Source organism: Colwellia sp. MB02u-6, from assembly GCF_014077095.1.
In the GTDB taxonomy this organism is placed as follows: Bacteria; Pseudomonadota; Gammaproteobacteria; order Enterobacterales; family Alteromonadaceae; genus Cognaticolwellia.
Genome location: NZ_JACGVG010000035.1, coordinates 57,672 through 115,342, shown reverse-complemented (window position 1 = coordinate 115,342; position 57,671 = coordinate 57,672). Strand labels below are relative to the sequence as shown.

The 57,671-nt window shown below is 39.9% G+C and carries 51 protein-coding genes, 1 other RNA gene and 2 pseudogenes (1 of these 54 only partly in view); 34 read left to right on the top strand and 20 right to left on the bottom strand.

All coding sequences use genetic code 11. The features are described from left to right. On the top strand, positions 1 to 85 hold the final stretch of the coding sequence (locus tag H4J46_RS10180) for an OFA family MFS transporter (RefSeq protein WP_182233397.1). It extends 1,640 nt beyond the left edge of the window; the window shows 85 of its 1,725 coding nt (coding positions 1,641-1,725); its start codon lies beyond the left edge, outside the window; its stop codon occupies positions 83 to 85. 97 nt (positions 86 to 182) lie between these two features. Here H4J46_RS10180 and H4J46_RS10175 read toward each other — a convergent pair whose 3' ends face one another. Continuing rightward, entirely contained in the window at positions 183 to 1,271 is a 1,089-nt protein-coding gene (locus H4J46_RS10175; protein ID WP_182233396.1) for a substrate-binding domain-containing protein, read from the bottom strand. A 276-nt stretch (positions 1,272 to 1,547) separates the two neighbouring features. On the opposite strand from H4J46_RS10175, the gene H4J46_RS10170 reads away from it, so the two are divergent. The 5 genes from H4J46_RS10170 to H4J46_RS10150 are packed head-to-tail and all read left to right on the top strand — an operon-like array spanning position 1,548 to position 7,551. After that, a complete protein-coding gene (locus H4J46_RS10170) occupies positions 1,548 to 2,030 on the top strand; it encodes an NAD(P)H-dependent oxidoreductase subunit E (RefSeq protein ID WP_182233395.1) in 483 nt (160 codons plus the stop codon). An 8-nt stretch (positions 2,031 to 2,038) separates the two neighbouring features. After that, positions 2,039 to 3,610 carry an NADH-quinone oxidoreductase subunit NuoF gene (locus H4J46_RS10165; protein ID WP_182233394.1) on the top strand — a complete coding sequence of 524 codons (1,572 nt, stop codon included), beginning with the start codon at positions 2,039 to 2,041 and terminating at the stop codon, positions 3,608 to 3,610. After that, the gene (gene fdhF, locus H4J46_RS10160; protein ID WP_182233393.1) at positions 3,603 to 6,506 is read left to right on the top strand and encodes a formate dehydrogenase subunit alpha; all 2,904 of its coding nucleotides are present in this window, start codon (positions 3,603 to 3,605) and stop codon (positions 6,504 to 6,506) included. The genes H4J46_RS10165 and fdhF overlap by 8 nt, the downstream gene beginning before the upstream one ends. 2 nt (positions 6,507 to 6,508) lie before the next feature. Further along, positions 6,509 to 7,321, top strand: coding sequence for a formate dehydrogenase accessory sulfurtransferase FdhD (gene fdhD, locus H4J46_RS10155; protein WP_182233392.1), 813 nt, complete (start codon positions 6,509 to 6,511; stop codon positions 7,319 to 7,321). 14 nt (positions 7,322 to 7,335) lie between these two features. Further along, entirely contained in the window at positions 7,336 to 7,551 is a 216-nt protein-coding gene (locus H4J46_RS10150) for a formate dehydrogenase subunit delta (RefSeq protein ID WP_182233391.1), read from the top strand. A 249-nt stretch (positions 7,552 to 7,800) separates the two neighbouring features. Here H4J46_RS10150 and H4J46_RS10145 read toward each other — a convergent pair whose 3' ends face one another. Both H4J46_RS10145 and H4J46_RS10140 read right to left on the bottom strand, forming a co-directional pair. Continuing rightward, positions 7,801 to 9,006: an MFS transporter gene (locus H4J46_RS10145; RefSeq protein WP_182233390.1), complete on the bottom strand. Its 1,206-nt coding sequence runs from the start codon at positions 9,004 to 9,006 to the stop codon at positions 7,801 to 7,803. A 500-nt stretch (positions 9,007 to 9,506) separates the two neighbouring features. Further along, the gene (locus tag H4J46_RS10140) at positions 9,507 to 10,853 is read right to left on the bottom strand and encodes an AarF/ABC1/UbiB kinase family protein (RefSeq protein ID WP_182233389.1); all 1,347 of its coding nucleotides are present in this window, start codon (positions 10,851 to 10,853) and stop codon (positions 9,507 to 9,509) included. 447 nt (positions 10,854 to 11,300) lie between these two features. On the opposite strand from H4J46_RS10140, the gene sufB reads away from it, so the two are divergent. The 8 genes from sufB to H4J46_RS10100 all read left to right on the top strand — a co-directional run bounded on the left by sufB (position 11,301) and on the right by H4J46_RS10100 (position 18,278). Continuing rightward, on the top strand, positions 11,301 to 12,737 hold the full coding sequence (gene sufB, locus H4J46_RS10135) for a Fe-S cluster assembly protein SufB (RefSeq protein ID WP_182233388.1): 1,437 nt from the start codon (positions 11,301 to 11,303) through the stop codon (positions 12,735 to 12,737). 6 nt (positions 12,738 to 12,743) lie between these two features. Beyond that, positions 12,744 to 13,508, top strand: a complete 765-nt coding sequence (sufC, locus tag H4J46_RS10130) for a Fe-S cluster assembly ATPase SufC (RefSeq protein ID WP_182233387.1) — start codon at positions 12,744 to 12,746, stop codon at positions 13,506 to 13,508. After that, complete coding sequence (gene sufD, locus H4J46_RS10125; RefSeq protein WP_182233386.1) at positions 13,505 to 14,764, top strand: Fe-S cluster assembly protein SufD; 1,260 nt, start codon at positions 13,505 to 13,507, stop codon at positions 14,762 to 14,764. The genes sufC and sufD overlap by 4 nt, the downstream gene beginning before the upstream one ends. After that, entirely contained in the window at positions 14,761 to 15,993 is a 1,233-nt protein-coding gene (locus tag H4J46_RS10120) for an aminotransferase class V-fold PLP-dependent enzyme (protein WP_259365786.1), read from the top strand. Before sufD ends, H4J46_RS10120 begins: the two co-directional genes overlap by 4 nt. A gap of 10 nt (positions 15,994 to 16,003) precedes the next feature. Further along, the gene (locus tag H4J46_RS10115) at positions 16,004 to 16,369 is read left to right on the top strand and encodes an iron-sulfur cluster assembly accessory protein (protein WP_182233384.1); all 366 of its coding nucleotides are present in this window, start codon (positions 16,004 to 16,006) and stop codon (positions 16,367 to 16,369) included. A 43-nt stretch (positions 16,370 to 16,412) separates the two neighbouring features. After that, entirely contained in the window at positions 16,413 to 16,946 is a 534-nt protein-coding gene (gene sufT / locus H4J46_RS10110; protein WP_182233383.1) for a putative Fe-S cluster assembly protein SufT, read from the top strand. 22 nt (positions 16,947 to 16,968) lie between these two features. After that, on the top strand, positions 16,969 to 17,379 hold the full coding sequence (locus H4J46_RS10105; RefSeq protein WP_182233382.1) for a SufE family protein: 411 nt from the start codon (positions 16,969 to 16,971) through the stop codon (positions 17,377 to 17,379). A gap of 116 nt (positions 17,380 to 17,495) precedes the next feature. Further along, positions 17,496 to 18,278: a ferredoxin--NADP reductase gene (locus H4J46_RS10100; protein ID WP_182233381.1), complete on the top strand. Its 783-nt coding sequence runs from the start codon at positions 17,496 to 17,498 to the stop codon at positions 18,276 to 18,278. Positions 18,279 to 19,029: 751 nt separating this feature from the next. Here the strand turns inward: H4J46_RS10100 and H4J46_RS10095 are convergent. After that, positions 19,030 to 19,185 (bottom strand): hypothetical protein, encoded by a 156-nt coding sequence (locus tag H4J46_RS10095; RefSeq protein WP_182233380.1) that lies wholly within the window; start codon positions 19,183 to 19,185, stop codon positions 19,030 to 19,032. A 380-nt stretch (positions 19,186 to 19,565) separates the two neighbouring features. Here H4J46_RS10095 and H4J46_RS17255 point away from each other — a divergent pair. Beyond that, positions 19,566 to 19,778: pseudogene (locus H4J46_RS17255) on the top strand (pseudouridine synthase); the annotation flags it as partial. A 191-nt stretch (positions 19,779 to 19,969) separates the two neighbouring features. Here H4J46_RS17255 and H4J46_RS10090 read toward each other — a convergent pair. Together H4J46_RS10090 and rnpB are read right to left on the bottom strand one after the other, a co-directional pair. Then, a complete protein-coding gene (locus H4J46_RS10090; RefSeq protein WP_182233379.1) occupies positions 19,970 to 20,869 on the bottom strand; it encodes a histone deacetylase in 900 nt (299 codons plus the stop codon). 633 nt (positions 20,870 to 21,502) lie between these two features. Then, positions 21,503 to 21,938: RNase P RNA component class A (gene rnpB / locus H4J46_RS10085), an RNA gene on the bottom strand. A 98-nt stretch (positions 21,939 to 22,036) separates the two neighbouring features. On the opposite strand from rnpB, the gene H4J46_RS10080 reads away from it, so the two are divergent. Next, a complete protein-coding gene (locus tag H4J46_RS10080; protein WP_182233378.1) occupies positions 22,037 to 22,690 on the top strand; it encodes a glutathione S-transferase family protein in 654 nt (217 codons plus the stop codon). Between the two features lie 4 nt (positions 22,691 to 22,694). Here H4J46_RS10080 and rsmI read toward each other — a convergent pair whose 3' ends face one another. After that, on the bottom strand, positions 22,695 to 23,546 hold the full coding sequence (rsmI, locus tag H4J46_RS10075) for a 16S rRNA (cytidine(1402)-2'-O)-methyltransferase (protein ID WP_182233377.1): 852 nt from the start codon (positions 23,544 to 23,546) through the stop codon (positions 22,695 to 22,697). 62 nt (positions 23,547 to 23,608) lie between these two features. Here rsmI and H4J46_RS10070 point away from each other — a divergent pair, with 62 nt between their 5' ends. Genes H4J46_RS10070 through H4J46_RS10055 form a run of 4 tightly spaced genes read left to right on the top strand, consistent with a single transcriptional unit; the run spans position 23,609 to position 27,054 of the window. Continuing rightward, a complete protein-coding gene (locus H4J46_RS10070; RefSeq protein ID WP_182233376.1) occupies positions 23,609 to 25,489 on the top strand; it encodes a penicillin-binding protein activator in 1,881 nt (626 codons plus the stop codon). Next, positions 25,473 to 25,847 (top strand): YraN family protein, encoded by a 375-nt coding sequence (locus H4J46_RS10065; protein ID WP_182233375.1) that lies wholly within the window; start codon positions 25,473 to 25,475, stop codon positions 25,845 to 25,847. Before H4J46_RS10070 ends, H4J46_RS10065 begins: the two co-directional genes overlap by 17 nt. 42 nt (positions 25,848 to 25,889) lie before the next feature. Then, positions 25,890 to 26,480, top strand: coding sequence for a phosphoheptose isomerase (locus tag H4J46_RS10060; protein ID WP_182233374.1), 591 nt, complete (start codon positions 25,890 to 25,892; stop codon positions 26,478 to 26,480). A 1-nt stretch (position 26,481) separates the two neighbouring features. Beyond that, a complete protein-coding gene (locus tag H4J46_RS10055; RefSeq protein ID WP_182233373.1) occupies positions 26,482 to 27,054 on the top strand; it encodes a BON domain-containing protein in 573 nt (190 codons plus the stop codon). 222 nt (positions 27,055 to 27,276) lie between these two features. On the opposite strand, the gene H4J46_RS10050 is transcribed toward H4J46_RS10055, so the two are convergent. Both H4J46_RS10050 and mrcB read right to left on the bottom strand, forming a co-directional pair. Continuing rightward, on the bottom strand, positions 27,277 to 27,687 hold the full coding sequence (locus H4J46_RS10050) for a hypothetical protein (protein ID WP_182233372.1): 411 nt from the start codon (positions 27,685 to 27,687) through the stop codon (positions 27,277 to 27,279). Between the two features lie 194 nt (positions 27,688 to 27,881). Continuing rightward, positions 27,882 to 30,245 carry a penicillin-binding protein 1B gene (mrcB, locus tag H4J46_RS10045; RefSeq protein ID WP_182233371.1) on the bottom strand — a complete coding sequence of 788 codons (2,364 nt, stop codon included), beginning with the start codon at positions 30,243 to 30,245 and terminating at the stop codon, positions 27,882 to 27,884. 175 nt (positions 30,246 to 30,420) lie between these two features. Here mrcB and miaA point away from each other — a divergent pair, with 175 nt between their 5' ends. After that, positions 30,421 to 31,356, top strand: a complete 936-nt coding sequence (gene miaA, locus H4J46_RS10040) for a tRNA (adenosine(37)-N6)-dimethylallyltransferase MiaA (protein WP_182233370.1) — start codon at positions 30,421 to 30,423, stop codon at positions 31,354 to 31,356. 182 nt (positions 31,357 to 31,538) lie between these two features. On the opposite strand, the gene H4J46_RS10035 is transcribed toward miaA, so the two are convergent. Further along, the gene (locus H4J46_RS10035) at positions 31,539 to 31,871 is read right to left on the bottom strand and encodes a PBPRA1643 family SWIM/SEC-C metal-binding motif protein (protein WP_182138169.1); all 333 of its coding nucleotides are present in this window, start codon (positions 31,869 to 31,871) and stop codon (positions 31,539 to 31,541) included. A gap of 630 nt (positions 31,872 to 32,501) precedes the next feature. Here H4J46_RS10035 and H4J46_RS10030 point away from each other — a divergent pair. Further along, entirely contained in the window at positions 32,502 to 32,711 is a 210-nt protein-coding gene (locus tag H4J46_RS10030) for a hypothetical protein (protein WP_182233369.1), read from the top strand. 135 nt (positions 32,712 to 32,846) lie between these two features. Then, on the top strand, positions 32,847 to 33,620 hold the full coding sequence (locus H4J46_RS10025; protein ID WP_182233368.1) for a hypothetical protein: 774 nt from the start codon (positions 32,847 to 32,849) through the stop codon (positions 33,618 to 33,620). Positions 33,621 to 34,017: 397 nt separating this feature from the next. On the opposite strand, the gene H4J46_RS10020 is transcribed toward H4J46_RS10025, so the two are convergent. Both H4J46_RS10020 and hrpB read right to left on the bottom strand, forming a co-directional pair. After that, positions 34,018 to 35,805 carry an ABC transporter transmembrane domain-containing protein gene (locus H4J46_RS10020; protein ID WP_182233689.1) on the bottom strand — a complete coding sequence of 596 codons (1,788 nt, stop codon included), beginning with the start codon at positions 35,803 to 35,805 and terminating at the stop codon, positions 34,018 to 34,020. Positions 35,806 to 36,023: 218 nt separating this feature from the next. Beyond that, positions 36,024 to 38,510, bottom strand: coding sequence for an ATP-dependent helicase HrpB (gene hrpB / locus H4J46_RS10015; protein WP_310650238.1), 2,487 nt, complete (start codon positions 38,508 to 38,510; stop codon positions 36,024 to 36,026). A 904-nt stretch (positions 38,511 to 39,414) separates the two neighbouring features. Between hrpB and thpR the strand changes: the two genes are divergently transcribed. Then, positions 39,415 to 39,990 carry an RNA 2',3'-cyclic phosphodiesterase gene (gene thpR, locus H4J46_RS10010; protein WP_182233367.1) on the top strand — a complete coding sequence of 192 codons (576 nt, stop codon included), beginning with the start codon at positions 39,415 to 39,417 and terminating at the stop codon, positions 39,988 to 39,990. 113 nt (positions 39,991 to 40,103) lie between these two features. Beyond that, positions 40,104 to 40,505, top strand: a complete 402-nt coding sequence (locus H4J46_RS10005) for a hypothetical protein (protein WP_182233366.1) — start codon at positions 40,104 to 40,106, stop codon at positions 40,503 to 40,505. A gap of 233 nt (positions 40,506 to 40,738) precedes the next feature. Here H4J46_RS10005 and pepB read toward each other — a convergent pair whose 3' ends face one another. Further along, on the bottom strand, positions 40,739 to 42,046 hold the full coding sequence (pepB, locus tag H4J46_RS10000; RefSeq protein WP_182233365.1) for an aminopeptidase PepB: 1,308 nt from the start codon (positions 42,044 to 42,046) through the stop codon (positions 40,739 to 40,741). Between the two features lie 442 nt (positions 42,047 to 42,488). Between pepB and sfsA the strand changes: the two genes are divergently transcribed. The 7 genes from sfsA (at position 42,489) to panC (ending at position 48,703) form a co-directional block, all read left to right on the top strand. After that, the gene (sfsA, locus tag H4J46_RS09995; RefSeq protein ID WP_182233364.1) at positions 42,489 to 43,202 is read left to right on the top strand and encodes a DNA/RNA nuclease SfsA; all 714 of its coding nucleotides are present in this window, start codon (positions 42,489 to 42,491) and stop codon (positions 43,200 to 43,202) included. Positions 43,203 to 43,485: 283 nt separating this feature from the next. Continuing rightward, positions 43,486 to 43,926: an RNA polymerase-binding protein DksA gene (gene dksA / locus H4J46_RS09990; RefSeq protein WP_182138163.1), complete on the top strand. Its 441-nt coding sequence runs from the start codon at positions 43,486 to 43,488 to the stop codon at positions 43,924 to 43,926. 12 nt (positions 43,927 to 43,938) lie between these two features. After that, a complete protein-coding gene (gene gluQRS, locus H4J46_RS09985) occupies positions 43,939 to 44,844 on the top strand; it encodes a tRNA glutamyl-Q(34) synthetase GluQRS (protein ID WP_259365785.1) in 906 nt (301 codons plus the stop codon). An 87-nt stretch (positions 44,845 to 44,931) separates the two neighbouring features. Next, positions 44,932 to 46,374 carry a polynucleotide adenylyltransferase PcnB gene (gene pcnB, locus H4J46_RS09980; RefSeq protein ID WP_404851786.1) on the top strand — a complete coding sequence of 481 codons (1,443 nt, stop codon included), beginning with the start codon at positions 44,932 to 44,934 and terminating at the stop codon, positions 46,372 to 46,374. Further along, complete coding sequence (gene folK / locus H4J46_RS09975) at positions 46,374 to 46,865, top strand: 2-amino-4-hydroxy-6-hydroxymethyldihydropteridine diphosphokinase (RefSeq protein ID WP_182233363.1); 492 nt, start codon at positions 46,374 to 46,376, stop codon at positions 46,863 to 46,865. The genes pcnB and folK overlap by 1 nt, the downstream gene beginning before the upstream one ends. 57 nt (positions 46,866 to 46,922) lie before the next feature. Beyond that, complete coding sequence (panB, locus tag H4J46_RS09970; protein ID WP_182233362.1) at positions 46,923 to 47,717, top strand: 3-methyl-2-oxobutanoate hydroxymethyltransferase; 795 nt, start codon at positions 46,923 to 46,925, stop codon at positions 47,715 to 47,717. A 137-nt stretch (positions 47,718 to 47,854) separates the two neighbouring features. Next, entirely contained in the window at positions 47,855 to 48,703 is an 849-nt protein-coding gene (gene panC, locus H4J46_RS09965; protein ID WP_182233361.1) for a pantoate--beta-alanine ligase, read from the top strand. 121 nt (positions 48,704 to 48,824) lie between these two features. On the opposite strand, the gene panP is transcribed toward panC, so the two are convergent. The 5 genes from panP to efp form a co-directional block, all read right to left on the bottom strand. After that, on the bottom strand, positions 48,825 to 50,453 hold the full coding sequence (gene panP / locus H4J46_RS09960; protein ID WP_182233360.1) for a pyridoxal-dependent aspartate 1-decarboxylase PanP: 1,629 nt from the start codon (positions 50,451 to 50,453) through the stop codon (positions 48,825 to 48,827). A 468-nt stretch (positions 50,454 to 50,921) separates the two neighbouring features. Then, positions 50,922 to 51,611 (bottom strand): tRNA (guanosine(46)-N(7))-methyltransferase TrmB, encoded by a 690-nt coding sequence (locus tag H4J46_RS09955; RefSeq protein WP_182191800.1) that lies wholly within the window; start codon positions 51,609 to 51,611, stop codon positions 50,922 to 50,924. A 44-nt stretch (positions 51,612 to 51,655) separates the two neighbouring features. Then, on the bottom strand, positions 51,656 to 52,429 hold the full coding sequence (locus H4J46_RS09950) for an ABC transporter permease (protein WP_182233359.1): 774 nt from the start codon (positions 52,427 to 52,429) through the stop codon (positions 51,656 to 51,658). Positions 52,430 to 52,434: 5 nt separating this feature from the next. Next, complete coding sequence (locus H4J46_RS09945) at positions 52,435 to 53,376, bottom strand: ABC transporter ATP-binding protein (protein WP_182233358.1); 942 nt, start codon at positions 53,374 to 53,376, stop codon at positions 52,435 to 52,437. A gap of 257 nt (positions 53,377 to 53,633) precedes the next feature. Then, positions 53,634 to 54,206 (bottom strand): elongation factor P, encoded by a 573-nt coding sequence (efp, locus tag H4J46_RS09940; protein WP_182233357.1) that lies wholly within the window; start codon positions 54,204 to 54,206, stop codon positions 53,634 to 53,636. Positions 54,207 to 54,264: 58 nt separating this feature from the next. Here efp and epmB point away from each other — a divergent pair, with 58 nt between their 5' ends. Together epmB and H4J46_RS09930 are read left to right on the top strand one after the other, a co-directional pair. Next, entirely contained in the window at positions 54,265 to 55,281 is a 1,017-nt protein-coding gene (epmB, locus tag H4J46_RS09935) for an EF-P beta-lysylation protein EpmB (protein ID WP_182233685.1), read from the top strand. Positions 55,282 to 55,511: 230 nt separating this feature from the next. After that, the gene (locus tag H4J46_RS09930; RefSeq protein WP_182233356.1) at positions 55,512 to 55,808 is read left to right on the top strand and encodes a hypothetical protein; all 297 of its coding nucleotides are present in this window, start codon (positions 55,512 to 55,514) and stop codon (positions 55,806 to 55,808) included. Positions 55,809 to 55,988: 180 nt separating this feature from the next. Here the strand turns inward: H4J46_RS09930 and H4J46_RS09925 are convergent, their stop codons facing one another. Both H4J46_RS09925 and H4J46_RS09920 read right to left on the bottom strand, forming a co-directional pair. Next, entirely contained in the window at positions 55,989 to 56,492 is a 504-nt protein-coding gene (locus H4J46_RS09925) for a DUF3016 domain-containing protein (protein WP_182233355.1), read from the bottom strand. A gap of 259 nt (positions 56,493 to 56,751) precedes the next feature. Beyond that, a pseudogene (locus H4J46_RS09920) lies at positions 56,752 to 57,303 on the bottom strand (IS3 family transposase); the annotation flags it as partial. Between the last annotated feature and the right edge of the window lie 368 nt (positions 57,304 to 57,671).

Below are 57,671 nucleotides of genomic sequence, written 5' to 3'. Positions count from 1 at the left end.
GTTAGTTGTTGCTTTCTTTGCCAACTTAACCATTCGTCCTGTAGAGGCTAAGCATCATGTTGAAAATACACACCCTAAGGGCTAATACTTTCAACTTATAAAACTATAATTCAAGCCACTTTAAATTCGTTTAAAGTGGCTTGAATTTTATTATAGCGAGTAGAGTAACAAGCACTATAAAATTAAACGTGCCAAGGTAACATATCTTCTAAATCCACAATATCACCACAAGCAATAGACTCATAACCCGCTAACTTTGATACCTCCTGATGAAATTCATCACTTTTTATCTCGGTAATTAAGCGCTGTACAGAGAGTTCTTTAAGGGTCTTGTGATGACAAACCAACACGTAGTGTTCAGTGGTTAATGGGATAAAATTCAGACCAAATTGACGAGCGGCGGTTTCAATACCAATGCCCACATCAGCCATGCCTGAAGCTACATAGGCAGCAATAGCAGAATGTGTAAATTCAAATTTATCAAAACCAATCACCTTTTTAGGGTCCACTGATGATCTTGCTAGTAATTCATCTATTAATAAGCGTGTCCCTGAATGTTTTTGCCGATTAATAAATTTAACCTCATCCTGCATTAAGTCTGAAATTTTAGTAATATTTTTAGGGTTGTCTTTTTTGACAATTAAGCCTTGTTTACGGGTCACAAACCGAATGACTTTATAAGTATTAGCTTTAAAATATTTATTATAAATATCAATTAAGCGTTGGCTAACAATGTCGGTAGGTAAGTGAAATGCAGCAATATTACACTCACCTTTGCTTAAAGCGTCAAATGACTCTTCATAGCTTTTATATTGTAAGTCTAGCTTAAATTTATTAGTAAAATTAGGCAGTAAAGCCACCGCATAACCATAACTTGCAGCAATTTTTAGTAAAGGCTCTTTAACCATTAAGTGTTTTTGTATTTCTAAATTTAATTCTGACGCAATGCTGACTAACTGAGGTTCAAATCGAGCCTGTGCCCTTTGTTCAGCCCAAAGTAGCTTTTCACCTAACGGTGTTAAAAGTGCCCCTTTGCCTTTTTTTAGCTCGACTAAATCAGAGCCAAAAAAGTCAGTCCATTTTTTTAGTACATTCCAAACATGACGATACGACATACTTAGTTCTGTTGCAGCTACCGTCAACTTGCCATATGTGTGTACCGCATTAAGCAAGACAAAAAGTCGAGGGTCTACATACTCACCCTGCTCATCGTAAAATGACCATGCGGGCTTAATTTGAATTCTCTTTGACAATACTGTTCTATTGGTCATTTTCTTCACCTGTATATTATTTTTTATTTTTTATTTTTTATTTTTGGCTGTTCTAATTATCAATAATACTTTACGCCATTGGCCAATAAATTTTATATTTAGCGGTCAAATCGCATCTCTAAAGCCATCCAAAAAGACACTCAATTATGAATAAAAATTCATATTCTTATAATAAAACAATGGTGCTATAGTCAGAATATAATAAGAACTATAAGACAATAACAAATATGCAATTCACTTCATATGTATATTTTATAACAGGCCTTCGGAGTTAGTATGAAAATAGAATTTTCTTCCCCCTTATCAAATGTGGAAAACATCATTGATTCTTTGAAAAATAAAGAAGGCTCTCTGTTACCAATATTACATGCCATTCAAAAAGACGTCGGCTATATAACTCCTCAAGCGATTGAGCGAATAGCGACAAAATTAAAACAAACACCAGCAGAAATTCACGGTGTGATTAGTTTTTATCATCAATTTCGCACATCTCCTCCTGGTAAATATCAAATTCAAATTTGCCGTGCAGAAGCATGTCAATCTCGAGGCAGTCGACAACTTGAAGTACACGCTAAAGATTTTTTAGCTATTGATTATCATCAAATGACGAATGATAAAAAATTCAGTTTGGATAGTGTTTATTGTCTCGGTAACTGTGCAACTGGCCCTAACATTAGAATTAATGATGATCTTTATGGTCGTATTTCTAATCAGAGATTTGAAGAGATCCTTTCTAATTTAGACCGCGAATTAAAGTGAGATAGACCATGACAACAAAAATTTTTATTCCAAGAGAAAGTACTGCTATTTCTTTAGGGGCACATGAAGTTGCTCAAGCATTTACGCACTATTTATCCAATCATGATATTGACCTAAAAATAATCAGAAATGGCTCACGTGGTTTATTTTGGTTAGAGCCTATGGTTGAAGTAGAAACAACACAGGGTCGTATGGCATATGGCCCGGTAACATCCGCTGATGTTGCAAGCATTATGGAAGATATCAGCCAGAATATCCTCCATGAAAAGCCACAATCTCATGCACTAGCGCTAGGCCTAACTGAAAACATTGCCTATCTAAAAAAACAAACTCGCCTTACCTTTGCCCGTGCAGGTATTACTGACCCGGTTTCTCTTGATGAGTACCTTGCCTTAGATGGCTTTAAAGGCCTGCAAAAGTCACTCGCATTATCGACTCAGGAAATTGTCACCGCTGTTGTAGACTCTGGTCTTCGTGGTCGAGGTGGCGCCGCTTTTCCTACCGGCATAAAGTGGCAAACGGTAAGAGATGCCACGGCGGATAAAAAATATATTGTCTGTAATGCTGACGAAGGCGATTCTGGCACCTTTGCGGATAAATTAGTCATGGAATGTGATCCCTTTATGCTGATTGAGGGCATGATTATTGCTGGACTAGCGGTTGGTGCAGACCAAGGTTATATTTATTTACGTTCAGAATACCCTATTGCCGATGAAATATTACAACAAGCTATTGAGATTGCTAGTGCCGCCGGTTATTTAGGTAATAACATTTGTGGTAGTGGTAAAACCTTTAATTTAGAAGTGAGATTAGGCGCAGAAGCTTATATTTGTGGTGAAGAAACGGCCCTTTTAGAATCACTAGAAGGTAAAAGAGGCATGGTGCGCTTTAAGCCACCACTTCCAGCTTTAGAAGGATTATTTGCTAAACCCACCATTGTTAACAATGTACTGTCGTTGGCGGCTATTCCGTTTATCATGAGTGAAGGCAGTCAGGCCTACCAACAATATGGCACAAATCGTTCACGAGGCACCTTACCTTTTCAACTCGCGGGTAATGTTAAACAAGGTGGATTAATTGAACTACCTTTTGGCTCAAGCTTAAAAGATCTTATTGATAACTTTTCTGGTGGCACCGCCAGCAACCGTCCAATAAAAGCCATTCAAGTTGGTGGCCCATTAGGCGCTTATTTACCTAGCCATAAACTAGATATTCCACTTGATTATGAAGCATTTTCTAAAGCCTCTGCCGTGTTAGGTCATGGCGGCATTGTCGTGTTTGATGACAGTGTTGATATGCTAGAACAAGCCCGTTTTTCAATGGAATTTTGTGTGGTTGAATCTTGCGGTAAATGTACGCCTTGTAGAATTGGCTCAACGCGTGGTGTAGAAGTGATTGATCGTATAAAAAATGATGAGCGCCGCGCTGAGAATATGATTTTACTTAATGACCTTTGCGACACCATGATTGACGGTTCTTTGTGCGCAATGGGCAGCATGACACCTATACCCGTGCGCAGTGCTTTTACTGATTTTCCTCAAGACTTTTTTTTAACCACACAGGAGAGTAATCATGATTAATTATTTTGATCCAGCCACTAATACGACATCGAATAAACCAATTGATTTTAATAAAGATTATGGCACTCCTGCCAGCACCTCAACACAAACAGTGTGTCTTGAGATTGACGGGGTAAAAATAACAGTTGCTGCAGGTACTTCTGTGATGCGCGCTGCTGCAATCGCTGATATTAATATTCCTAAACTTTGTGCAACTGATAACATCGAAGCCTTTGGTTCATGTCGTTTATGTGCGGTACAAATTGAAGGTATGAGAGGCTATCCAACCTCATGTACGACATCGGTTAAAGAAGGTATGGTGGTGTCTACTGAGAATAATGACATTGCAAAATTACGACGCAATATCATGGAACTCTATATATCTGATCACCCACTTGACTGCTTAACCTGTTCAAGTAATGGTGACTGTGAATTACAAGATATGGCTGGAGCCGTTGGCTTACGTGAAGTGCGTTATGGTTTTGATGGCGATAATCATCTTGACGCCAAGATTGATGACTCCAATCCTTATTTTACCTTCGAACCCAGTAAATGTATCACCTGCTCTCGTTGTGTTAGAGCCTGTGAAGAAGTTCAAGGTACTTTTGCCTTAACCATTGAAGGTCGCGGTTTTGCCTCAAAGGTCAGCGCTGGTACTAGTGAAAACGATTTTTCATCCTCTGATTGTGTCTCTTGTGGCGCCTGTGTACAGGCTTGCCCAACGGCAACACTGATGGAAAAATCAGTGATTGACAAAGGACAACCAGAACACAGTATTATCACAACTTGTGCCTATTGTGGTGTCGGTTGTTCTTTTAAAGCTGAAATGAAAGGTGAAGAAGTCATACGCATGGTGCCCTACAAGGGCGGTAAAGCCAACCAAGGTCATTCTTGTGTAAAAGGTCGTTTTGCCTTTGGTTATGCAACTCATAAAGATCGCGTCACTGAACCTATGGTCCGCGATAGTATTGATGAAGAATGGCGAGTCGTCAGTTGGGATGAAGCCTTAGGATTTGCCGCCAATAAAATTAAAAACATTCAGGCTAAATATGGTCGTGAAAGTGTTGGCGGTATTACTTCATCTCGCTGTACCAATGAAGAAACCTATTTAGTACAAAAATTGATCCGCGCTGCTTTTGGTAATAATAATACCGACACCTGCGCTCGTGTTTGTCATTCACCTACAGGTTATGGACTCAAAGCAACTATTGGTGAATCTGCGGGTACACAAACTTTCGACTCAGTGATGAAGTCTGATGTTGTTATGGTTATTGGTGCAAATCCTACTGACGCTCACCCGGTATTTGCCTCGCAGTTGCGTAAACGCTTACGCCAAGGCGCAGAGTTAATTGTCGTTGATCCCAGAACCATTGATTTACTTAATACCGCTCACATAAGTGCTAACCATCACCTGCCACTAAAACCTGGTACTAACGTTGCTATGATCAATGCCATAGCACACGTCGTTATGAGTGAAGGCTTAGAGGACAAAAATTTCATTGAGCAACGTACTGATGAATATAACGCTTGGCGTGAATTTATTCTTGATGAGATCAACTCACCCGAAGCAATGGAAAGTATTACCACCGTTAATGCCGAACAAGTTCGCATTGCCGCTCGTGCTTTTGCCAAGGCAAAAAATGGCGCTATTTATTATGGCTTAGGCGTTACCGAGCATAGCCAAGGTTCAACCATGGTGATGGGTATAGCAAACTTAGCATTAGCCACAGGTAATATAGGCCGTGAAGGCGTAGGTATTAACCCATTGCGTGGACAGAATAATGTTCAAGGCTCTTGTGACATGGGTTCATTCCCACAAGAACTACCAGGTTATCAACATGTCAGTGATGATGTATTGCGCGCTAAATTTGAAAAAAGTTGGGGCGTAACCTTAGATAACGAACCGGGTTTTCGTATTCCAAACATGTTTGATGCCGCCATTGAAGGTACGTTCAAAGCCATGTATGTGCAAGGAGAGGACATTTTACAGTCAGATCCTAATACCCAACATGTACAGGCGGCATTGTCATCATTAGAGTGTTTGATTGTTCAAGACATTTTTCTAAATGAAACAGCGCTATATGCACACGTATTTTTACCTGGCTCTTCATTTCTAGAAAAAGATGGTACCTTTACCAATGCAGAAAGACGCATAAACCGGGTGCGTAAAGTGATGAAGCCATTAGCTGAATTCGCAGACTGGGAAGTTACCCAAAAGCTGTCTAATGCTTTAGGTTACCCGATGAATTATCAACATCCTTCTGAAATAATGGATGAGATAGCCTCATTAGTGCCTACTTTCAGTATGGTAAGTTATAAAAAATTGGACGAACAGGGTAGTATTCAGTGGCCCTGTAACGAAGAGTTTCCTGATGGTTCACCCATCATGCACGTGGAAAGTTTTCCAATTGGTAAAGGTCGTTTTGCGATTACACCCTATCTTGCTAGTGAAGATCGCGCTAACAAACGCTTTCCGTTATTATTAACCACTGGGCGAATACTCAGTCAATATAATGTCGGGGCGCAAACACGACGCACCGCGAACAATACTTGGCACCAAGAAGATTTACTTGAAATACATCCTAACGATGCCGAAGAAAGAGGTATTAACGATGGTGACTGGTTAGGCATTAGCAGCCGTGCGGGTGATACTGTACTGAAAGCAAAAGTCAGTGAACGTATGCAAAGTGGCGTGGTATTCACTACCTTCCATCACCCAATCAGTGGCGCCAACGTTATTACCACCAACAGTTCGGATTGGGCAACTAATTGTCCTGAATATAAAGTCACTGCGGTACAGGTGGAAAAAGTCACCTCACCATCAGCTTGGCAGACGCGTTATAAAAAATTCAGTGCACAACAAAAAGAGCACTTTAAACGTTCACCTAAAAAACAAAAAGCCACTATAGGAAGTTAAGTTTGACGCTGGAAGACGAAGCAAAATTGCAACCAAGCCATTTAACACTACCTGTTGACTATTGGCAGCAAGGTAGTGAGCAAAGAAAACTTGACTGTATCGCAGAGGAAGTGCCTATTGCCATGGTTTATAATGGCATTTCTCACGCGGTTATGATGGCCTCACCAGCCAATTTACATGAGTTTTCCTTAGGCTTTAGTTTGTCTGAAGGCATCATTAATCATGCGGCTGAAATGTATGATATTGATCTGGTGGCCAGTGAAAAAGGCATAGAAGTACGTCTTGAGATTAGCTCTGAACGTATGATGTCTTTAAAATCACACCGACGTAACCTTACTGGCCGTACAGGCTGTGGTTTATGTGGTAGTGAATCACTGGAAACAGCCATTCGGCCAATTAAGAGTGTAACGCCACAAGCGCTGCCCTCTTCGCCAGTAATACAACATGCACTGTCACAGTTAAGTGAGCATCAAAAATTACAAGCATTAACAGGTGCTGTGCATGGAGCAGCCTGGTGTGACGATACAGGCGAGATTATCCTCCTATGTGAGGATGTCGGTCGACACAATGCTTTAGATAAGTTAATTGGCAGCTTAGCGCTGCGTAAAATCAATACCCAAAGCGGCTTTGTTGTCATTTCAAGCAGAGCAAGTTATGAAATGGTACAAAAAGTCACCAGTGTTAATATCGCCACATTAGTAGCAGTTTCGGCGCCAACTGGCTTAGCAATAAGCTTGGCAAATCAAGCTAAGCTCAATTTAATTGGCTTTGCTCGTCCTGGTAGACATACTTTTTATACCAAACTTGATAAATAAATAGGAAAATAGTGATGAGTAGTTCTCAAATTGACAATCTAATTAGTATGCTCAACCAAATTGCTAATAATAATAATTACAAAAAAACTGACGAAGAAACGGCTATGATCGTTGCTAATCACGTAAAGAAATTTTGGGCACGTTCAATGAAAGCAAATATAATAAAGTATGCCGATAGTGATGGTTCACAATTATCCCCTACCATAAAACTAGCATTAGCCCAGTTATAAAAATGGGATCATCATGCTTATCCAAATCTGAATACATAGAGTTAGTTGGCTGATGATAGCATTATCGTCATGAGTAATATTGCCATGATATCCTGTAGAGATATCATGGCAAGTAAGTGCCCTGCACGAGCATATATTGACCGCTTTAAATGAAGGCCGGTAGCTTAAGCTTCCGGCCTTTTTTGCAAACTCGATTAGGTGTTTAGGTTGATTGGATTCAGACAACGAAGCTTTTATCGCGCTGTTCAATCACAAGATTTTTGATGGAAGGACAATACGATATGAGGCAACAAAAGCAAAAAAAACACTAAATAAACCCACAGTAATAAAGGTAAAAGGGTAGCCCATAAACTCGGTAATCACACCAAATAACAAACCACCTAGAGCACCGCCACCCATGTTTATAGAACCCCATAAACTCATAACCCTCCCTCTAAAGGCACTTGGTACTGATACCTGAATGAGTGACTGTGTCCCAACACCACATACCGTCGCACAAAAGCTTAATCCTCCTACCATCAGTAAACCTAACTCAAAGCTATTACTGTAGCTAAACATGAGTAGTAATAAGCCTGAGCTAATGACACCTAAACGCGTAACGAGTAACAAGCGTGCAGAGCTTAAAGATGATAATAGTAAACCCGCAATAATAGCGCCAACGCCTGCCGCTGAGTTTAACCAAGCTAGCCCCTCCACTCCACGGTTGTAAAGTACATCTGCCGCAGCGGGTAAAATCTCTAATAAGCCACGCCCTAAAATAGCAGAGACGGCAATTAATATTAATAAGCGTAAGATCAAATCTGAATTCAGCGCATAATTCACCCCAGCTTTTATATCCATAAAAAAGGTGAACTTTTTTTCCACAACAGATTTCTTTCTGTCATCAAGTTTTAACAGTAATAATACAACAATTAAAGGTATATAAAAGGCAAAAACAACCGCAAATGCCATGGTATTACCTCCATATTTAATCAACAACCCGGCAATAATAGGGCCAATAAAACGCGAGGTGTTATATAAAACAGCATTAATAGCCACTGCTTTGGGCATGTTATAAACGCTAACTAACTCAGGGACTAAAGACAGTCGTATCGATTGATAGGCACTATTAGCGACGCCAATAGCCAAAGCAAAGAATAACAGTGCTAACTCATTGACTAACTGCTGGCAAACTAACAACGCTAGTAATAATGATAGCAACGCCAGTATAATACTTGTGACAACGGCTGCTGTACGACGATTAATGCGGTCCACCATCACTCCAAACAATGGACCTACTAATATAGACGGGAAAAACATTAAAAAGGCCAACATACCTAACCAACTTTCTGAGTGGGTTTGATCCCACATCATCCAGCCCATTGTCATACGCTGGATCCAAACACCTTGAGTAGAAAATATACTGCCACACAAGTAAGTTAAATAATTGCGTTCACTGAAAATAGAGCCCTGCACTGTTTATTGATATCCTGATAAAATTTAACATTATACAGTAAATAGAATTGGGCAATGCCAACTTAATTTAAGCCCGAAGGCAAAACATGCACTAGATCCTACTTAAATCGAGTCAACTAGCTATAACAACAAATAAACTTATATAGTTATAGAGTTATAGAGTTATAAGAAATATTTGTAACAGCTAATTTGTAAAATTTCGGTTGAAATTAGAAGGATCTCTAAAATAAATTTGAAGTGGGGATTAGAAAGTAAAACTTGAAACAGAAAAATAACCACGCATCATTTTTAACTTAAATAATTGATATATATATTGATTTTAAAGTAACTTACTATTTATCAAATCAACATTCACCGACAAAAAAGCATCAATATTGCTATCGAAGCTGATTGTAAAATAATTGAGCTGACGTATTAATCAGCTCAAAAAAAATAAAATATTTAAAAAATTTAAAAAATACTAAAAGTATCAGATTCCACTTTGATCAGCCAACATTGTGTCATGTTTCATCGTTCAGTTGCTTTGCACTTTTCGTTAAGTAAGGAGCAAGTGCGCTTTTAAAATCCAGTGTTGCGCCTAACTTATTGGCTAGCAATATTATGCCGGTAATTTTGCGATTTACTAATGCAACCTCAAATATAGGAGATGCTGCGGCTGTTTTATCAGTAATCAGTGGCATACTGACCTCTTGGATTCGCTTAATTAGCTGTTGTTTTTTTAAGTTGTAGCCAGTATCAGTTTGCAAGCAATCACTCGCTTCAAAACACGCCTTTAGCACAGTATCTATGGCCGTAGCATTCATGTTGTTATCAATTAAACCAAGCGAATACATGGCTGAACGCATGTCGTTAGTATCTTGCCGCTGCATAGCATCAGCCATGGCGAGATAATGTTCTGAGGTATGCTGAGAAATCTGCCGGCAGGCTCCAAAATCGAGTAACACTATTTTTTTCGTATCGCTCTGATACAAAAAATTGGCAAAGTTGGGGTCACTTTGCATGAGTTTATGGGTGAACAGTTCTTGGTAGGTTAGGTACATTAACTGGGTACATACCAGATCGACAATGTCAGCACTCATGGTACTAATATTCGTGATGGGAGAACCTTCGATATATTCCATCGCAAGTATGTTTTGGTCAGTTAGCTCATCAACGACAAAGGGCACAATAAAGCGAGAGTCGTTGCACAGATTTACACGATAAGCGTTAAGAAACTTGGCTTCCTGCAAATAATTAGCTTCGTTTTTAAGTTGTGCTTTTGCTTCAGCGAGCAAGCTGGTCAAATCGATGTGTTTTGGTAATACACCACTCAGTTTTAGTAAACTCATGACGTTATCAATGTCGCTGTCAATGCTTTCTCTTACCCCCGGGTATTGGACTTTAATCGCCAGCTGACGACCATCTTTTAGTGTAGCTCTATGAACCTGACCAATGCTTGCTGATGCGATGGGGGAAAATGAAAAATAACTAAATTGTTGATACCAATCTTTTGACCAAGATGCTTCTAGGGTTTTGAGTAGTTGCGCCTTAGGCATTGGGTCAGCTTCTTGGCGCAATCGTGAAAGAATAGGTTCCCATTCAGCAGGCAGTAATTCACCTGCATCCATCGAGAGTAGTTGGCCCAGTTTCATGGCTGCGCCACGCATATGTGCTAGGCGCTTGGTAATCGATATGGCGTTGTCGATATTCAGTAAGGACTGAGTTAATGATGGGCGCTGACCACTCAGCATTTGTTTTGTGGCGCCTTTAACAATGTTGCCACCAACAGCTGAGGCTAAACCACCCAGCTTAGCTAAGCGAGCAATTCTTCCGGACGGTACTTTCCGCTCGTTGCGTTTTTCTGTCATAGTAAAATTGATTCGCTGGCCATGGTAACTCTTCTACCTTTGTTTGTTTAATGCAGCCTCCCTAGAATTTACAGCGAGGGTCCACGCTAATACTAGCAAAAAAACTTTGCTGATTCCTGCGCTATCGGCCCTCTCAAAAATTTTGTTTGGCAACATAGCATACTTAACTTTTTCACAGATGACATATTTTAGAGCAAAAATAGCAGTGAACAGGTCGGTATTGTGCTTATTAGCATGACTTTAGACTTATTAAATAAATTGAAAGCAATTATTTTTTTACTCATAATACTTGAGTGATTTAGTCAGGTACTATATGATTAATACTTGAGTAAATCACTCAAGTATTATGCTGCTGCCGTCAAAATTCGTGGTTTACAAAAAATTAGACAGCCACTCTGGTATCTAATTATTTAAATCAGGGCAACAAAGCTATGGAGAAACTAAAGTATGAGTGAACAACTCGATCAGGCGTTATCCCGCAAATACGATGCCGGTTTTGTTTCCGACATCGAATCTGAAACCTTTCTACCTGGCCTGGACGAAGATGTTATACGCCGCATCTCCGCCATGAAAGAAGAGCCAGAATGGATGTTAGAGTGGCGTCTTCGCGCCTATAACAACTGGCTTGACATGGAAGAGCCTGAATGGGCCCATGTGCATTACCCAAAAATAGATTTTAAGGCTATCTCATATTACTCGGCACCAAAGAGTATGGCGGACAAACCTCAGTCCTTGGATGAAGTAGACCCTGAACTGTTGCGCACCTATGAAAAGCTGGGTATTCCACTTTATGAGCAAGAAATGCTCGCTGGGGTTGCTGTAGACGCCGTTTTTGATTCGGTGTCTGTGGTAACCACCTATCGTGCAAAGTTGGAAGAAGCGGGTGTTATTTTCTGTCCTATTTCCGAGGCTGTACATAAGTATCCTGAACTGGTAAAAAAATATCTCGGATCTGTGGTTCCCCGTTCAGATAATTATTTCGCTGCCCTTAACAGTGCAGTATTCACCGATGGTTCATTTGTCTTTATACCCAAGGGCGTGCGTTGCCCTATGGAGCTGTCCACCTACTTTCGTATTAATGAGGAGAATACCGGCCAGTTCGAACGCACACTTATTATCGCTGAAGAGGGCAGCCATGTGAGTTACCTGGAAGGCTGCACTGCGCCTCAACGGGATGAAAACCAGCTCCATGCTGCCGTAGTTGAACTCGTTGTTATGGATGATGCTCAAATCAAGTACTCCACCGTACAAAACTGGTATCCCGGTGATGAGAACGGTAAAGGGGGTATCTATAACTTTGTCACCAAACGCGCTATATGTCACACCAACGCCAAGGTTTCTTGGACTCAGGTGGAAACCGGCTCTGCAATTACCTGGAAATACCCCAGTTGTATACTCAAAGGCGATAACAGTGTAGGTGAATTCTATTCTGTTGCCCTGACCCGAGGCAGACAGCAGGCCGATACAGGCACCAAAATGATCCATTTGGGTAAGAATACCAGGTCTACTATTATTTCCAAGGGTATTAGCGCCGGTAACAGCAACAATACTTACCGTGGTCTGGTCCATATGGGTGCTAAGGCGGAAGGTGCGCGTAATTTTACCCAGTGTGATTCACTGCTCATTGGTGATCGCTGTGGTGCTCATACCTTTCCTTATATCGAGAGTCGCAACCCCTCTGCCATAGTGGAGCATGAGGCTACCACCTCCAAGGTCAGCGATGATCAGATGTTTTTATGCCAGCAACGTGGTCTTGATCCTGAAAAGGCCGTATCGATGATCGTTAATGGCTTCTGTAAGGAAGTATTCAAAGAACTGCCAATGGAGTTCGCCGTAGAGGCGGGCAAATTACTCGAGATCAGTCTTGAAGGCTCAATAGGATAAAAATACATGCTTAAAATTAACAACCTACACGCCAGTGTAGAACAAAAAGAGATACTAAAAGGTCTCAACCTAGATATTAAACCCGGTGAAGTTCATGCCATTATGGGCCCTAATGGCGCGGGTAAAAGCACCTTAGGTTACATTCTATCCGGTCGCGAAGGCTATGAGGTGAGTGAAGGCCAAGTAGAATTTCACGGCGAAGACCTGCTCGACATGGCGATAGAAGAACGAGCCCACAAGGGACTGTTTCTCGCTTTTCAGTATCCGGTAGAGATCCCCGGTGTCAGCAATATGGCCTTTATGAAAGAATCGGTGAACGCCATACGTGAACAACGTGGTGAAACGCCATTGACTGCCACAGAGTTTCTGAAAAAAGCCAAGGAAGCCTGCAAACAAGTGCAGCTATCGCTAGATTTTCTTAAACGCGGTGTTAACGAAGGGTTTTCCGGCGGCGAAAAGAAGCGCAACGAAATTATGCAGATGATTCTGCTTGAACCCAGTCTATGTATTCTGGATGAATCCGACTCTGGTTTGGATATTGATGCCCTGCAAGTAGTGGCTAATGGCGTGAACAGCCAACGTGACGGCAAACGCAGCTTTATTATCATTACCCATTATCAGCGCCTACTCGATTACATTAAGCCAGACTATGTACATATTTTGGCCAATGGTAAAGTCGTCAAAAGTGGCGATGCCTCTCTGGCCACAGATGTCGAAAAAGAAGGTTACGCTTTCTTAGGACAGGATAACGCCGAGGAGAAGAATGCATGAATCAGTGGTTACAGCAGGTAATAGACCGTGGTCAGGCCATTGATGATTGGCTTAGCCCGCACCGGGCTCAGTCTCTGGAAGCACTCGGCAAGGCTAAATGGCCAAATCGCCGGGTAGAAAGCTGGAAATATACCTCACTGGCACCACTGGAACAGCTTGAATTAAGCCCTGGTAGCGCTGTAGGCGAAGCCATCATTGAAGATATTGAGGGTCTGAACAGCTTGGATTTGGTCTTTGTAAATGGCAAATTACAAAGTGATATAAGCTTACTAGTTTTACCACAAGGGCTGCACATCAGTAGCTTACAAGATGTATCAGTTAAGGAAAAAAATACGGCCAACGCCCTGTTTTCCAAGATTAAACCTCAGCGTCATCTTTTTGGGCTGGTCAACGATGCCTTAGCAGAAGATGGGCTGATTATCGATATTGATGCCAACAGCAAGATTGAACAACCCATTCGGATTATTAATATCAGTAGCGATGGACAAGAGTCTCATCATCGTGTTCTGGTGCGCTTAGGGAGCCATGCCAGTGCCACAGTAATTGAGCATGGACAAGGAGAACAGGCTAGCCTTAGCACAGGTTTTGCCGAATATGACATCGGTGAACAGGCTTATCTTGAGCATTACCGGCTGGCCATGCATACCCATCAGGCCATTCATATCGGCGGCTGTCATTTTAGCCTGCAGCAAAAATCACAGCTTAACAGCACACTGATCGCTTATGGCAGTGAATTGTCACGGATGGATGTGGATATTATTCACAACGGTGAACATGCCAAGGCCAAATTTAACGCCGTTTACCTACTAGGCGAAGCAGAACACTTCGATTTGCACAGCACCATCGAACATGTGGTGCCCAATGGCACCACAAAAGAAAATGCCCGAGGTATTGTCGGTGACAAGGCCAAGGCCGTTTTCAATGGCCGTATTCATATTCACCGCAATGCCCAGAAGACGCTAGCAGAGCTGCATAACCGCAACCTGTTATTGTCCCGTCGTGGTCAGATAAATACTAAGCCTGAATTGGAAATCTATGCCGACGACGTGCTGTGTGCTCACGGTGCCACCGTTGCCGAGACCGAGGAAGAAACCTTGTATTATCTACTTTCCCGCGGTATATCACGATCCCAAGCGCTGGTTATGCTCAACTTTGGCTTTATTCAGGAACTAGTGGATCAGATGCCTAATCAGCACCTGGCGCAATGGCTCAAGCCGCAGTTGCATTCACGCTTCGTAGAGATGGAAGTCAAATGAATACCAGCAACAGTACACTGAATATGGATGAAATCCGAGACCAGTTCCCTATTTTGCATCAGCAAATTGGGGGGCACCCCTTGGTATATTTGGATAATGCCGCCACCACCCAAAAACCTCAGGCGGTGATCCAAGCAATAACCGATTTTTACAGTCAGTGTAATGCCAATGTGCACCGCGGTGCCCATCATCTTTCCGATGAGGCAACCCGGCGCTATGAAAAAGCCCGAGATACAGTCGCCAACTTTATGCATGCCCATGATCGCCAGGAAGTGATTTGGACCAGTGGCACCACCGAAGGTATCAATATTGTTGCCAATGGCATGGCCCAACGCCTGCAAAGTGGTGATGAAGTGCTGGTAACTGAAATGGAACATCACGCTAACCTTGTCACCTGGCAGCAGGCCTGTTTGCGCAGCGGTGCAATACTGAAAATTGCGCCCATCTATGATGATGGCACACTGGATACCGAAGCCTTTGCGGCCTTGTTGTCACAGAAAACGAAAATGGTTGCCCTGCCCCATGTCTCTAATGCCTTGGGTACAGTTAATCCGGTAAAAGAGCTCACTGCCCTGAGTAAAGAAAAAGGCGCATTAGTACTCATTGACGGTGCACAGAGTATTGCCCACGGCAATGTGAATGTAAGCGATATCGGCTGTGATTTTTACGTATTCTCCGGCCACAAGCTGTTTGGCCCTACCGGCATCGGTGTGCTTTGGGGTAAAAAAGAGGTACTTCAGGACTGGCCTGTATGGCAGACCGGCGGTGAAATGATTGCCACCGTCACTTACGAAAGTTCCACCTGGGGCGGATTACCTAACCGTCTTGAGGCTGGCACCCCCAATATTGCCGGTGCCATAGCTTTAGCCGCCGCCATAGACTGGTTTACTAGTCTAAACTTAAGCGCGGTACAAGCTCATGAGCAGGCACTGATGGCTAGCGCCCTGGAACAGGCGCAAGCCTTTGAAGGCTTAACCATTATCGGTAATGCTCCCAATAAGATGGGCGTGTTGAGTTTTATATTAAAAGGCTGCCACCCCGCCGATATAGGCTTTCTTCTGGATCGACAGGGCATCGCCATCCGTACGGGTGAACATTGTGCCCAACCATTGATGCGCCGCTTGAATTTGCCGGGGACAGCCAGAGCCTCATTCTCGGTATATAACACTTTAGAAGAAGTGGACGCATTATTTATTGCTCTTAAAAAAGTCCAGAACATGCTGGCATGAGGATTATTTGATGAATGTAGAAAAGTTTACCCCAGAAAACAACCAAGGCGAAGCCGTCACCCTGACAACAGCGGCGATAAAGTATTTTGAAGGCAAGTTAGCGGAGCACCCCGGTCATCTATTGCGCCTGTCTAGTAAAGTCAGCGGCTGCACTGGTTACTCCTATGTGCTGGACGTTGCCAAGCAACCAGAAGACGGAGATACGCGAATCGAGGCGAGCGATAAGCTCACCCTGACCATCGCCGCCAAAACGATGGATTTAGTCAGAAACACTGAAATTGACTATGTAAAAGAAGGCGTCAACGGCGTAGTCAGGTTTAATAACCCCAATGCCGTCAATGAATGTGGTTGTGGTGAAAGCTTTAGTGTCAGCTAAATGTCATTACAAACCTGTACTTTGTCATAAAGAGGTTCAATAAATGCTACAAAAAATGGTCGTTACTGAGCGCGAGTGCAAAGCAAGGGGTGTGCCTAATGGCGATTTACAACTAATCCCAGAAGGCGAATTTGTCAATATCACCCAGGATCTGGGCGGCAACTACACCGTCACTTGGCGCGGCAATATGTTGCGTATTGATGGCACTGATGCCGATGCCATAGGCCGGAAATCACAAAAACTGGATTTTCCTATCCTCAACGATGGTCTTATCCATAAGGATCATGTTTTACAAGCCCTGGCTACTGTCTATGATCCTGAAATTCCCATTGACTTGTTATCTCTGGGGCTGATCTACAAAGTTTCCATCAATCAGGATACACAAACCGTGCATATCGATATGACCCTGACGGCCCCCGCCTGTGGAATGGGACCGGTGTTGGTAGGCGATGTAGAGTACCGAGTGAGTATGGTACCCAATGTTAAAAAGGTTGCAGTAGAGCTGATATTTGATCCCCCCTGGTCCCGCGAGATGATGAGCGAAGAAGCTCAGCTCGAAGCCGGTATTTTTTTCTAGCTAGATAACCTGAGAGTCCCTGATGAACCTACCAAGCAGTAAAGAAATTGTTGAGGATATGGCCTTTTTTGATGACTGGGAGCAGCGCTATCAGTACATCATCGATTTGGGCAAAAGTATTCCACCTATTGATGAAAGTCTGAAAACTAATGAGAATATAGTCAGAGGTTGCCAAAGCAATGTCTGGCTAGTGAGCACTGAACAGGACGGTAAATTACAGTTTCATGCAGACAGTGACGCGGTAATTGTTAATGGCTTACTAGCCTTAGTGATAGCCGTTTTTAATGACAAAACCATGGTGCAAATCCTAGATTTTGACATTAATGGCTATTTTAAAGAGCTGGACCTTGAGCGCCATATCACCCCCACCCGTGGCAACGGCCTGCAGGCTATCGTCGCTAAAATTCAGGCCATTGCTAAAACGAAGATATGAACAGATAGGACTTAGACGTATTTACAAACTACCTTGGTTCAAACCCTGTTCAGGAATTAATATTAACATCATATAGGTACGGATAGCTTTTTCCATCCTAGTTACAAGAGTATTAAATGAGACAGACCATTACAGAAACAGTCACGAGTGTTCATCACTGGAATGATTCGTTGTTTAGCTTTAAAACCACTCGTCAGCCAACATTTACCTTTGAAAACGGACAGTTCGTTATGATAGGCCTTGAGGTCGATGGCAAACCATTACTACGGGCTTACAGCATTGCCAGTGCCAATTATGAAGATGAACTCGAATTTTTTAGTATAAAAGTTCCCGATGGGGCACTCACCTCTCGTTTGCAACACATTCAAGTTGGTGAACCACTTACTCTATCAACAAGGCCTACCGGAACGTTAGTAGCTGGCAGGCTTAAGCCAGGAAAGCACCTATACCTGCTAGCGACCGGAACTGGGTTAGCGCCATTTATGAGCATTATTAAAGATCCAGACCTATACGAACAGTATGAAAAAATTATAGTGGTTCATGGTGTGCGTAATATTTCTGAGCTCGCTTATCAAGACACCATCTGTGATGAACTACCAAACAATGAATTTTTTGGTGATTGGGTCAAAGAGAAACTGATTTATTACCCCACAGTGACTCGAGAGGAATTTCGTTCTCAAGCTCATCAACAAAGAATTACTCACTTGCTAGCGAATAATACGTTAACACAAGAAATTGGCTTGCCAGCTCTTGATCCAAGTACGGATAGATTCATGCTTTGTGGTAATCAAGCCATGCTTGATGACACAATGGCAATATTAAATAAACAAGGTTTTAAAAAGGCCACATCCCGAGAACAAGGTGATTATGTCATCGAACAAGCCTTCCTCGAAAAGTAGTCACAGACAAGTAATTAATACACTTAATACACTATATATTAAGCACATGCAGTGGCGTAGTTAATTTGGCCACCTAACTGGAGGTGTTATTTCGCACTCCATCAAAATTAGGTGGCACTATGAAAAAAAACAAGACCAGGCTTAATAGCAGAATTCAGTCTTGAATGTGCTTAATTAATTATTGATACAAATTTGAGATTGTAAGACATTAAAATTGATGTATATCTGATAAGTTTATCAGACAAAAAAATGGGCTTAAATCTATTTTATAGAAAAATATGAAAGGATTTTAGAAAACCGCTTGAACTATTAATAACAGATCAAGCGGTGTCTAAAATTGGTGAGATGACACATAAGTCAGCTCAATAAAAACACTCAACACTATGGTTTACAAGAAATTACTAACACATCACAAGTTAAGGTTTTTCTGCCCATCAAATTTGTACCCAAGTGCTTTATAACCATTCTCTCGCTTCTTCCACATTCACTTTAAAGTATGAAAATAATAAACATAATCATAAGCTTGGATATATTTTTCATTATTACATTCTCTTTGAATCCGCCCAGCATATTGAGCCAAAAGTCCTTTCCAAGCTATGGGCAATGTTATAAACAGTGTATCCAAAGGGGGTAAATCAAACCCTTCACCGACATATTTCCCTGTTGCTAAAATTCCAGTAGGTTCACAAACTTGGGTTTTATCCTTTGTACTTTTATTATTGTGAGTTGATAAAAAAGCTATACGTTCTTGTCACTGTTTTGTCGAGATACCACCATGTAGCTCAACAACATTTATTCCTTTACTAGCAATAATTTCAGCTAGTAATTTAATATGCTCTTTTCTTTCAGTAAGTGCCATTACTGACCTATTGTTATCTACTGACTGTTTGATGCCTTTAACGATCATTTCATTCCTGGCTTGATCACAAACCAGATGCTTATAGACCTGAGAGATATGAGGCTTAGTTTCAGGAAATAACCATTCTGGTGGAAAGCACGTTGTTGTTTGAGTAACATTGTAAAAAACATGACAATTGAAATATTGATAAAGCGAGCTTTAATTTCTCATTCGGTTAACGGTAAATTTTTTCTCATAGTTAACATCTGGAATTTGAACACCAACGTCTGCAATGTGAGCTTAAACCCGTATCACAGCAGAGTACGAAAGCTTGGCTAATACTCTTATAAATATGCTCCTGAATTTGCAAAGGCTTAATGTCCGCAATTGGCTAGGAGCCAAAGTATTAATTTAGCCACTCGAAGCTTCCGCTTAGCGCACAAACTTGTCGTAAAATCCGTGATCCTAGACATGGCCCTACTAGCTGGATTTCTATCACACTCCGTGAAGGAAAAAATCACCAGATAAGAAAAATGACGGCGGCGGTGGGCTTTGCTACATTAAGACTAGTAAGAGTTCGGATCGGCAACATTAATATCGATGGCATGATTACCGGTGATGTTGCCACACTAACCAACTTTGACAGCACACTAAATCGTTAAAACTTCAAGCATCAACCTCATACCAACCTTTGGCTGATAAATGTCAGTACCGAGAAGAGTATTCAGATAGATCTTTAAAACTATGGCATGCATTATTTCCACACTTACACCACTATGTCCTCAGACTTAGTGAGCTACTAAAATTTCACAAGTAAACACCATTTAATAATTAATACACATAGTAGAATATCCTATGTAAGAACACCTGCAGCAACAAAAAGCTGTAGGTGTACATTAACTAACGCTTCAATATCTCTTTGGTAACCACCACCAATGACCGCAGCGATTGGTATACCTTTATGCTTACAGTAATCAAAAACTAGTTTGTCACGAGCTAAAACACCTTGAGTAGAAATATCAAGATGACCAAGATCGTCATTGCAATGAATATCTACTCCCGCATCGTAAATTACTGCATCAGGCTTAAAGCTAGTAAAGGCTTTATTCAAAGCATTACCTACTGTCTCCAAATAAAGCCCATCTGTTGTTCCCTTCGGCAATGCAAAATCTAAGTTTGAAACTTGTTTACGATGTGGGAAATTTTTTTCACCATGAATTGAAACCGTAAAAACATTCTGATTATTTGACGCTAACTTTGCTGTTCCATCACCTTGATGTACATCAGCATCGAATATAAGTACCTTGCTGATATTATCATTTTGTAACATGGTTAATGCGGCTAAGTATAAATCGTTAATCATGCAAAACCCAGAGCCAAAGTTAGCAAAAGCATGATGATAACCACCGGTTAAATTTATAGATTTTCCATATTCTAAGGCTAATTGTGCAGTCATTATAGTTCCACCAACAGCAGTTAGTGTTCGTTCAATCAATTGCTGAGACCAAGGAAAACCGATCCTTCTCATCGCTTTAAGATTTAATTGATTATTAATCAACTGATTTATATAGGTGGGATCATAAACGGTTTTAACATTATCAGGATTAACCGGTGTTGGTTTTTTAAACCAATTTTCAGGAACTCCATTTGCGGTAAGTGCATTTCGTATTCCAACATATTTTTCTATTGGGAATCGATGTCTAATCGGTAATTCAAGTTGGCTATAAATAGGGTGAAATACTAGTGGTGTCATAATTTAACTTATAGAATATTTAAAAACTTTAATGATAATAACTCAAATGTCGAGCATTTAACCTTATTCTCGATATCTATCACATCCTATCTTAAATACACGTATCCATTTCCTTCAAAAATGCTTTTTGAAGATGATTAGTACTATTAAATAGTCATCAGATAAATTCAAAATTTCTGCTATCACTGACATAAATGTTGTTAAAGCCTTCTTAGAAAGTGGCAAACATAGTGATGTCGTTGATTTTCCTTGTATCGAGAAGTCTCTTCGTCAATGTAGAAAAGATGAAATATCTGTTTATTGGTAAATTCGGCAAATAGTGGCTGTTTTAGACCGGTGTTAACACCGAATCACTACGTTTACGATTAGTTCGAGTTGAGCTAGGCCGCCGTAAGCTCACGCTACGTTTAATTCAAGAATATTAAAATTGAAGATAAAGTCTGTCAGGGAATGATATGAGCCTAAATCAGTTCCTCAAGTAATTTTAATTGTGAAAATTAAAGAATATTTGTGCTGAAAAAATGATGTTTTGAAAAACGAAACGTGTACCGTTTTTTGAATTTAACTAACTGATATGAAAAGATCTTAGAAAACCGCTTGAACTATTAACAACAGCTCAAGCGGTGTCTAAAATTGGTGAGATGACGCATAAGCCGGGTTTTGTATCTCTTCCAAGGAAGAGTGACAATCATTCGTCTAGGCTATAAATCGCTCTATAGCTCAAGCAACCTACCCGGTTTCCACGCGAACCACGCTTATACTATGAGAACTTGCGTTAACATAGTCATGAAACCCTATTTGGTCTTGCTCCGGGTGGAGTTTACCCTGCAATTACTGTTACCAGCAATCCGGTGCGCTCTTACCGCACCCTTTCAGCCTTACCTGTGAAACTTTCGAAAAAGTAACCATCGGCGGTCTTCTCTCTGCTGCACTTGTCGTGGGCTCGCGCCCCCCAGGCGTTACCTGGCACCCTGTTCATTGGAGCCCGGACTTTCCTCCCCTCTATCTGTTTACCGCTTATTAAAAATAAAGGGTACAACGATAAAGCAGCGATTGTCTCGTCAACTCAAGGCGCATTCTACCCGATATATTCACTTAGGTCTAAATTAAATATCGCGGGTATAGATCTGCTGTTATAGTAAGCTAAAAATGACTTAGGTTTTATTTATGCTCGAACTTTGGCATTGCCACAATACTCGCTCGCTTCGTGTTTTGTGGGCTTTAAAAGAAATGCAGCTTAAATACACCTTACACACATTGCCATTCCCACCGCGTTTTTTAGATAAAGCTTATTTACAGACCAACCCTCTAGGTACAGTACCTTTTCTTAAAGATGGCACTACCACGCTGACCGAATCAAGTGCTATGTTGTTATACTTAGTAGAGCGTTACCCACAAACTCATTTGAGTTTACCCGCAACACACCCAGAATACGGTGCCTACCTAAATTGGCTCTTTAGCAGTGATGCTACGCTGACATTTCCACAAACCTTAGTCTTGCGATACAGCCAGTTTGAAAAGCCTGAACGTCAACAGCCGCAAGTAGTTAAAGATTATGCCATTTGGTATTTAGCGCGCTTAAAGCGCTTAAATATCCATTTACAAAACCATCACTATTTGGTCGACAATCGCTTTACTATTGCCGACATAAGTGTCGGTTATGCGCTTTATTTAGGTGAACTACTCGGGCTAGCCAAACACTATCAGCCACAAACTCAAGCTTACCTACAAAGGCTTAAAAACAGAGAGAGCTTTATAGCGGTAAAAGATATCGGTGAAAAAAACAGTCATTACACCATAAAGCCAATAGACATAACCTAAGCAGCTACTCTTTCATTGCTAACGCATATTCATAAAGCGCGTTTTTCTTCACCCCATGAATTTCTGCCGCAATAGCACAAGCTCTTTTTGGCTTCATTTCTGACAGCAGTAACTTCAGTGTTGCCACCACATGGGCAGGAATATCATTAGGATCGATCTTATGCCCTTCAATAATCAACACCATTTCACCTTTAAGCTGATTAGGATCTGCTTGTAAAAAGCTTAATAAGTTGGCCGCTGTGTCTGAATGAATAGTTTCAAAGGTTTTAGTTAATTCTCGCGCCATCACCACATAGCGTTCACCGCCTAGGGTTTTAACAATATCTTCAACGGTATCAATAGCCCGGCGCGGCGCATCATAAAACACCATGGTACGTGTTTCGTTGGCCAATTCGTTTAATGTCGATTGTCGCGCACCTGTTTTTGAGGGTAAAAAACCTTCAAAGGTAAATCTGTCAGTGGGCAAGCCTGCGACAGACAGCGCCGCTATGGCCGCACAAGCACCTGGAATCGGCGAAACCTGAAGCCCTTGCTGGCGGCAATGGCGTACCAAATGAAATCCTGGGTCACTGATCAACGGCGTACCCGCGTCTGACACTAAGGCAACACTTTTGCCTTCTTTTAATAAGGCAGCAATTTGTTCTTGGCGTTGACGCTCGTTATGATCATGCATCGACATCGTTTTATTTTTAATCGCATAAGCTGATAACAAACGCTGGGTATGCCGAGTATCTTCACAGGCAATAATATCTACCTGTTCGAGTATATCCCGCGCCCGTTGACTAAGATCACCGAGATTGCCGATAGGTGTGGCAACTATATATAAGGTGCTGGGCTGAATTTGAGAATCCGACATAATAAAATACTTGTGTTGAGACTGAAGAGGATGAAGTTTATTATAAAGCACTATTAAAAAGTATGGATTTATTAACTTTGACACTCACTAAATGGTTTGTATCTTATAAAAGTGGTCTTTGTGCGTTGGCAACAGTAGCTATTTTGGCCAGCTGTTCAACAACTAAGCCGAGTCAACCAACAAAGTCAGCTGAAAAACAAGCTGAAGTTATGCCAGCGCTCGGAACAAATTTAACCACTGAGCAACAGCTTGCACAAGCGGTATCACAAATATCAGACAACCAACAGGATGAAGCCCTTAGCTCGTTATTAAATGCCAGTGAGTTATATCTAGCAGAAGCTAAACCCCATAAAGCACTTTGGTTAGCTAAGCAACTCAATGGCTTAGCTACATCACCAACAGAGCAATATCGCCTAGCTATCATTGAGGCTAAAAGTTTATTAGTCTTGGCAAGAACACCTGATGCTTATCTTGCACTGGAAAACGCAAATAGTATTAAAGAAAAAGCGCAACTGACTCATCGCCTTGATTATTTTCAAACATTAACCACAGTGCAAACACAAAGAAACCTGCCGATTGCCGCACTAGATGCAAATTTAAGAGCCTTTGCTGAAAGCTCACCGGCAACTGAGTACGATATTGACATTATTTGGCAACAACTTTGTCAACTATCTCCTTGGCAGCACCAGCAGCTAATTAAAATGTCACCGCCAAACTTTAAAGGTTGGAGCAAACTGCTTTCTTTTGCTAATAAATTTGGTGATGACGACGTAAGATTCAAACGCTATTTACGCCAATGGCAACGAGAATTTAGCCGCCACCCTGCGCAATATATTGTGGCAAGATTACGACAACAGCCACCAACATTAACTAAAGAATATCAAAACATTGCCATTATTATCCCGCTTTCAGGTAAACAAGAACGCGCCGGTAAAGTAGCACAACAAGGTATACTAGCTGCTTACAATATTAATAGCGCTAAAACCTTACACTTTATTGATTCAACAACCTTAGATATGACAACCTTAAATGCCAAGTTAACCGAGCTAAAGATAGACTATGTTGTAGGCCCGCTGCTAAAAGAAAATGTTAACCTCTACTTAGCCCAAACCGAGATAACAACCCCCACGTTATTACTTAATTTACCATCAGCAATTACCTTATTACCTCATCAAGTTGCTCTATCAATGCGACCAGAAGAAGAAGCAATACAAGCGGCAACTACGCTCAGTCGCCAACATTATCAATACCCTATAATATTAAGCCATCAAGACAGGGCCAGTCGTCGCATCGCGCAGACCTTTAGCCAACAATGGCAACATATTACAGGTAAGGCACCAGAAATTGTATTTTTTAATAGTGATGCTAAAATGCAAAATCAACTTAAGGCTAGCCTTGGCGTTGATCTAAGCCAGCAACGCACAAAAGAGCTAAATCGCTATATAAAATATTCCATTAAAAGTGAATTACGTAACCGTCGAGATATTGATATGATTTACGTTGTGGGTTTGCCGCTAGAAACCAAGCTGTTAAAGCCTTATATTGACGTTAACATTAGCCCTTTTGCTGATATAATTCCGGTCTATGCCAGCTCGCGCAGTCACAGCTCTAAAATAGACAAAAGTGATAATCGTGATTTGTCTGGTCTAATATTTACTGAAATGCCTTGGCAGCTAAAAAGTAAACAACAAAACCAAGTCTTAGCCGCACAAGCAAAAAAACTTTGGCCTAATCGCAGTGACAGCTTACAAAGCATTTTTGCCATGGGCTTTGACAGTTTAGCGTTAGTAGACAAAGTTTCTGCCATGCAAAATAAAACTTATGTCCGCCATTATGGTCAGACGGGTATATTACAATTGGGCGTTGATAATATTTTGACACGCAGCCTAATTTGGGGAAAATACAGTCGTAGCAAGGTACAAGAAATTGCTATGGACCAATAAAACTAACACAGTAACCACAGGTAAGAATAGTGAGCAATTAGCCGCCCACTATTTAAGCCAACAGGGGCTAGTATTACAGACCTGTAATTTTCAAAATCGTCGTGGTGAAATTGATTTAATCATGACCGAAGATGACATTTGGGTGTTTGTGGAAGTGAAATATCGCAAAAATAATCACTTTGGTGGCGCTATTGCTGCTGTTTCTGTTAAAAAACAGCAAAAAATTAAACAATGTGCGGCATTTTACCTGCAACAGGCCGGATTAAATGAATATAATACCCCTTGCCGATTCGATGTTATTGCGATGCAAGGCGATATTAATAACCCAGCAATTACTTGGCTTAAAAATGCCTTTTAATTAATGCCTTTTAAGCAATGAAACAACGGAGCTAAATCCACCATGTTAGAACGGATAAAAAGTAATTTTACTGAAAGCATACAAACAAAAATTGCCGCCAGCGAATTATTAGCAGGGCCAATTGAGCAAGCCGGCATGACAATGGTACAAAGTCTATTAGCCGGTAATAAAATATTAGCCTGTGGTAATGGTGGCTCAGCCGCTGATGCCCAGCATTTCTCCGCCGAACTATTAAATCGTTATGAAACTGAACGTCCACCCTTGCCAGCTATTGCTCTGACAACCGACAGTTCAACTATTACCTCTATTGGTAATGACTATCATTTTGATGAAATTTATTCTAAGCAAGTGCGCGCATTAGGTAACAATGGTGATGTATTGCTCGCTATTTCTACCAGTGGCAATTCTCGCAACGTGATCAAAGCGATCGAAATTGCTGTTTCTCGTGACATGCCAATCATTGCCTTAACCGGTGGTGACGGCGGTGATATAGCTGGCCTACTCGGCGAAAATGATGTGGAAATTAGAGTGCCGTCAAGTCGCACAGCACGAATTCAAGAAGTCCACTTAGTGGTTATTCATTGCTTATGTGACATCATAGATACTACCTTGTTTCCACAATCTGAGGCTTAGCATGTCGATAAAATCAATTGTAAGCATAATCAGCCTTGCTGTATTACTGCAAGGCTGTGTTGCTGTTGCTGTTGTTGGCGTTGTTGGTGGGGCCAGTATGGCAACTGATAATCGTTCTTTGGGTAATCAAATAGACGACCAAAAAATTGAACTAGATGCGTATGCAAAACTCACGAAAATAGACGCATTAAGTGACAACACCAACCTACAAGTAGTGAGTGTTAATGGCAGTGTGTTAGTTATTGGACAAGCGCCAAATAGCTATTTGCGCGATCAAGCTATAAAAGCCATTAATGAAGTGAATGGTGTTAAGCAACTACATAACCAAATTCGTATTAGCAACACTACATCTTTTATCACAAAAACTAGTGATATTTGGCTAACGTCAAAAGTAAAAACCTCTTTATTTGGTACTGAGAAACTAGACGCAACCAATATTAAAGTGATAACAGAAAATGGCGAAGTGTTTTTAATGGGCTTAGTGACTAAAGCACAAGCGACTATGGCGGTAGATGTTGCGCGCAATGCGGGTGGCGTTAACCGAGTATTTAAAATATTTGAATACCTAGATTAGCATTTGCAAGAGCGTCTAAAACACTAATATATCGCAAGACACCGGGTGTATGAGAAGCCTGAACATCGTCACTCTTTCACATCCATGTGATCGTGACATACTGTTCTTCCTGAACATAAAAAAGCAAACCGTATGGTTTGCTTTTTATGTTCAGTTTTTCTTTGTTTATCACTAACAAAAAATATTCACCCTTAATTCTTAATTCTTAATTCTTAATTAAGGTTAGCCAATGTTTTCAGCTTGGTCATTAGCCATTAATAACTCACCTTGTAGCCATTGAAATGCCTGTTGCCACTCAAGGTCTAGGCCAGAAAAAATACAACTATTCCACTGTTCGTATACCCGTGATAAATTTATTTCTTCAACAATAACTTGGCTGTTATCTGAATAGTAAACAAAGGCAATGGCTTTTAAGCCCTCATAAAACCCTAGGCATAATCGCGCTTCATCACTATAACTATGTTTATTAACTCTGTTGATAAGCATGCCAAAGTTACCAAAGATATGCGCTTTAAAAAAAACATCACACTCTTCAATCATTTCAAGTGACAATTCAATACCTTCATCGATAATAACTTCAACAATATTTTCAGTAAGCAATGTGAAGTAACCAAAGCTTAATCTATGTTTCATTCTTCTCCTATTACCTAGATACTTTTAACTCCTTTCCAGCTAATTTTTACTGTAGCTTGGTTGCTTAAGTGGTGTTAGTTAACGGCCACTTTTATACACGACCTATTAACCATAGTGCTGAAAACGGGGTTATTCAAACAACAAAATAGCGAAAATCACCAGCTAAAAGCTTAGCAGTTGAATTCACTATAAAACTAAGTGCCAAATAATTTTTCTAGCCAAGATGTCTGCTTAATATTTTTAGGATCTGCTTCGCACTGTCTGTCATAAATCAGGCCAGTGGTAACAGCAGGCAGTAATTGCGAATTATCACAAGTTTGGGTAACCGCCCGACCACTTTTATTATCAAAGCGCACTAATTCAACACTTGCTGGTACTTTAGACTGACGACTAACTGCCCCTGTTTTTTGCATAAACTCAGCAAATAGTACCAGTGCACCACTACTACCGGTTAATTTAGTTGGCTTGTTATCGTCTCGACCGACCCAAGTGGTGACTAAAACCTCATTGTCATAGCCGACAAACCAACTATCTCTTAGGTCATTAGTTGTACCTGTTTTACCCGCTATTTTTTTATCTTTAAGCCGCCACGTTAACGAGCTCGCGGTGCCTGACGTTGTCACTTTATTTAAGGCAAAGTTGAGTAAATAAGCCGCTTGCGTTGAGATAATCGCCTGTTCTAAAGCCTGAAACTGCCATAAGGTTTCACCACGGGCGCTAACTATCCGCTCTATTGCATGTGACGTTTCACCAACACCATGATTAGCAACAGGTATATAGAGTTGGTTTATTTGCATTGGTGACATATTTAATGCCCCAAGCAGCATTGACGGACGAGTAACAATATCATCCTGATAACCCAATAGATGAATAGCTTGAGCAACATTGTCCAAACCCAATGCCATGCCTAAATTCACGGTAGGCACATTAAGGCTTGATACTAAGGCATCAATCAAATGCACTTGGCCTCGATACTGACCATCGTAATTTTTGGGCCGCCATGCTTGGCCGTTTTCAGTTGACAGGGTAATCGCTTTATCGGCAATTAAAGTGGCTAAATTAAAACGTTGATAACGCTCTAACGCCGCAATATATATCGCAGGTTTAATTAAAGAACCAATAGGTCGCTTAGCATGTAGCGCACGATTAAAGCCTGCATAGCCCGCTTCTTTGCCACCAACTAGCGCACGAACCGCACCGGTTTTAAAGTCAGACACCACCATCGCCACTTGTAGTTCAGCGCCCGATCCTTGCTCTAAACTCGGTAAGGTTTGATCAATACTGGCTTGTAATGCCAGTTGTTGATTAATGGCAAAACCGGTAAACACTCTAACGCCAGATTGCTGCTCATATTGAGATAAATGCCGCGCTAATTCAGCTTTGACTAATTGCAGATAGGCGGGGAATTTTTGCTGCTTTACTCGACGTTTTTTTCTGATCGATAACGGCGACTCAACCGCACGCTCAAACTCGTGTTGGGCAATAATTTCTTCTTGATACATTAGCCTTAAGACTAGATCTCGACGCTTGATAGTGCGCGCTGGAAAACGCCAAGGATCATAGTAACTAGGCCCCTTGACTTGGCCAATAATCATTGCCATTTGTTCTAAGTTAAGTGATTGAATTGACTTACCAAAGTAAAACTCAGCGGCAAGGCCAAAGCCATAAATGCCATTAGCATAATGCTGGCCTAAATAGACTTCGTTAATATACGCTTCTAACAATTGATCTTTGCTATAGCGATACTCTAATATCAGCGCCATAATGGCTTCATTAGCTTTGCGCCATAAGGTTTTATCGCGCGTTAAAAACATGTTCTTAACCAGTTGCTGGGTTAAGGTACTGCCACCTTGCACCGTTCGCCCTGCCCTAAAATTTTGGTACAGTGCCCGTAAAATGCCTAAGGGTGAAACGCCATGATGAAAATAAAAATCACGATCCTCGATTAATAATAAGGTGTCTAATAATTTTGTTGGCACCGCTTGCAATGACACCAAAACTCGGTCTTCTTTGCTTTCAGGCAAAATTCTATCCAATAAAAGTGGCTCTAATCTCAGTTGCGAAACCCTCTTATCGTTAAGGTATAAATTTTGAACTTTACCGTTAGCCAGGTCTATGGTTATTTTTGTTGCCGCTTCCATACCGGCGCCAAAATCAAATGTGCGGCGATAAATAATGGCGCGAGTTTTTGATAAGGCAAACTCGCCAGGGCGTCTAACATCAAAAACTTTTTTATAACGATTAGCCATTAACGACTGCTTTAAGTTAGTCAGAGTTAACTCACTACCTAGCTGATAAGTTTCTATCGCACCATAAACCTGAACAGGCACCTGCCAACGCTGACCTTCAAACTTATCGCGCACTTTACCATCAAGATAAATACTATAGAGAAATAGCACAAATACGGCGATAACAGCTATTTTCACTATTAGCCAAAATGACCAACTAATAACATTTTTTAAGCGGTTATTGCTCATATCCTCTGGTTTATTTGCGCTTTTAGGTTGGTCATTTTTTGATTTATTGCTCGCTGTTTGTGCCGTTTTTTTGACTGTCATAGGTAATTAAAAAGCCTCAAGGATATGCGATTAAGCACTTATAATAATCTAGCGAAGACGAGATCCCAAACGATAATTTTTAAGGTTTTAAAATAGTGCTTAACTCACAAGCATAACGGCGAAATTAACGATATAATTCTGCTTTTATCTCACTACCAATGGCTAAAGGTTAACTATGTCTGCATTTAACATGCTCGTTGTGCTTGGTTCAACAGCGTCGGGGAAAACCAAACTGGCAGTAGAGTTAGCAAGAATGCTAAATGGTGAAATAATTTCTGCCGACTCTCGACAAGTTTATCGCGGTTTAGATATTGGCAGCGGTAAAGACCTTGATGAATACCAAGAAATTAATCATCACTTAATTGATATTGTTGACCCTGGTTACGAATATAATATTTTTGATTTTCAACAAGATGTTATTAATGCCCATCAGCAAATAAATTTAAAAAATAAGCTGACTATTTTAGCTGGCGGTTCAGCCCTTTATGTTGACTCCATCTTAAAAGGCTATCGCTTAATTGCCGTACCTGAAAATAAAGCCCTTAGGTCAACATTAGCTAAGCTAAGTCACGAGCAATTAATTCAAAAGTTAATACAGCTTAAACCTAATGTCCATAACACCACAGATCTTATCGAACGTGAACGACTGGTACGAGCCATTGAAATAGCTGAAGGCGAGCTAGCAGCACAAGATAAAATGAATGACTTTCCCGCACTCAAGCCACTTATATTTGCCATAAAATGGCCCAGAGAGGTTATTCGACAACGTATAACCTTGCGTTTAAAGCAACGCATGGCACAAGGCCTTATTGAAGAAGTCGCACAGTTACATGCTCAAGGAGTTAGTTGGCAAACCTTATATTTTTACGGCTTAGAATATCGTTTTATTGCCCAGCATTTACAGGGACAATTAAGCGAAAATGACTGTTTTCAAAAATTGAACTCAGCTATTCATCAATTTTCTAAAAAACAAGATACTTGGCTGCGACGGTTAGAACGAAATGGCACTAAAATACATTGGCTAGACGGAGATAAAGATACGCTTGCACAAGCCATGGCCGTGATAGCAGGTTTAAATAACGTAAATACTGCAAATGAGTGCAAAACATAGCACAATAAAATTTAGCCGTTTTCGACTGAAAATGATCTTTGTAAGCTTAGGTATTAACTGAGAAGAAAGTTAGCCGAGTAACCTGTGCTAATAAAGATGATAATACAGATGGGCTTAGCCTGCGCTGCTCATAAAAATTAGAGCAGCGTCAGCTTGACAGTAGATGGAAAAATAGTGTGTTATTAACCGCAACACTTTTTATATTTTTTGCCACTACCACATAAACAAGGATCATTACGGTTGGGCGTTTTGTCAAACCTAGTGGTGCTTGGTTTGTTCAGTATGGCACTCAGTTCAATAATATCTTCATCAGCGGTGCTATCTACCGTGATATTAGCAAACAGTTCATTATCGGCAACTAATATGGCGACCTCTAATTTCTTTTCTTCACTTGTCACCACTAGCGTTAACGGGTGTTTTTCTGTGCCAAGCTTAACAGCACGCTTAGTGTTATAACCTGTTTTTACATGGTTTACTCTGGTATGGATACGCCCTTTGTAATACAGATCGTGCATGATGAACTCCGCTAAATGAAAAACTAAAAATTAAATACTAGGTTTGAGCGCGGCAGTATAACGTAAAACGTAAAATAGTCGACTGTTGAATGCAGGAACTTAAGCCTTGCCTAGCTTTTAAGCAAGGGTGGGGTGATATTAATTTTTTTGCTCATCAGCCACCGGGGTAAAGACCCTTGATTAGAAAATTAAGCCCATAGCGAGTTATTGGCTTAATGTCATAGATATAAAAAAGGGCTATCCACTTAGCCCGACCAACCACCACATGTTGTAGTTCCTTTCTTTTGTTATTTAAGTCTTGTTGGTGCGCACTGCTGACATTAGGCTAAAATTTTTTGCCATATATTTTCTAATGAATTTTTCGTTTCATATTACGGAGAAGTCTTAGTAACACACATCGACCAGTTCATAAATTACATTAAGTTCATGAAAATAAAAATTACCATACATTTTGGGGGGCGTATTACTGAGACTTCTCACTAATATCCAAGCACAACAAGCTATGGCTAATTTATTTCCTCTAATTTATTGAAATTTTAGAGTATCAAGTAATAATTAATCAATGTTATGAAACGGACATTACTGCGAAGTCTCCATAGTAAGCAGTGAGGCAAGCAAAAGGAAGTATCTATGATTCGCCAACTTACAATTTTAGCTATATGTTTAATTTTTACACTTTCGGGCTGTACTAATAAGGAATTTTATAATTCTACCCAGCCAAAAAATAATGAATCTGAATGCAGGAAACTTCATCCTACAGAGTATGAAAAATGTATATCTCTTGGTTCTAAATCGTATGAGGAATATGAAAAAGAACGTCAAGAAGTCATAAAGAAGTAGCCGTGTGAAGTTTGCCTAACAAGCCATTCAAGCAGGACTTTTAACAGTTGGTTAGGTTTCGTTTCACATTATAACCAATAATTAAAAGCCTCTTCATGGGGCGTTATGTTTTAATCATAAAATTAGGAAAATATTATGTCTAAAGTTATTGAACAATCAAGTATTAACAAAGAAAAATGTAACTGTTCAGAAATTCATGTAAACGAAAATTATTTGATCGGGAATAAATCAGATTTTATTGCTGCTGTGGCTGTAGCCAAAGATATATTCGCTGCGACTCCAATGCTAGAATCCATGGGAGTCAAACCTTTATTCGATCAAAGCAGATTGTTAGGTGATGTTGTTGGAAGCAAGGAGGCGACAGATGATATTTGTGAAAAATGTAATGTAGATATAAATATTCTGTCTTCGACACAAACTATTATTGTTCCTATGCAAACTGTAGGAGATGAAAAAAATATATTAGCGGGCTTTTACTATTTGATCTTTAATGGAGAGCCTAGTAATGAAACATTTGTTAATCGGTTTATTATGGATTTGAGACCACCTAGAAAAGATTGTATTAATTTCGTTGTATCTGATAATCAGCCAATTGGTTGCCCAGACTTCTACGAAAATCCATTTATTATTAATGTTCATTCAGGAGAGGGATTATTTGACTGCTCAAATGTAACTTCTCCTTATCTTCGTTGTTTATGCGATTGTTTATCAAGTAATCTACGAGATTTTGCAGGCCCAATTATTGGTTCAGGGCTTGCTTGTCTTGCAGCTATCGCAGCATTACCAGGATCTGCGGGAATATCTGTTGTATTAGCAATTCCCGCATGTGCTATTTTTTTTGGTTTAATTGGTTTTACTATAGCTTTTTGTGCGGCGGGCTGCGCTTTACCTGATAGCGTAATAGTTTGAAAACTATTTGTTAAGTTTGTGGTTATCTCTATGGTTCATCAGATGAGTGATACTCTATATTTTTTATAAAATACTTTTTGGCTACAAACGCAGCCAAATAGTTTCATGTTGAATACAATAGCTACATAACAAACAGCTGCAAACTATCACGCTTTCTGTTCCAAAAAGTCCGCCAGTTTGCTACGCAGTTGAGCTGGGCGTTATCCATAAAAATCTAATCCAAAACGCTATTTGGCGCTTGATAGCTAATGTCAGCAGTCTGGCATAAGTGATCGACGAGGTTAAATCTAGTAAACACAACATATAGTGGTCGGTTGGGCTAAGTGGATAGCCCTTATATAAAAACATGTCCATTGGCTGCACAGCAACTTATATTACAAAGTGTCACACAGCGTGATTAATTAGCCTCACCGTTGGCTTTATCAAACTGTAATTCACAAAGCCTTTGATATAGTTTCGAGCTTTTTAACAACGACTTATGATCGCCTTGATCAACAATTTTCCCTTGGTCCATCACCACGATTAAATCTGCATGAATCACAGTAGCTAATCGGTGCGCGATAATTAATGTTGTTCTATTGGCCATTAATTCATCTAATGCGGCTTGCACATGGTATTCACTTTCTGCATCTAAAGCGCTGGTTGCTTCGTCAAGCAGTAATACCTCAGGGTCTTTTAAAATGGCGCGAGCTAAAGCAACACGCTGCTTTTGCCCACCCGATAATCGCACCCCTTGTTCACCTAAAAAGCTCGCGTAACCTTGGGGTAATTGTTCAATAAACTCATGGGCATGGGCTTTTTTCGCCGCACTAATAACCTCTTCATCACTCGCTTGTGGCTTACCATAACGTATGTTGTGCCAAACATCAGAGCTAAACAGTATGGGGTGCTGCGGCACCATCCCCATGGCTTGACGTAAATCGGTTAATTTTAGCTCAGTGATGTCGATATCATTAAAACTAATACTGCCTTTTTGAGGGTCATAAAAACGTTGTAGTAATTCAAATAACGTTGTTTTACCTGCACCCGATGGACCCACTAATGCCACAATTTTTCCCGTCGGTATGGCTAAATTTATCTGATGAAGTGCCGCACTGTCTGGCCGTGATGGATAACAAAAGTCAACTTCTTTAAAGCTGATCACCGACTGGGCATGATTATTCATCACTTGTGGAGAAACTAACTCTTTAATATCACTTTCAATCTCAAGTAATGCTAACAGCCGAGTCGCGGAACCTGCTGCTCGTTGTAATTCACCGTATACCTCAGCAATAGTGGCGACAGACATAGCAACAATGATGGCGTAAAAAATAAAGGCGCCTAATTCGCCAGCACTCATCTGCCCTTTTAGCACGTCCATACCGCCCACCCACAACATGCCGCTAATCGCCCCAAAAGTAAGGAAAATAACAATAGCGATCAAATATGAACGTTGTTTCACGCGCTGTTTAGCAACAGAAAATGCCTTCTCTACTTCATGCGCAAAAGCATTTTGTTCTTTTACTTCATGGGTATAACTTTGCACAACTTTTATATTTTGAATGATTTCGCCGGCATAAGTACCGACATCAGCAATAGCATCTTGTGAAATTTCTGCTAATTTTCTGACTTTACGACCATAAATCATCATAGGTATTAAAATAATGGGCACTGAAAAAACCACAAAAAGGGTTAATTTAAAATTAGTGACCATTAACATCACCAAGCCACCAATCAGTAATAATATACTGCGCAGTGCCATTGAAAAAGACGAGCCAATAATAGACTGCAATAAGGCGGTGTCAGTGGTTAAGCGCGACATTAGCTCACCACTGCGGTTTTCTTCAAAATAGCTCGGATGCAAAGTAACAATGCGATTAAACACCGCTTTGCGCATATCAGCACTGACCCGTTCACCTAACCAAGACATTAAGTAAAAACGACTAAAAGTGCCAACAGCCAGCAAACTAATTAAGCCGATTAAGCCTAAAATAGCCGATTGCAATTGTTCAACTGAACCCGCAATAAAACCGTTATCAATAACAAACTTTACCCCTTGTCCTAAAGACAAGTTGACCGCTGCAGTGATTAATAAAGCCAATAAGGCCGAGGCTAACATTAGCTTATATGGTTTTATAAAGGCGAAAATAGGTAACAGGCTGCTGAATGCTTTAGGCTTTTTTTTTGCGGAGCTATGATCTGAAATAGGCTGATTAATGGTTTGGCTGTTGTCGCTCACAGTGGCTTTCCAGTAGGGTAATCTTATACTAAAGATGGTTATAAAAATGCCTATTTCAAGTAGACACGCGATAATAAAGCGGCTTAAAAACGTTTAGTGAAAATACAGTCATGACTTATTTAGTTAACCTAGCGCTAACGCATTAGCACGTTGAGATCTCAAAAATTATTATTTGATATAGACGCTTATGTAATTCGTTTTTTTCTAGAGCTACCTGCTTGTTCAGAAAAGGGATCAATCGGCCACCTATGGCGGGGATACTTAGCTCGCATGTCTTTTGCAACTTCGATATATGAGCCACCCCAAAAGTTGGCTAAATCACTCGTTATTTGTATTGGTCTTCTCGCTGGTGATAACAATTCAAATCGTAGTGCAATACTATTATCTGCCAACATTGGAGATTTAAGCTCACCAAACAATTCTTGTAATACGACAGCCACTGTTGGCTCTGAATTTTTGTCGTAAATGATTGAAACCTTTTTGTTACTCGGTGTTGTATAAATTACGGGAGCTTCTTTCTCAAGTACTTTTGACTCTTCATATGTTAATAATGATGATAATAGGGGTAATATTTTCACTCGTTTTAAATCCGATATTTTTTTAATATTTGAAACATACGGTAATAACCAGTTTTCAGACGTGTTCATGATTAAAGTCTCTGATAACACGGGAAAGCCTTTCACTTTACCACCAAGCCATATCACCCTTTTCATCCAATCATCGCACTCTTGAGTCCAGCTTAATATGTTTCTAGCATCTGTCTTTACCAGAGATTTAATACTGTCTAATATGAATTCAGTAGGAACATCGTTACTTCTTGTTTCTTCGATGATTAAACTGCCATATTTTTTCAATACCCTTGCGTATACACGGCTATTGTTTGCTGCTAACTCATATTCTATTTGTTCTGAAATTTCCTGAGAAAATTTTTCAGATAAAATATGTTTATTAAAAGTAATAGCACTAAAAACTCGACCTTCTTTTTTTTGCGCATCGCAATCATTAACCACTAAGTACTCATTATTAATAAGAGGATCATCTTCTGCGAGAAAGACCCCCTTGCCATTGGCTAGTTGATATTTATTGCTATTAGCTGAACGTCTTTTAGCCAATCTTTCCGGAAATGCTAGAAGCAACAAATATGCTGCGATGTCTGAAATACCTGAGATATCTACTTTGCTTTTTTTATGTTTTATAGATGACTGTAATGTCTGAACATCTTTAACTACCGTTTTTAACGTATTTCTATTTACATAGGCTTTATTAACATGACCCGTCGCGTTCTCAATAATAACCTGTAATCTCATCAAAAAATCTGCACTATCACTCCCTTGCAATATATCTCGTTCTGACAAGAGAGCTGCAATATTACAAGCAATTTCACGCTCTTGGTTGCCATTCGCTGCCAACATCATCTTAGCTAGCCTTGGGTGGATAGGCAGAGTACTTGCTTGTTTTCCAAGCCTTGTGATTTTTCCTGATTTCTCAAGCATACCTAATTTTACCAGTAAATCTTGAGTTGAGTCATAATGAGCTTTTGGGGGCGGTGTTAACCAATTTATTTCCTCATAATTCGAATGTCCAGCGCTTGCTAGCTCTATCACGGCATCAGCTAAATCTGCATTCAAAATTTCTTCTTCTTGGTAGTCTTTTAGCGATATATGTTCGGTTTCACTCCATAACCTTAAACATTTCCCTGCAGATAACCTACCTGCTCGGCCCTTACGTTGCTCGGCTGACGCTTTTGATATATGAGTTGTCGTCAGCTTTGACATGCCACTTGACGGGTTGAAAATAAGTTTCTTTTCCAGACCTGAATCAATGACACAGGTAATACCTTCGATAGTTAAACTGGTTTCTGCGATATTGGTTGTGAAAATAATTTTCCTAACGCCTGGTGGTGCTAATGCTATCGCCTTTTCCTGCTCTTCCAGAGGTAATGAACCATGTAATGACACCAGTTTAAGTTTATTGTGCTCTGAAAATACTGTACCAGCATGTGAAATACACCTTTTTATGTCAGCAACGCCAGGGAGGAATATAAGAATATCTCCCTCATCTTCAATGACATTAAATATTGCTTTACAGACATTCAACGCCAACTGTTTTTTATCTGTTTTTTGATGAAAAACGCTAACTGGATATGCTCTTCCTTTACATAACATCACAGGTGCGTCACCGAGATATTTTGATACTAAGTTTGTATCTAATGTCGCAGACATCACTAAAAGTCGAAGATCTTCACGAATGACCTGTTGAATTTCGAGAGATAACATAAGTGACAAATCAGTATTAATGGACCGCTCATGAAACTCATCAAATATTATAAGGCCAACACCTGATAATTCAGGGTTTGATTGAAGTCGCCTAGTCAGTACTCCTTCGGTTAGGATTTCAAGTCTTGTGGCAGCTGATATTTTTTTGTCATTTTTTACTTGATAACCAACAGTCTCACCAACCTTTTCACCCAGGCACTTAGCTAAGTAATTAGCAATTGACCTTGCTGCCATTCGTCTAGGCTCAAGCATGATAATTCGCTGACCATTCAAAAAGTCAGCTTTTAATAATTCAAGCGGAACGGCAGTAGATTTACCTGCCCCGGGTTCTGCCTGCAACACCACACTCTGGTTATTTTTTAACTCTTGTAAAAGGTCGGCTAATATTTTATTAATTGGAAGGTTAATTTTATGGACTCTACTTTTTATATTTTAATGACTTGGATTTATTATAGGTATAAAAATATAAATGATAAAACGCATCAATTAGCGTCGCAGTAATTGACTGATAAGTTGTTATCACTTAGATGAAGTCAACAAGTTAGCGCATCTACTGTGCGTTAATTTGTTACTTTTGATTATGCTATTTATCTTTGGTTAAACTTGGACTTTCCATATTTCACTAGAGAGTTTTTAACTCAGAAAAATATGTTTTCTCACATTTAGTAGGTGAAATACTATCCGTATGAGAGTGACACTTTTTAGGATTGTAGAACATTTCTATAAAATTAAATATCTCTCCTTTTGCTTCTTCACGTGTTGAATATAATTTTAGGCGTTTTATCAATATAGTGTCTAATAATTTCACCAAGTGTAGTCAACAAGTTAGCTATATGATTTTAGCTAAGCTCGACTCCTTGCTTAAAGTATACCAATTAACATTATGAAATAAAAAGTCAACATTATCAACTGCTTGGGTGGAATGTTTTTCTTGTAATCATATATCCATCATGGTGTTCAGCGTAACTTTGAAATAGGTAACGATACTCAAAAATCTACCTGTAATACCGGCTCAATGAAAGACAAAGAAGAATGTAGAGCTGTTCTGAAAAGATTTAACGGATCAATCAAATCACAGAAAAGCAAATAGGCTTTATTAATATGAAGAGCAGCGGCGACTTCCTACTATTATTTCAGCAACCTGAATATAGTAACCATACAAAATATATAGCGAATAAACTCTACAGTACTTATGCTTAATGTCCGTTCAATCGTGGAATATCCAAGCATGGTCACAAGGTTAATGAGATGAGTAGAAGCTTTACTGTCATGCTCTTAAGTCGCTAAAATGGAAATATTGATGAAAAAACGCATGTTTATTGCCTTAGATATTGTATACACAGATAAAGTAAAAATTGCCCATTGGCGCGAGCAACATTTACCCTTGCCATTTAAACCTATCAACAGGCAAAACTTTCATATTACTTTGGCCTTTTTAGGTTTTATCACCCCGCAACAACAAGCGAGTGTAGCGCAATTAATTAGCCAACAGCATGGTTTGATGCAACAGCGCCTAAAACCTCTTATACAACAAAACAAGGCCTCATCTGTCGTGTTGTCACAGCTAGGTTATTTTAAAAATGCGCAGGTATTACACCTGATGCCCGCAAGCTGTCCTGACTGGTTAATATATTTACAGCGCACTGTGGTTGAGCTAAGCCTGAACAGTAATATTGCGCTTGAAAATAGTAGCTACCAACCGCACCTAAGCCTTTATCGTAAAGCAAAAGCTCCATTACCAGCACTATGTAAAAGCCTTCAAAAAACCGTATTTACACAACAACTGAGTATCACTAGCTTTAGCTTATATCATTCATACTCGACCGCCCTAGGTGTTAGATACGAGCCAGTTCAAACATGGAAAATAAATTTTTAGCCTTGATTTTTAAGGAGATTTAAATTGGCAAATTTTCGAAAACATGCTTACTTGGCAAGTGCGTATAATAGTGTTATCACTGTTCACCCTCTGGTTGAAATGAAGTTTGCACAATGGAAACAATAGTAGAAGATAAGTATTCAATAGCATCGCGCTCGAACATTTTACAAGTAGAGGCTTTTGGCCCATTTAATGCGCACGTGACCGAAAAATATATTAATGATATGTATGGTGCTTGTGAACAGTTTTCAGGCAAACCTTGGGGCTTATTAATTACTTTTTATGGCAATAGTGTTTTTTCACCTGAAGCGGAAGAGGCCTTAATCAAGGTCAATAAATACCGCGTAAAACATGGCTTAATCGCCAATGCGAGTGTATTAATTGACAGCAGCACTGCTGATATTCAGCAGTTACAGCTAGGACGGATTTACCAAGCCTGTAATATTACCTTTTATGTCTTTAGTGATATAGACAATGCAAAATCTTGGTTAGAAGAGTATTTACAACAACACTAAAGCGCATTAAATAGTTAACAGTCCTCACCCATATCGCGCCCTTAAAGCGATCGTTAACAGATACAAAAAGTGCTAGAAAATATCTTTTCTAGCACGACCTTCACCTCTTAAATTAAGGCTTTAAAAGACCATAAAAAGCTGAGTAAATATGATTTGCTTAGTGACGAACGCTTTGCTCGCTATTAGTGAAGCAAGTAACTAACACTTAACCTAGTCAAAGCCTGCCTTAAAAATTAATGGTTAGTTATCAAGTCAGCAATCGTAGCAATACCAAGACCTGTTGCACCTGCAGCCCATAAGTTAGACTCAGCACCATTATAAGCGCCAGCTAAATCAAAATGTAACCAACCAGCACCGTCGTTATCGACAAAGCGTGATAAAAATCCTGCGGCATTACTCGCCCCACCAGCCCCACCACCTTTTGCTGTGCGGCTATTAGCTGTATCAGCAAATGCTGACTGGCATTTATCTTGGTGCCAAGACTCTAAAGGAAACTGCCATAATGCTTCACCGGTTGCTTTTGCTGATGCTTGTGCTTTTACCGCCACGTTATCATCAAGCGCGAATAAAGCAGAGTAATCACCGCCAGTTGCCATCACAGCAGCACCGGTTAAGGTGGCCGCATCAATAATCATTGGCGCACCCGTTTCACTAGCAGCCATTAAACCATCAGCTAGTACAAGACGGCCTTCCGCATCGGTATTAGCCACTTCACAAGTCACGCCATTTTTATAGGTAATAATGTCGCCAAGTTTATAGGCATTGCTGCTGATCATATTTTCTGCACAGCATAGGTATAACTTAACCCTTTGGTTCAACCCTTGTTTGATAGCCAATGCCAAAGCACCAGCCACAACAGCTGCACCGCCCATGTCACACTTCATATCAAACATACCAACATTGCTTTTAAGACTATAACCACCACTGTCAAAGGTAATACCTTTACCCACTAAACAAGCCGTAACTGCCGCATTTTCATCAGCACTCGGATTAAAATCAAGCTCAAGCAAACATGGCTTATTAACACTACCTTTACCTACATTGTAGATACCCATCCATTGTTGCGCTTTGAGTTCTTCACCTTGAATCAGACGAGTAGAGACATGTTTAGGGGCGAGGTTTTTAATATAGTCTGACGTTAATTGTGCCAGCTTTAACGGGTAAAGTTCAGCCGGCGTTTGGTTAGTTAAGTCGCGACTCCAAGCATAAACAGCGAGCTTATTGTGCAAACGTTCAATTAACGCTGGCTCACCGCAAAAATTGATATTCTCTAGTTTGTTAACACAACTAAATCCAAGCGCAAAAGCCCACTGACTCGCTTCATCCCATGCATCGCCCTGAAGCGATGCATGCGCAATATCTAATTTTTCTATTTTACGCGCAGCCATTTGAATTTTTCGTAAGCGATGGGGTGCGTCTTGAGGTAAGTAAATGGCAATATTATCATGGGTAATTTGTAGGGTTTTATCTTGCTGCCAACCTTGTGCGTTATTACTAGTGGTCAAGGTTATTGATACTGAAGCAGAATTAGCTGTGGTCATGTTATCGCCTTTGCATTTAATGTTAAGCTAATAGTCTATACCCGTTGCGCCATACCGGCAACATAACGGCAAATAGTTAACCTTTGCAACTGATTTATCAAACTGCTTTTTTTATCTGCTTTAGGGTAAAGCCAAGTAATGGCATTAAGCCTTGTAAATACCTTGTTGTTAAACTGGTGTAAAAAAATTATAGCAATAGTTGTTACGAAATTTTGCACATGATTTGTTAGAGAGCAATATAGATTTTCTCTTCTATGGCTTACTGAAAGATTAAATACGAAAACACAGTTTTATGTTCGTAAAACTGTGTTTTATCCCTTAGTCATTTTTTTTCCTAAGCTATAAAGACAGTAAAGCCTGTTGAGAGAAATTAGCAGTTCAACGACTCATCACGTAACATGCAAGAAGCCTGATGACTAATAATATGTAATGAAAATATGTAATGAAAATTAATTTAACAAAAGCGACTATAATTAAACGTTATAAACGTTTCTTGGCAGATATCACCTTAGAAGATGGTAGCGATTGTACCATTCATGTTGCCAATACCGGTGCGATGAGTGGCTGTGCGGTGCCTAATGATACTGTTTGGTTTAGCACCTCAGACAACGCCAAACGCAAATACCCCTTTAGCTGGGAGTTAACACAGACCCAAGAAAATCATTTTATTTGTGTCAATACATTGCGGGCGAATCAACTGGCAGAACAAGCCATTATAAATGGTACCATTACTGAACTGCAGGATTTTAAAGCATTAAAGCGTGAAGTTAAATATGGTGACGAAAATAGTAAAATAGATTTTCACCTGACTGATGAAAGTGGCCAAGAGACTTTCATCGAAGTCAAAAGCGTGACTTTATTAGTAAAAAATCAGGGCTATTTTCCAGATGCGGTGACTTTGCGAGGGCAAAAACATTTACGCGAGTTAATGGCCATGGTGGAAAACGGCCACAGAGCCGTTCTTTTATTTGCTGTATTACATTCAGGCATAAAAGATGTGAAGCCTGCAGCACATATTGATGCTAAATACGCAGAACTGCTGCGTGAAGCAAGCCAACGAGGCGTTGAAATTATAGCTTACAAAGCTACTTTTCAAAAAGAAAAACATAATTTCACTATGACTTTAGCCAACAAAGTACCGGTCACACTTGAGTGATAACAAAGAAATAGCAACAATAATGATTGACGAGAGGGTTAAAAACTTGCTAAAAGGGCTTGCTCAAATTTTATTGTCATCTTGGTTAAAATTTAAACAGCTGTAATATTTTAAAAAAACTTTATATTTTATCCTGATTATTTATCAATTAAGCCTTGAATTTTATACAAGCTAGCACAATATATGTGGAATATTTTGGCCTGTATGAATTGGCCGTTGCAACCAAGCGATGAAGTTACATGACGTAACCAATATTCATCGATTTAGGGCTAGGAGAATTAGCATGCCAGCACAGAAAACATTAGGTATTTTAGCATTAGCAGGTGTCAACCCTTACGTTGAGAAGCCTAAAGAAGAATACATGAATGCCGCGCAACTAGAACATTTCAAAAAAATTCTAGATGCATGGCGTGTACAACTTCGCCAAGAAGTTGATCGTACCGTATCGCATATGCAGGATGAAGCAGCAAATTTTCCTGATCCTGTTGACCGTGCGGCCCAAGAAGAAGAGTTCAGTCTTGAATTACGTACACGCGACCGTGAACGTAAACTAATCAAGAAAATTGAGAAAACCTTACAACTTATCGAAGATGATGATTTTGGTTTTTGTGACTCTTGTGGCATTGAAATTGGCATTCGCCGTTTAGAAGCCCGCCCAACAGCTGATCTTTGCATTGAATGTAAAACATTACAAGAAATCAAAGAACGTCAACTCGCAGGTTAAAAGCCCTCAACGTTGTTAGCTATCAGCCAATCTTTGCGACCCGATACTGCCAGTAACTATCGGGGCCGCTTTGCCCCTTCGCCTTCCGGCTTATTACATTTCGGTTCATTAATTGCTGCACTAGCCAGTTATCTAGATGCCAAGCATAATCACGGCCAATGGCTAGTAAGAATTGAAGATATTGATCCACCTAGAGAAAAGGCTGGTGCCAGTGCTGAAATATTAAAAACACTGGAAAATTATGGTTTGCACTGGGATGAAGATGTCCTTTACCAAAGCCAACAAAGTAACCTTTATCGTGAAGTATTATCCGCATTAGCCCAACAAAAACTCAGTTATTATTGCCACTGTACTCGAGCCCAAATTAAAGCCACGGGCGGAATCTACCAAGGCCATTGTCGACGCTTATCACAACCGGTAAATGGTAGTGCTATTCGTGTGATTAACACTATAGGTATCTCACACTATCACGACCTTATTCAACACTCAGTAACCTGCAGCGCTAAACTGGCTCAAGAAGACTTTATTGTCTTAAGAAAAGATGGTCTATTTGCCTATCAATTAGCGGTTGTTGTTGACGATATCTATCAAGGTATTACCCATGTTATCCGTGGTTGTGATTTAATTGAACCCACAGCAAGGCAATTAAGTTTTTATCAAATTTTACAGCATAATGCCCCTAAGTTTGGTCATTTTCCCTTGGCAGTAACTCCGCAAGGTTTTAAACTCAGTAAGCAAAATCACGCCCCTGAAATTGATCAAAAAAACCCAGTGCCTTCACTATTTGCCGCCTTAAAGTTTTTGGGTCAACAGCCACCGAAACAATTACAACAAGCCAATGTGACTGAGCTTTTAACTTGGGCAATCGCCCACTGGTCGATCACTCAAGTACCAAAATCACAAGAAATAGTTTTATAAGTACAATTAACGCCGACTTTTCACACTGTTTCCATTCTCTTTTCCTTTACACTGTTATATCATTGCGCGGTAAATTTATCGATAAAACTGGGGTCCACCATTATCAAAAGCGTGATCAATTTGTGTAAAAAAGTACTCGGAAAAGCACGAAAAAAAAATTCTAAGCAGCCATCATTTGAACAACCCATTATACTTTCACGTGATCAGCACCCTGTATCTAGAAAACACATTAGTCATAATGCCTTAAAGGTATTATATCGCTTAAATAAAGGCGGCTATGACGCTTACTTAGTGGGCGGTGGTGTTCGCGATATTATCTTAGGTTTTGAACCCAAAGATTTTGATATTGCCACCAATGCAACTCCTGAGCAAATTAAAGAATTGTTTCGTAATTGTCGACTTATTGGTCGTCGCTTTCGTCTTGCACATATTGTTTTTGGTCGTGAAATTATTGAAGTAGCGACCTTTAGGGGTCATCACGATAGCGATGAAGAAAAAAGTTGTCAAAAAACCTCAAAGCAAAATGAAGACGGCATGTTATTGCGTGACAATATTTATGGCAGTATTGAAGAAGACGCCGAACGTCGTGACTTTACCATTAATGCACTTTATTACTCAGCCAAAGACTTTAAGGTTTATGACTTTGCCAATGGTGTCGCTGATGTTTACGCCAAACAAATTCGCTTAATTGGTGACCCTGAAACACGCTACCGTGAAGACCCCGTTAGAATGTTACGCGCTATCCGTTTTGCGACAAAATTAGATATGGAAATTCATCCTGACACCAAAGCGCCGATAAAAACGCTTGCGCCACTGATGGCTAATATTCCACCTGCGCGTTTGTTTGAAGAGTTTTTAAAGCTGTTTATGTCTGGCAAAGCGTTGGCAAACTTTGAACTGCTGCGTGATTACAGTTTATTTCAGTACTTCTTCCCTGCAGTTGATCAACAACTGAATCAAAAGTCTCAAGTTTATTTAGCTGACTTTATCAGTTTGGCGATGAAAAACACGGATCATAGAGTTAATAATGACCAACGTGTTACCCCCGCATTTTTATTTGCAGCTATGCTTTGGTATCCGATGCAAGAGCAAATACAAAGATTAAATCGTGAAACCCAACTAACACCACAAGATGCATTTTTTGGCGCATTAAGTGAAGTGATGTCAGAGCAACAGCGCAGTATTGCTATACCCAAGCGTTTTCAAGCCGTGATGAAAGACATTTGGATTTTACAAGAAAAATTAGTTCGCCGAGATGGTAAACGCGCATTTAAAGCACTTGAACACCCCAAGTTTAGAGCCGGTTATGACTTTTTATTACTGCGTGCTGAAATTGAACAGCCAAACATTAGTCAAAGCGAGCCAGGTTCTCTGCAAGAACTCGCTAAATGGTGGGGAGACTTTCAAGAAGCTAATGCCGAGACACAACAAGTGATGATAAAAAGTATTGTACCCAGTAAAAATGGTCCTCGACGCAGCACACGTAAGCGCAAAAAACCTCGGGTAAAAAGCACTAGTGGCGAAGCCTAATGGCTTTAGCCTATATTGGTTTAGGCAGTAATTTAGCTGATCCGCAAGCACAAATATCTTCTGCGTTAGATAAACTAGCGCAATTAGAAAACTGTCAAGTTAGCCAAGTGTCTTCATTATATTTTAGTCGCCCAATGGGACCACAAGATCAACCTGATTACATGAATGCTGTGGTCGCCATTGAAACAAGCTTAAGTGCCATTGCATTACTTGATCAACTACAACATATTGAACAAAATGCCGGTCGTGTTCGCAAGGATAATCGTTGGGGGGCTAGGGTGCTGGATTTAGACATACTGTTATTTGCCCAGCAAGTTATAAGTACTGAACGCTTAACCATTCCGCACTATGGCTTAAAAAAACGAGAATTTGTGCTACTACCGCTGGCAGAAATAGCACCTGACATAATTTTACCTGATGGTGATAATATTCAGGAACTGGCTGACCAGATTAATAAAAATGGACTAAAAATTCACAGTAAGTTAAGTTAGAATAACAGCTCTAAAAGTAGCGAAAATTAATGCTGCATCATAACCAACGGAAATACTATGGCCAGAATAACCACCGCCACCTTGCAAAAAATGAAACAGCAAGGTGAAAAAATTACCACTATTACCGCCTATGATGCCAGTTTCGCGAAAATATTCGATCAAGCAGGTATTCACGCAATATTGATCGGTGACTCACTAGGTATGGTTTTACAAGGCCATGACGATACCCTACCCGTTGAAATCGAACATATGGCTTATCATACACTTTGTGTAAAACGTGGTGTGGAAAACAGCCTTATTATCGCTGACATGCCATTTATGAGTTACGCGACTACCGAACAAGCCTATATAAACGCCGCTAAGCTAATGCAAGCCGGTGCCAGCATGGTAAAAATAGAAGGTGGCTACTGGTTAGAAGCAACCATTAAAGGCTTAGTTGAGCGCGGTATCCCCGTTTGTGCCCATTTAGGCTTAACACCACAGTCGGTTAACGTCTTTGGTGGCTTTAAAGTACAAGGTAGAGAAAGCGACAAAGCCCTAGAGATGATTGAAAACGCTAAAGCATTGCAGGCCGCTGGTGCACAGTTATTAGTGCTAGAGTGCATTCCAAGTGGTCTAGGTAAAGCCATTACCGAAGCTGTATCAATACCGACCATAGGTATAGGGGCAGGTAAAGATACCGATGGACAAATTTTAGTGATGCATGACGCCTTAGGCATCTCATGTAGTTATATGCCTAAGTTTTCACGTAACTTTTTAATCGATACTGGCGATATAAAAACGGCAGTAGAGCTGTATATTGACGAAGTCAGCAAAGGCAACTTTCCAGGCCCTGAGCACATATTCACCTAGCCAACAACTCTGATGACACAAAGACGCAGTATATTATATAGACCATAAGAAGGTGAGCAATTAATGAATCTGTTACTTATAACAGCCATCGTCATTAGAGCTTAAGCCTTCAACAGCGAGTAGAAAGTAGAATCAGCATGCAAACAATTGAACAAATTTCGAATTTACGTGGCGAAATTAATCTTTGGCGCCAACAAGGTCTTAAAATTGCTTTTGTACCCACTATGGGCAACTTACATAAAGGGCATATTGCCTTAGTAGAAAAAGCCAAATTGGCTGCTGATAAAGTGGTTGCCAGCATTTTTGTTAACCCAATGCAATTTGGCGCTAATGAAGATATCGGTAATTATCCTCGCACTATGGCGGCGGATCAAGAGAAATTACTTACCGCAGGTTGCGACTTATTATTTACGCCAACGCCTGCGATTATTTATCCCAAGGGGTTAGACCAACAAAGTTATGTTGAAGTACCGAATGTTTCTCAACACTATTGTGGTGAAAGTCGCCCTGGACATTTTCGTGGTGTAACAACAGTTGTCTGTAAATTGTTTAATTTAGTGCAACCCGATATTGCCTGCTTTGGCTTAAAAGACTATCAACAAGTGCAAGTTATTCAAACCATGGTGGAAGACTTATCTATGCCGATTGAGATAATAGCCGTTGAAACCGTGCGAGAAGCCTCAGGTTTAGCGTTAAGCTCACGTAATAATTATCTCAACAAAGAAGAAAAAAACATAGCGCCCGCCTTAAGTCAAAACCTTAAGTGGCTTGCTCAAGCAATACGAGGCAACGATGACTTTGTTGGCTTAGCGCAAAAAGCGGCCAGTAATATCAATATGGCTGGCATGAAAACTGATTATATTCATATTTGTCATGCACGTACTTTACAACCCGCAAACAAAGACGACAAAAAACTAGTGATTCTTGCGGCCGCCCATTGTGGTAAAGCACGGTTAATTGATAACCTACAAGTAACATTAGCTTAAGTTATTTTATGACTAGATAGCTTTATGAATGTATAGATTTATGAATGTATACATTCATAACGTAGTAAAAATTAAAGCGACTACTCAGGGTAGTCGCTTTTTTATTTGCTGATGAAAATATTCAGGTCATTGCCAGTAACAATGGCAAAAAGCTTTTACTTTCTTGTGCCAAGGTTTTTTGCTCAGCTAAAACATCTTGAAGAATCGTTTTTGAGGTCAATGGATTGGCTAATACCACACGAAAAACTAAGGTTTTACGCCCTTGATATTTTTTCACTTCAATGCGAGTACGAGAAACAAAAGATTTACCATTTTCACGTTGGCGTTTTTGAATAAACTTAATCAGTTTATCGAGTAATTCATTAATGTTTTCTTGCTCAATATCATCTGCATACGCCAACAATTTTTGTACAATGGCAGGATTGTAGCGATAAGTTAATAAGCATAACTCAGGTTTAGTGATCAGTTCAAAATCAGGATCCTGCGCTATTAGATCAGCAAAATAATGTGCTTTTTCAATACTGTGATTAATCAGCATTTCATAGCCAGGGCGACTAATCACGTGCAGCGCAGAATATACCAGCATTGCCATACCTGGGCGCGATCCTTCCAAAGTATGACTACCTAAATCTTTCGATCCTTTACGTAAAATGTACTCAGCATGATGTTCAATCGCTGCCACCGAGGCCGGATTTTTAAACACCACTAGCCCAGCGCCCATCGGCACATACATTTGTTTGTGTGCATCGATAGTCACCGAGTCAGCTAACTCAATACCTTTTAATAAGGGTCGATATTTATTTGATAATAAAGTGGCTCCACCCCAGGCGGCATCAACATGAAAATGCGCGCCATAACGTTGGGCAATAGTGGCCATTTTATCAAGCGGGTCTACATTACCAGTTTCAGTTGTCCCAGCGACACCAACAATACTGAGCACATGAATATTTTCACTGGCTAATTGCTGACATTTAGCAGCTAGCAATTGGCAGTCAATTTTATTATTTTCATCGGTTGGAATAGCAATAACGCTGTCTTGGCCTATGCCCAATATATCGGCTGATTTTTTCAGTGAGTAATGACCACGAGCCGAGACTAAAATAGCTAAGCCATCATACTGGTAGTGTTTAAGCGCTTTAAACAAGCCCTCACGTGCTACACCGTTAAAATCACCATCGGGTTTTAGTAAATTATTACGCGCAACCCAAAGTGCCGTTAAATTAGCAACAGTGCCACCTGAGCAAAATGCGCCTAACGAATGATTCGCACTGTGCATCCACTGTTGATAAAATGGTGCTTCGTCTTGATAAACTAAGCGATGCATCATGCCGAGAACTTGCCGTTCCATCGGGGTAAAGGCTTTAGAGGTCTCAATTTTGACTAAGTTTTGATTTAAGCCCACCATCAACTTTGACAACGGCAAAATAAAGTAAGGCAGTGCCGAGGTCATATGGCCAATAAAACTTGGACTTGAGGTATGCACAGACTGAGACACCAAGTTGTCAAGCAAGTGCTGCATGTGATCAGAAACAAAAGCAGGCTCTTCAGGGATCTGCGAATCAGCAAAGTCTTTTTCAATTTCGCTCAACGCTTGCTCTGTTGCCGCTATATGTGCGCCAAGGAAGCCTGCCAAATTTTGCGATATCTCATTCTCTATTCGACCTAATGTAGAATCAGGTGCAACAGGAATGGTAAAAATGCGCAGTAAAGACTCTTCAGACGCTTTTGCCGCGCGTTTATTCACCGTCATATTTATTCACTATTAACGACTTAACTTAAGTAAGTTGATGTTTGTATATGAGCGGCACTCTAATAAAAAATGAAGCAAAAGTCTCGTTTTTTCAATCAAAATTGAGTTTTAAACCTAAGATTAAGCCAAATAAAGCTCAATTTAACTCGCCTGAATTTAGCAGTAATACTTAGCTAAAATCATGCTTAACCGACTAAAGTTGCTATATAAACCAAAGCCAGTTCAACAATTGCCAAGCTGCTTAACGCCAGCATAAAAACGGTTTTTTTAATATTGTTTGTCATGTTATTCATCCTAAATTACAAGTTGATATAGTAAAGTAATATCAACATTCAGGCCAAAAACATAACTAAATGAAATATATAATAAAAAAAATAAAAGCAGCTTAAAAATGAATATTCAAACGCAATAAATTGGCTAAAAATTTGTTAATTTAACCAATTTTTTGTTTTTAGCTTACTGCTGTCATTACTTAAAAATACGCAATTGCCAACATTGCTGTCCACTCGCTTGATACTTTGCTTCAAATGGCGTTAACGGCTCAGCATCATTAATCGCAGATATATCCCCTTGCAAAGAAAATATACTCGCTGCTAGTTGAAACTCTTCTAAATAAAGTCGCCAGTTACTGCGTAAAATAATTTCTTGCCCCACAGCAATAATTTGTGGAAAAACAGCACTACCGTGCCAGCGTCTCTGCACATGCTTAGCTTTTGGCCAAGGGTTTGGATATAAAATATAATGCTGACTTATTTGCCAGTTAGCTGTCACAACAAGACGATAAAAGTCATTTAAATCAGCGCGGATCAAATGATAATTCTGTACTTTCCCTTGACCGTCATCATGCTCAACTTCATCTACATTACGGTTAATTCTATGGGCAGATTTATCTACCCCTATGACTAAGGCATCCGGATTTTGCTTGGCTAATAAGCGCGTACTTTGGCCAACACCACAACAGGAATCAAGAATAACTTCGCCCGAAAATGCGAGCACAATAGCATTAATTTCATCAAATGCTTGCTGAGTGTGTGCTTGTATTGGCTTTCGTGATGGATGCTCAATATGCTTATGAACGATATCAACCAACTTTTCATGCATATCGGGTTGGTTAGTTTCAATCATTCTTGAGTCACCAATTATTTCTGTATTGCTCATTACTTTTTACCTATAAATTTCAATTTATTAGCTAGTGGTTAAGCTTAACTTCTTAAGCCAATACCTTTAGTAATTAACACCATAGCAATAGTGTACAAACTCACAATAAGCACGCCTAACACCGAAAATGACAAGGCCAAACTCACATCAGAAATACCTAAAAAACCATATCTAAAAGCACTGACCATATACACAATCGGATTAATTTGTGAAACACCTTGCCAAAAATCAGGTAACAAACTGATCGAATAAAACACCCCACCCAAATAGGTCAGTGGCGTTAATATAAAAGTGGGGATAATAGATATATCGTCAAAACTACCGGCAAAAATGGCGTTAATTAATCCTCCTAGAGCAAAGGTAGCTGAGGTAAGTGCCACGGTGGTAATAATCACCCACATGTTATGTATTTGTATATCAACAAAAAACATAGATACTAGCGTCACTATACTGCCTACTAACATACCTCGTGCCATTCCGCCGCCCACATAGCCAGCAACAATCACCCAATTAGGTACAGGTGCCACTAGCATTTCTTCGACATTGCGTTGCCACTTGGCACTGAAAAATGACGAGGCGACATTAGAATATGAGTTGGTAATAACACTCATCATAATCAAACCGGGCACAATGAATGACATATAATCAAAGCCACCCATTTCACCAATGCGCGAGCCAATTAACGAGCCAAAGATAACAAAATACAAACTAATGGTAATCGCCGGTGGAACCAAGGTTTGCACCCAAATACGCATAAAGCGGTGTATTTCTTTGTGCAGAATACTCTTAAGCGCAATGATATTTCTAGATGATGCCATAATATTTATTCCTTAACCGCGCTTTCGCTCGCTGCTTGACCGCTACCGACTAGACCAACAAATAACTCTTCTAGGCGATTACTTTTATTGCGCATACTTAATACTTCAATACCTTGTTTATTGAGATCAATAAACACAGCATTAATGGTTTGATTTTTTTTAACGTCCACTTCTAAGGTGTGATCATCAATCACTCTAGAGCTAAAATCTGCCAAGGCTGTCGGCACACTATTTGGCTTTAAATCAAAAACAAAGGTTTCTACATCTAATTTAGCTAATAAGGATTTCATATCGGTATTTTCAACGATAATACCTGAGTCTATAATGGCAATATTTCGGCAAAGCATCTCCGCTTCTTCCAAATAATGTGTGGTTAAAATAATAGTAATGCCTTGCTGATTAAGCTCACGTAAAAACTCCCACATTGAGCGGCGTAGTTCAATATCTACACCGGCAGTAGGTTCGTCAAGTATCAGCATTTGTGGTTCATGCATTAATGCTCGAGCAATCATTAACCGACGCTTCATGCCACCTGAAAGCATACGGGCCGAGTCATTACGTTTATCCCATAAGTCTAATTTTTTTAAATATTTCTCAGCTCGCTGAACCGCTAGTTTACGCTCTACACCGTAGTAACCTGCTTGGTTAACCAAGATTTTCATTAACGACTCGAATTGATTGAAGTTAAACTCTTGCGGTACTACACCAATAAAGCTTTTCGCTGTTTCAAGTTCTTGATCAATATCATGCCCAAAAACAACAACTTTACCTGCCGTTTTATTTACTAATGACATAATAATACCGATAGTGGTCGATTTACCGGCGCCATTAGGGCCAAGCAAAGCAAAAAAATCACCTTGTTTAACCGTCAGGTCAATACCTTTAAGTGCTTGAAAACCACCTTTATAGGTTTTCTTTAATCCTGATATTTTTAATGCTGAGTGCATAGCGAACCTTAAAAAAATTGCGTGCCTTTAATGTGGGGGCAAGTTGGTCATTTTCAACTTATAATGCTTTGTGCTTTCGCCAAAATGCACTTAGTAAGTTAACGAGTAATAATGGCGAACCAGTAATAAATTGTGGTCAAGGCGCTTGCCTTGCCACGGTAGAAAAATGCCATTAATTTAAGCAAGGGTATCATGGCTCGGCAACAAAAAAGCCCGCAAAATGCAGGCTTTTGTCATTAGGCAATACTAGCTAAAACTTAAGACTTACCCGCACGTGACACATAGTCACCATTGCGCGTATCAACCTTTACCACATCACCTATTTGGACAAATAGTGGTACACGTACCACGGCGCCGGTTGCCAGTGTTGCCGGTTTACCGCCAGTGCCTGCGGTATCACCTTTTAGGCCAGGGTCAGTTTCAGTGATTTGTAACTCAACGAAGTTCGGTGGCTCGACTGAAATAGGGTTACCATTCCAAAATGTAATGGTACACATATCACCTTCCGCTAACCACTTAGCGACATCGCCCACAGCTTTATCGTCTGCCGCCACTTGTTCAAAGGTTACATTATCCATAAAATGCCAAAACTCACCATCAGCATATAAATAACCTAACTCTGAATCCATCACATCGGCGCCTTCAACACTTTCACCTGATTTATAGGTTTTTTCTAATATTTTGCCAGATATTAACTTACGAATTTTAATACGGTTGAATGCTTGCCCTTTACCTGGCTTTACAATTTCATTATCGATAATGTTACAAGGTTCACCATCAATCATTAATTTAAGTCCAGCTTTGAACTGGTTAGTGCTAAAATTAGCCATAATTATTATGCTCGTTCGTTCACGCAGTAAACGCAAAGGTTAAAAATTGAATATAGAAATGCCGCAAATAATAACCCAAATCAGCGATAAATTGCACACTTCTTGGCAAAAAGAATTGGCAAATGTTGTTACCGACCCAAAAACCTTGTTAGAGTTGGTCGAAATTTCACCAGAAAGCTATCAACAGCACTTTGCTGCACGTAAACTATTTCCTGTGCGTGTGCCGCGGCCCTTAATTTCTCGCATTAAAAAAGGCGATATCAACGACCCTATTCTAAAACAGGTTATGCCATTAGATCTAGAATTCTCAATAACTGACGGCTATAGCGAAGATCCACTAGAAGAACATGACACCGTCGCCCCAGGATTGCTGCATAAATATAAACATCGGGTATTAATGATGGTGAAAACAGGCTGTGCGATTAACTGTCGCTACTGTTTTCGCCGCCACTTTCCTTATGCCGATAACAGCCCAAATAAAGCAAGGTGGCAACAAGCACTTAGCTATATTGAGCAGCATTTAGAAATCAACGAAGTGATTTTTAGCGGTGGCGATCCCCTAATGGCCAGTGACGAGCACTTGCAATGGTTAATTACCGAAGTTGAAAAAATCCCCCACGTGACACGGTTACGTATTCACACGCGTTTGCCCATCGTTATTCCACAGCGTATAACGCCAGCTTTGGTTAAAACCTTAAGTTTAACAAGACTTAAACCTGTCATTGTTTTTCACATCAATCATGCCAACGAAATCGACGCTAACGTTTCACAAGCTATTGAGCCTTTGCTTGCGGCCAGAATTCCACTATTTAATCAAAGCGTATTGTTAAAAGGCATTAATGACAGCGCCAACACGCTAGCAGCATTAAGTGAAGGCTTATTTGATGTCGGTATTCAGCCTTACTACTTACATTTATTTGATAAAGTACAAGGCGTTGCTCATTTTGATGTCACAGAAGCAGAGGCAAAAAAAATCACTTTGCAGCTAATGGCGATTTTACCCGGCTATTTAATGCCAAAACTGGTTAGAGAAATTGCGGGAGAAGCGAACAAAACACCCATCAATTTAACCTAACCTAGCATTGACCATATAAATATCACCATAATTTAATGCCAAAGCTGGTTAGAGAAATTGCGGGAGCAGCAAACAAAACCTAAGAACAATTTGACCTAACATTGGCTATGTAAATATTCACCGTAATTTAATGCCAAAACTTGTTAGAGAAATTATCTTAGAAGCTAACAAAATGCCAATCAATTTGGCATAATAGCGCTATTGAAGACACGAAACGAAGATGAGTTATTATGAGCGAAGCGGTACACAAACAATTAATCGATAATATTTCGATCATTTTAAAGAAGTCACTGGCGGCAGATGCCACATTAACTACATTACGTGAAGCCAAGCAAGCAGGCTTTGCGGCAATATTTACCCCTGACGCTGGCTTTAAATGTTCAGCCAATACTTTTCAGCCTTATGTGGAAGAAGTAGCCAATGACTTGGTTTTTTGGCAAAAAACCTCTGATCAGCAGGCACTGATCGATATTGTAAAAAAAATAGAGCAGTTATTTACGGTACTGGCTAAGCTTGAACAAAGCTAAATAGCCAAGAAGTAAAACCAAAAAACGCAGCTTTACTGCGTTTTTTTATGCCTGAAATTTTATCCTTTACTGATCAATTTTCACTTAAAGCTGATAGCTAATAGATTTTCGCTGGCACAATCCTTGCTGGCAATGCTAATGAAAAACTTGGATTAGACCGCTCTGATTAGAAAAGTCAGGCTATTTAATTATCTCATTTTCAAAGGTATTTCTAAACCAGTCATCAAGCATATCTTTTTCATAACTTAACGATTTATTACGATATCTAAAACTGTTATTCATTAAAAAACCCATATCTTTTAATGAAACCTCTGCGCTTTTAACCACAGTATTATCGGCATTTAATAATTGGTAACTAAACTCCATACGCGGAAAAAAGATATCTTTTATAATACGAATACGTTTCATACCACCAAAATTAACATCACCGGCTAAGTCTAGGTTCGTTATATCAAAAACTAATTTTTGTTGTTCTGGTAGCGCTTCAGCCATTTTAGCAAAATGCTCTTCAAAAGCTTTAAATGTTCTGTCTTTGAAGTGTTGACGATGTTCTTGGCCCGCATCAATATCAGAATACTTGTCAGGATTTGTCCACTTAACTTCAACTTGCGCCGCTTGTGTTGGTGCCGCTGATATTAAAACGACAACAAGGCTTAATAAACCTGTCATAAATTTATTCATCATTTCATCCTCTTTATTGCTTTAAGTATAGTAGACCGTAGTACCTAAAAAAAGTGTCGATCTAATTGTTAATTATTGTGTTATGTAATTTTAAGCGGGTTTATAACCCTGTATCCGCACCCTATCAGTATCATAGGCACGTAGCTAATATTACCTACAGTATAAATAAGATTTATTCTGCAACATCCTATTGAAGGAACAATCCATTTATTCTTACCAGTCAATTTGTCATTATAAAACCACCACTTGATTACCTAATGATAAATGAGCGATAACGTATTATTGGCATCCATTCAGTTTTAAAAAATCTATCCAAGGGGCTGTTGTACCAACAATTTCCTCGACGACTCATACTTTGTTCAATCTGATAGCGCCATAATAATTGTCGATAACACCTGCTCGTATATGTGCTACCTTGATCTGAATGGAACATAATCCCTTTTGGTCGTCCTCTCGACTCAAATGCCATCAACAATGCTTTCGCTGCTAACCTTGTGTTTGGCGAATATGACATTGCCCAACCCACTAACTTTTGTGTAAATAAGTCCATCACAACGGCTAGGTAAGCCCAATAAATTCCCGTCCAAATAAACGTTATATCACCACACCAAACTTGATCAGACTGACAGACTGCAAACTGACGTTCAAGGGCACTAGGTGTCGCCACATGCGCTTTTCTTACTTTCTTGTATTTATGCTTCGGACGCTGGCAACTCATTAGGTTTTATTCTTTCATCAAACGAGTTGCTACATAACGACTTAGCGAAAAACCTCTTGCCGTTGCAATACCAGAAATTGTCCTGTCACCTGTGGAGCTATTGCTCTCTAGGTAAATACTTTTTACCGTCACAAGTGCTTTAATCTCTTCAGGTTTAATTTTTCTAACTTGTTTTGCCCAATATTTGTAGCTGCTGCGATGAATATTAAATACATCACAACAACGTTTAACAGCATGACTCCCTCTAAGAGCTTTGATTATTGCGAACTGTCCAGCGAGTCCGACATCAAGAGAGTTGTAGCCTTTTTTAGTATTTCCTTTTCTTCTTTAATACAAGCAATACGTTTTTTAAGTTAACGAATTTCAAGTTGACCTGGTGTTAATGGCATTGCTTTACTCGTGAGGCCATTACGTTCATTTTTAATTGACGAACCCATTTAACTAATGACGATTTACCTACATTC

Bases quoted from the DNA above. Each gene is read 5' to 3' on its own strand.
- H4J46_RS10175 (WP_182233396.1), bottom strand. From the start codon at position 1,271: ATGACCAATAGAACAGTATTGTCAAAGAGAATTCAAATTAAGCCCGCA.
- H4J46_RS10170 (WP_182233395.1), top strand. From the start codon at position 1,548: ATGAAAATAGAATTTTCTTCCCCCTTATCAAATGTGGAAAACATCATT.
- H4J46_RS10165 (WP_182233394.1), top strand. From the start codon at position 2,039: ATGACAACAAAAATTTTTATTCCAAGAGAAAGTACTGCTATTTCTTTA.
- fdhF (WP_182233393.1), top strand. From the start codon at position 3,603: ATGATTAATTATTTTGATCCAGCCACTAATACGACATCGAATAAACCA.
- H4J46_RS10150 (WP_182233391.1), top strand. From the start codon at position 7,336: ATGAGTAGTTCTCAAATTGACAATCTAATTAGTATGCTCAACCAAATT.
- H4J46_RS10140 (WP_182233389.1), bottom strand. From the start codon at position 10,853: ATGACAGAAAAACGCAACGAGCGGAAAGTACCGTCCGGAAGAATTGCT.
- sufB (WP_182233388.1), top strand. From the start codon at position 11,301: ATGAGTGAACAACTCGATCAGGCGTTATCCCGCAAATACGATGCCGGT.
- sufC (WP_182233387.1), top strand. From the start codon at position 12,744: ATGCTTAAAATTAACAACCTACACGCCAGTGTAGAACAAAAAGAGATA.
- sufD (WP_182233386.1), top strand. From the start codon at position 13,505: ATGAATCAGTGGTTACAGCAGGTAATAGACCGTGGTCAGGCCATTGAT.
- H4J46_RS10120 (WP_259365786.1), top strand. From the start codon at position 14,761: ATGAATACCAGCAACAGTACACTGAATATGGATGAAATCCGAGACCAG.
- H4J46_RS10115 (WP_182233384.1), top strand. From the start codon at position 16,004: ATGAATGTAGAAAAGTTTACCCCAGAAAACAACCAAGGCGAAGCCGTC.
- sufT (WP_182233383.1), top strand. From the start codon at position 16,413: ATGCTACAAAAAATGGTCGTTACTGAGCGCGAGTGCAAAGCAAGGGGT.
- H4J46_RS10105 (WP_182233382.1), top strand. From the start codon at position 16,969: ATGAACCTACCAAGCAGTAAAGAAATTGTTGAGGATATGGCCTTTTTT.
- H4J46_RS10100 (WP_182233381.1), top strand. From the start codon at position 17,496: ATGAGACAGACCATTACAGAAACAGTCACGAGTGTTCATCACTGGAAT.
- H4J46_RS10095 (WP_182233380.1), bottom strand. From the start codon at position 19,185: ATGATCGTTAAAGGCATCAAACAGTCAGTAGATAACAATAGGTCAGTA.
- H4J46_RS10090 (WP_182233379.1), bottom strand. From the start codon at position 20,869: ATGACACCACTAGTATTTCACCCTATTTATAGCCAACTTGAATTACCG.
- H4J46_RS10080 (WP_182233378.1), top strand. From the start codon at position 22,037: ATGCTCGAACTTTGGCATTGCCACAATACTCGCTCGCTTCGTGTTTTG.
- rsmI (WP_182233377.1), bottom strand. From the start codon at position 23,546: ATGTCGGATTCTCAAATTCAGCCCAGCACCTTATATATAGTTGCCACA.
- H4J46_RS10070 (WP_182233376.1), top strand. From the start codon at position 23,609: ATGGATTTATTAACTTTGACACTCACTAAATGGTTTGTATCTTATAAA.
- H4J46_RS10060 (WP_182233374.1), top strand. From the start codon at position 25,890: ATGTTAGAACGGATAAAAAGTAATTTTACTGAAAGCATACAAACAAAA.
- H4J46_RS10055 (WP_182233373.1), top strand. From the start codon at position 26,482: ATGTCGATAAAATCAATTGTAAGCATAATCAGCCTTGCTGTATTACTG.
- H4J46_RS10050 (WP_182233372.1), bottom strand. From the start codon at position 27,687: ATGAAACATAGATTAAGCTTTGGTTACTTCACATTGCTTACTGAAAAT.
- mrcB (WP_182233371.1), bottom strand. From the start codon at position 30,245: ATGACAGTCAAAAAAACGGCACAAACAGCGAGCAATAAATCAAAAAAT.
- miaA (WP_182233370.1), top strand. From the start codon at position 30,421: ATGTCTGCATTTAACATGCTCGTTGTGCTTGGTTCAACAGCGTCGGGG.
- H4J46_RS10035 (WP_182138169.1), bottom strand. From the start codon at position 31,871: ATGCACGATCTGTATTACAAAGGGCGTATCCATACCAGAGTAAACCAT.
- H4J46_RS10030 (WP_182233369.1), top strand. From the start codon at position 32,502: ATGATTCGCCAACTTACAATTTTAGCTATATGTTTAATTTTTACACTT.
- H4J46_RS10025 (WP_182233368.1), top strand. From the start codon at position 32,847: ATGTCTAAAGTTATTGAACAATCAAGTATTAACAAAGAAAAATGTAAC.
- thpR (WP_182233367.1), top strand. From the start codon at position 39,415: ATGAAAAAACGCATGTTTATTGCCTTAGATATTGTATACACAGATAAA.
- H4J46_RS10005 (WP_182233366.1), top strand. From the start codon at position 40,104: ATGGAAACAATAGTAGAAGATAAGTATTCAATAGCATCGCGCTCGAAC.
- pepB (WP_182233365.1), bottom strand. From the start codon at position 42,046: ATGACCACAGCTAATTCTGCTTCAGTATCAATAACCTTGACCACTAGT.
- sfsA (WP_182233364.1), top strand. From the start codon at position 42,489: ATGAAAATTAATTTAACAAAAGCGACTATAATTAAACGTTATAAACGT.
- dksA (WP_182138163.1), top strand. From the start codon at position 43,486: ATGCCAGCACAGAAAACATTAGGTATTTTAGCATTAGCAGGTGTCAAC.
- folK (WP_182233363.1), top strand. From the start codon at position 46,374: ATGGCTTTAGCCTATATTGGTTTAGGCAGTAATTTAGCTGATCCGCAA.
- panB (WP_182233362.1), top strand. From the start codon at position 46,923: ATGGCCAGAATAACCACCGCCACCTTGCAAAAAATGAAACAGCAAGGT.
- panC (WP_182233361.1), top strand. From the start codon at position 47,855: ATGCAAACAATTGAACAAATTTCGAATTTACGTGGCGAAATTAATCTT.
- panP (WP_182233360.1), bottom strand. From the start codon at position 50,453: ATGACGGTGAATAAACGCGCGGCAAAAGCGTCTGAAGAGTCTTTACTG.
- H4J46_RS09955 (WP_182191800.1), bottom strand. From the start codon at position 51,611: ATGAGCAATACAGAAATAATTGGTGACTCAAGAATGATTGAAACTAAC.
- H4J46_RS09950 (WP_182233359.1), bottom strand. From the start codon at position 52,429: ATGGCATCATCTAGAAATATCATTGCGCTTAAGAGTATTCTGCACAAA.
- H4J46_RS09945 (WP_182233358.1), bottom strand. From the start codon at position 53,376: ATGCACTCAGCATTAAAAATATCAGGATTAAAGAAAACCTATAAAGGT.
- efp (WP_182233357.1), bottom strand. From the start codon at position 54,206: ATGGCTAATTTTAGCACTAACCAGTTCAAAGCTGGACTTAAATTAATG.
- epmB (WP_182233685.1), top strand. From the start codon at position 54,265: ATGCCGCAAATAATAACCCAAATCAGCGATAAATTGCACACTTCTTGG.
- H4J46_RS09930 (WP_182233356.1), top strand. From the start codon at position 55,512: ATGAGCGAAGCGGTACACAAACAATTAATCGATAATATTTCGATCATT.
- H4J46_RS09925 (WP_182233355.1), bottom strand. From the start codon at position 56,492: ATGATGAATAAATTTATGACAGGTTTATTAAGCCTTGTTGTCGTTTTA.